The organism is Arthrobacter sp. MMS24-S77, assembly GCF_054888235.1.
The window spans coordinates 1-56,587 of the sequence record NZ_JBTZRN010000002.1 but is presented as its reverse complement, the minus strand read 5'-3'; the positions used below and the strand labels follow the sequence as shown (position 1 = coordinate 56,587).

Annotated in this window: 55 protein-coding genes and 4 pseudogenes (1 of these 59 cut by a window edge); 37 read left to right on the top strand and 22 right to left on the bottom strand. The window is 62.5% G+C overall.

Annotation, left to right across the window (positions count from 1 at the left end):
* The 3 genes from ACX5I4_RS22665 to ACX5I4_RS22655 all read right to left on the bottom strand — a co-directional run.
* On the bottom strand, positions 1-154 hold the beginning of the coding sequence (locus tag ACX5I4_RS22665) for a DNA-binding protein (protein ID WP_461838848.1). The gene continues 452 nt to the left of window position 1, outside the view; 154 of the gene's 606 nt are visible here — the first part of the coding sequence; it begins with the start codon at positions 152-154; its stop codon lies off the left edge, out of view.
* Between the two features lie 74 nt (positions 155-228).
* The gene (locus ACX5I4_RS22660) at positions 229-948 is read right to left on the bottom strand and encodes a single-stranded DNA-binding protein (protein ID WP_461838847.1); all 720 of its coding nucleotides are present in this window, start codon (positions 946-948) and stop codon (positions 229-231) included.
* Complete coding sequence (locus ACX5I4_RS22655) at positions 948-1,214, bottom strand: glutaredoxin family protein (protein WP_461838846.1); 267 nt, start codon at positions 1,212-1,214, stop codon at positions 948-950. Before ACX5I4_RS22655 ends, ACX5I4_RS22660 begins: the two co-directional genes overlap by 1 nt.
* Before the next feature lie 496 nt (positions 1,215-1,710).
* Between ACX5I4_RS22655 and ACX5I4_RS22650 the strand changes: the two genes are divergently transcribed.
* Positions 1,711-2,739: an ATP-dependent DNA ligase gene (locus ACX5I4_RS22650; protein ID WP_461838845.1), complete on the top strand. Its 1,029-nt coding sequence runs from the start codon at positions 1,711-1,713 to the stop codon at positions 2,737-2,739.
* Positions 2,740-2,983: 244 nt separating this feature from the next.
* The gene (locus ACX5I4_RS22645) at positions 2,984-3,109 is read left to right on the top strand and encodes a hypothetical protein (RefSeq protein WP_461838844.1); all 126 of its coding nucleotides are present in this window, start codon (positions 2,984-2,986) and stop codon (positions 3,107-3,109) included.
* Positions 3,110-3,524: 415 nt separating this feature from the next.
* Here ACX5I4_RS22645 and ACX5I4_RS22640 read toward each other — a convergent pair.
* Positions 3,525-4,298 (bottom strand): annotated as a pseudogene (locus tag ACX5I4_RS22640) (ParB/RepB/Spo0J family partition protein); the annotation flags it as partial.
* A gap of 318 nt (positions 4,299-4,616) precedes the next feature.
* Here ACX5I4_RS22640 and ACX5I4_RS22635 point away from each other — a divergent pair.
* From ACX5I4_RS22635 to wecB, 8 genes are all read left to right on the top strand, one after another.
* On the top strand, positions 4,617-5,285 hold the full coding sequence (locus ACX5I4_RS22635) for a choice-of-anchor G family protein (RefSeq protein ID WP_461838843.1): 669 nt from the start codon (positions 4,617-4,619) through the stop codon (positions 5,283-5,285).
* Between the two features lie 29 nt (positions 5,286-5,314).
* Complete coding sequence (locus ACX5I4_RS22630) at positions 5,315-5,932, top strand: PVV-CTERM domain-containing choice-of-anchor G protein (RefSeq protein ID WP_461838866.1); 618 nt, start codon at positions 5,315-5,317, stop codon at positions 5,930-5,932.
* A 42-nt stretch (positions 5,933-5,974) separates the two neighbouring features.
* Positions 5,975-6,157 (top strand): hypothetical protein, encoded by a 183-nt coding sequence (locus tag ACX5I4_RS22625; RefSeq protein WP_461838842.1) that lies wholly within the window; start codon positions 5,975-5,977, stop codon positions 6,155-6,157.
* Between the two features lie 92 nt (positions 6,158-6,249).
* Positions 6,250-7,611 (top strand): glycosyltransferase family 2 protein, encoded by a 1,362-nt coding sequence (locus ACX5I4_RS22620; protein ID WP_461838841.1) that lies wholly within the window; start codon positions 6,250-6,252, stop codon positions 7,609-7,611.
* A gap of 5 nt (positions 7,612-7,616) precedes the next feature.
* Positions 7,617-8,207, top strand: a complete 591-nt coding sequence (gene xrtS, locus ACX5I4_RS22615) for an exosortase S (protein WP_461838840.1) — start codon at positions 7,617-7,619, stop codon at positions 8,205-8,207.
* Entirely contained in the window at positions 8,197-9,093 is an 897-nt protein-coding gene (locus ACX5I4_RS22610; protein ID WP_461838839.1) for a septum formation family protein, read from the top strand. Before xrtS ends, ACX5I4_RS22610 begins: the two co-directional genes overlap by 11 nt.
* Positions 9,086-10,729, top strand: coding sequence for a glycan biosynthesis hexose transferase WsfD (wsfD, locus tag ACX5I4_RS22605; RefSeq protein WP_461838838.1), 1,644 nt, complete (start codon positions 9,086-9,088; stop codon positions 10,727-10,729). The genes ACX5I4_RS22610 and wsfD overlap by 8 nt, the downstream gene beginning before the upstream one ends.
* Before the next feature lie 452 nt (positions 10,730-11,181).
* Complete coding sequence (wecB, locus tag ACX5I4_RS22600) at positions 11,182-12,378, top strand: non-hydrolyzing UDP-N-acetylglucosamine 2-epimerase (protein ID WP_461838837.1); 1,197 nt, start codon at positions 11,182-11,184, stop codon at positions 12,376-12,378.
* A 636-nt stretch (positions 12,379-13,014) separates the two neighbouring features.
* Here wecB and ACX5I4_RS22595 read toward each other — a convergent pair.
* Entirely contained in the window at positions 13,015-13,965 is a 951-nt protein-coding gene (locus ACX5I4_RS22595) for an AraC-like ligand-binding domain-containing protein (protein ID WP_461838836.1), read from the bottom strand.
* A gap of 261 nt (positions 13,966-14,226) precedes the next feature.
* Here ACX5I4_RS22595 and ACX5I4_RS22590 point away from each other — a divergent pair, with 261 nt between their 5' ends.
* From ACX5I4_RS22590 to ACX5I4_RS22570, 5 genes are all read left to right on the top strand, one after another.
* Complete coding sequence (locus ACX5I4_RS22590) at positions 14,227-14,481, top strand: nitrilase-related carbon-nitrogen hydrolase (RefSeq protein WP_461838835.1); 255 nt, start codon at positions 14,227-14,229, stop codon at positions 14,479-14,481.
* Between the two features lie 76 nt (positions 14,482-14,557).
* Entirely contained in the window at positions 14,558-14,776 is a 219-nt protein-coding gene (locus tag ACX5I4_RS22585) for a hypothetical protein (RefSeq protein ID WP_461838834.1), read from the top strand.
* Positions 14,770-15,330: an aldo/keto reductase gene (locus ACX5I4_RS22580; RefSeq protein ID WP_461838833.1), complete on the top strand. Its 561-nt coding sequence runs from the start codon at positions 14,770-14,772 to the stop codon at positions 15,328-15,330. The genes ACX5I4_RS22585 and ACX5I4_RS22580 overlap by 7 nt, the downstream gene beginning before the upstream one ends.
* 237 nt (positions 15,331-15,567) lie before the next feature.
* A complete protein-coding gene (locus ACX5I4_RS22575) occupies positions 15,568-16,203 on the top strand; it encodes a response regulator (RefSeq protein ID WP_461838832.1) in 636 nt (211 codons plus the stop codon).
* Positions 16,204-16,355: 152 nt separating this feature from the next.
* A complete protein-coding gene (locus ACX5I4_RS22570; RefSeq protein WP_461838831.1) occupies positions 16,356-17,729 on the top strand; it encodes a putative Ig domain-containing protein in 1,374 nt (457 codons plus the stop codon).
* 266 nt (positions 17,730-17,995) lie between these two features.
* On the opposite strand, the gene ACX5I4_RS22565 is transcribed toward ACX5I4_RS22570, so the two are convergent.
* The 11 genes and pseudogenes from ACX5I4_RS22565 to ACX5I4_RS22515 all read right to left on the bottom strand — a co-directional run bounded on the left by ACX5I4_RS22565 (position 17,996) and on the right by ACX5I4_RS22515 (position 28,658).
* Positions 17,996-18,322, bottom strand: a complete 327-nt coding sequence (locus tag ACX5I4_RS22565; protein WP_461838830.1) for a hypothetical protein — start codon at positions 18,320-18,322, stop codon at positions 17,996-17,998.
* A 641-nt stretch (positions 18,323-18,963) separates the two neighbouring features.
* Positions 18,964-20,511, bottom strand: coding sequence for a multicopper oxidase family protein (locus ACX5I4_RS22560; protein WP_461838829.1), 1,548 nt, complete (start codon positions 20,509-20,511; stop codon positions 18,964-18,966).
* 39 nt (positions 20,512-20,550) lie between these two features.
* Positions 20,551-20,781, bottom strand: coding sequence for a hypothetical protein (locus ACX5I4_RS22555; RefSeq protein WP_461838828.1), 231 nt, complete (start codon positions 20,779-20,781; stop codon positions 20,551-20,553).
* Between the two features lie 118 nt (positions 20,782-20,899).
* Positions 20,900-21,352, bottom strand: coding sequence for a hypothetical protein (locus ACX5I4_RS22550; protein ID WP_461838827.1), 453 nt, complete (start codon positions 21,350-21,352; stop codon positions 20,900-20,902).
* 88 nt (positions 21,353-21,440) lie between these two features.
* Positions 21,441-21,769: pseudogene (locus ACX5I4_RS22545) on the bottom strand (HAD hydrolase family protein); the annotation flags it as partial.
* A 130-nt stretch (positions 21,770-21,899) separates the two neighbouring features.
* Positions 21,900-22,568 carry an ABC transporter ATP-binding protein gene (locus ACX5I4_RS22540; RefSeq protein WP_461838826.1) on the bottom strand — a complete coding sequence of 223 codons (669 nt, stop codon included), beginning with the start codon at positions 22,566-22,568 and terminating at the stop codon, positions 21,900-21,902.
* 13 nt (positions 22,569-22,581) lie between these two features.
* Positions 22,582-24,150 (bottom strand): ABC transporter permease, encoded by a 1,569-nt coding sequence (locus ACX5I4_RS22535; protein WP_461838825.1) that lies wholly within the window; start codon positions 24,148-24,150, stop codon positions 22,582-22,584.
* A 582-nt stretch (positions 24,151-24,732) separates the two neighbouring features.
* Positions 24,733-25,431: a response regulator gene (locus tag ACX5I4_RS22530; RefSeq protein WP_461838824.1), complete on the bottom strand. Its 699-nt coding sequence runs from the start codon at positions 25,429-25,431 to the stop codon at positions 24,733-24,735.
* Positions 25,428-26,780, bottom strand: coding sequence for a sensor histidine kinase (locus tag ACX5I4_RS22525; protein ID WP_461838823.1), 1,353 nt, complete (start codon positions 26,778-26,780; stop codon positions 25,428-25,430). Before ACX5I4_RS22525 ends, ACX5I4_RS22530 begins: the two co-directional genes overlap by 4 nt.
* A gap of 35 nt (positions 26,781-26,815) precedes the next feature.
* A complete protein-coding gene (locus tag ACX5I4_RS22520) occupies positions 26,816-27,568 on the bottom strand; it encodes an ABC transporter permease (protein WP_461838822.1) in 753 nt (250 codons plus the stop codon).
* A gap of 145 nt (positions 27,569-27,713) precedes the next feature.
* A complete protein-coding gene (locus ACX5I4_RS22515) occupies positions 27,714-28,658 on the bottom strand; it encodes an ABC transporter ATP-binding protein (protein WP_461838821.1) in 945 nt (314 codons plus the stop codon).
* Positions 28,659-29,150: 492 nt separating this feature from the next.
* On the opposite strand from ACX5I4_RS22515, the pseudogene ACX5I4_RS22510 reads away from it, so the two are divergent.
* Together ACX5I4_RS22510 and ACX5I4_RS22505 are read left to right on the top strand one after the other, a co-directional pair.
* Positions 29,151-29,228, top strand: a pseudogene (locus ACX5I4_RS22510) (DNA-binding response regulator); the annotation flags it as partial.
* A 199-nt stretch (positions 29,229-29,427) separates the two neighbouring features.
* Positions 29,428-29,688, top strand: a pseudogene (locus ACX5I4_RS22505) (ATP-binding protein); the annotation flags it as partial.
* A gap of 393 nt (positions 29,689-30,081) precedes the next feature.
* Here ACX5I4_RS22505 and ACX5I4_RS22500 read toward each other — a convergent pair.
* Both ACX5I4_RS22500 and ACX5I4_RS22495 read right to left on the bottom strand, forming a co-directional pair.
* Positions 30,082-31,137 carry a phenylacetaldoxime dehydratase family protein gene (locus ACX5I4_RS22500; RefSeq protein ID WP_461838820.1) on the bottom strand — a complete coding sequence of 352 codons (1,056 nt, stop codon included), beginning with the start codon at positions 31,135-31,137 and terminating at the stop codon, positions 30,082-30,084.
* A gap of 33 nt (positions 31,138-31,170) precedes the next feature.
* On the bottom strand, positions 31,171-32,205 hold the full coding sequence (locus ACX5I4_RS22495) for a carbon-nitrogen hydrolase family protein (protein ID WP_461838819.1): 1,035 nt from the start codon (positions 32,203-32,205) through the stop codon (positions 31,171-31,173).
* Positions 32,206-32,391: 186 nt separating this feature from the next.
* On the opposite strand from ACX5I4_RS22495, the gene ACX5I4_RS22490 reads away from it, so the two are divergent.
* The 4 genes from ACX5I4_RS22490 (at position 32,392) to ACX5I4_RS22475 (ending at position 36,256) form a co-directional block, all read left to right on the top strand.
* Positions 32,392-33,363 carry an AraC-like ligand-binding domain-containing protein gene (locus ACX5I4_RS22490; protein ID WP_461838818.1) on the top strand — a complete coding sequence of 324 codons (972 nt, stop codon included), beginning with the start codon at positions 32,392-32,394 and terminating at the stop codon, positions 33,361-33,363.
* Between the two features lie 27 nt (positions 33,364-33,390).
* On the top strand, positions 33,391-33,918 hold the full coding sequence (locus ACX5I4_RS22485) for a recombinase family protein (RefSeq protein ID WP_461838865.1): 528 nt from the start codon (positions 33,391-33,393) through the stop codon (positions 33,916-33,918).
* A gap of 674 nt (positions 33,919-34,592) precedes the next feature.
* Complete coding sequence (locus tag ACX5I4_RS22480) at positions 34,593-35,567, top strand: ParA family protein (RefSeq protein ID WP_461838817.1); 975 nt, start codon at positions 34,593-34,595, stop codon at positions 35,565-35,567.
* Positions 35,568-35,590: 23 nt separating this feature from the next.
* The gene (locus tag ACX5I4_RS22475; RefSeq protein ID WP_461838816.1) at positions 35,591-36,256 is read left to right on the top strand and encodes a hypothetical protein; all 666 of its coding nucleotides are present in this window, start codon (positions 35,591-35,593) and stop codon (positions 36,254-36,256) included.
* Between the two features lie 45 nt (positions 36,257-36,301).
* Here ACX5I4_RS22475 and ACX5I4_RS22470 read toward each other — a convergent pair whose 3' ends face one another.
* Positions 36,302-36,676: a hypothetical protein gene (locus tag ACX5I4_RS22470; protein ID WP_461838815.1), complete on the bottom strand. Its 375-nt coding sequence runs from the start codon at positions 36,674-36,676 to the stop codon at positions 36,302-36,304.
* Positions 36,648-37,394: a hypothetical protein gene (locus ACX5I4_RS22465; protein WP_461838814.1), complete on the bottom strand. Its 747-nt coding sequence runs from the start codon at positions 37,392-37,394 to the stop codon at positions 36,648-36,650. Before ACX5I4_RS22465 ends, ACX5I4_RS22470 begins: the two co-directional genes overlap by 29 nt.
* 120 nt (positions 37,395-37,514) lie before the next feature.
* Here ACX5I4_RS22465 and ACX5I4_RS22460 point away from each other — a divergent pair, with 120 nt between their 5' ends.
* Positions 37,515-37,823 carry a hypothetical protein gene (locus tag ACX5I4_RS22460; RefSeq protein WP_461838813.1) on the top strand — a complete coding sequence of 103 codons (309 nt, stop codon included), beginning with the start codon at positions 37,515-37,517 and terminating at the stop codon, positions 37,821-37,823.
* Positions 37,824-37,838: 15 nt separating this feature from the next.
* On the opposite strand, the gene ACX5I4_RS22455 is transcribed toward ACX5I4_RS22460, so the two are convergent.
* Both ACX5I4_RS22455 and ACX5I4_RS22450 read right to left on the bottom strand, forming a co-directional pair.
* Positions 37,839-39,692: a hypothetical protein gene (locus ACX5I4_RS22455; RefSeq protein ID WP_461838812.1), complete on the bottom strand. Its 1,854-nt coding sequence runs from the start codon at positions 39,690-39,692 to the stop codon at positions 37,839-37,841.
* Between the two features lie 452 nt (positions 39,693-40,144).
* Entirely contained in the window at positions 40,145-40,468 is a 324-nt protein-coding gene (locus ACX5I4_RS22450) for an ArsR/SmtB family transcription factor (RefSeq protein WP_461838811.1), read from the bottom strand.
* 256 nt (positions 40,469-40,724) lie between these two features.
* On the opposite strand from ACX5I4_RS22450, the gene ACX5I4_RS22445 reads away from it, so the two are divergent.
* From ACX5I4_RS22445 to ACX5I4_RS22375, 15 genes are all read left to right on the top strand, one after another.
* Positions 40,725-41,174: a hypothetical protein gene (locus tag ACX5I4_RS22445; RefSeq protein WP_461838810.1), complete on the top strand. Its 450-nt coding sequence runs from the start codon at positions 40,725-40,727 to the stop codon at positions 41,172-41,174.
* Entirely contained in the window at positions 41,171-42,247 is a 1,077-nt protein-coding gene (locus ACX5I4_RS22440) for a lytic transglycosylase domain-containing protein (protein ID WP_461838809.1), read from the top strand. The genes ACX5I4_RS22445 and ACX5I4_RS22440 overlap by 4 nt, the downstream gene beginning before the upstream one ends.
* Entirely contained in the window at positions 42,237-42,779 is a 543-nt protein-coding gene (locus tag ACX5I4_RS22435; RefSeq protein ID WP_461838808.1) for a hypothetical protein, read from the top strand. The genes ACX5I4_RS22440 and ACX5I4_RS22435 overlap by 11 nt, the downstream gene beginning before the upstream one ends.
* Complete coding sequence (locus tag ACX5I4_RS22430) at positions 42,779-44,359, top strand: hypothetical protein (RefSeq protein WP_461838807.1); 1,581 nt, start codon at positions 42,779-42,781, stop codon at positions 44,357-44,359. Before ACX5I4_RS22435 ends, ACX5I4_RS22430 begins: the two co-directional genes overlap by 1 nt.
* The gene (locus ACX5I4_RS22425; RefSeq protein ID WP_461838806.1) at positions 44,356-45,864 is read left to right on the top strand and encodes a MinD/ParA family ATP-binding protein; all 1,509 of its coding nucleotides are present in this window, start codon (positions 44,356-44,358) and stop codon (positions 45,862-45,864) included. Before ACX5I4_RS22430 ends, ACX5I4_RS22425 begins: the two co-directional genes overlap by 4 nt.
* Entirely contained in the window at positions 45,864-46,499 is a 636-nt protein-coding gene (locus ACX5I4_RS22420; protein ID WP_461838805.1) for a DUF6668 family protein, read from the top strand. Before ACX5I4_RS22425 ends, ACX5I4_RS22420 begins: the two co-directional genes overlap by 1 nt.
* Positions 46,496-46,792, top strand: coding sequence for a hypothetical protein (locus ACX5I4_RS22415; RefSeq protein ID WP_442546173.1), 297 nt, complete (start codon positions 46,496-46,498; stop codon positions 46,790-46,792). The genes ACX5I4_RS22420 and ACX5I4_RS22415 overlap by 4 nt, the downstream gene beginning before the upstream one ends.
* A gap of 140 nt (positions 46,793-46,932) precedes the next feature.
* Positions 46,933-47,742, top strand: a complete 810-nt coding sequence (locus tag ACX5I4_RS22410) for a hypothetical protein (protein ID WP_442546172.1) — start codon at positions 46,933-46,935, stop codon at positions 47,740-47,742.
* The gene (locus tag ACX5I4_RS22405; protein ID WP_461838804.1) at positions 47,729-49,096 is read left to right on the top strand and encodes a hypothetical protein; all 1,368 of its coding nucleotides are present in this window, start codon (positions 47,729-47,731) and stop codon (positions 49,094-49,096) included. Before ACX5I4_RS22410 ends, ACX5I4_RS22405 begins: the two co-directional genes overlap by 14 nt.
* Positions 49,093-50,640, top strand: coding sequence for an SCO6880 family protein (locus ACX5I4_RS22400; RefSeq protein WP_461838803.1), 1,548 nt, complete (start codon positions 49,093-49,095; stop codon positions 50,638-50,640). The genes ACX5I4_RS22405 and ACX5I4_RS22400 overlap by 4 nt, the downstream gene beginning before the upstream one ends.
* Positions 50,641-50,657: 17 nt before the next feature.
* A complete protein-coding gene (locus ACX5I4_RS22395) occupies positions 50,658-52,256 on the top strand; it encodes an ATP/GTP-binding protein (protein WP_461838802.1) in 1,599 nt (532 codons plus the stop codon).
* Positions 52,253-54,007, top strand: a complete 1,755-nt coding sequence (locus ACX5I4_RS22390) for a type IV secretory system conjugative DNA transfer family protein (protein WP_461838801.1) — start codon at positions 52,253-52,255, stop codon at positions 54,005-54,007. The genes ACX5I4_RS22395 and ACX5I4_RS22390 overlap by 4 nt, the downstream gene beginning before the upstream one ends.
* A complete protein-coding gene (locus ACX5I4_RS22385; protein ID WP_461838800.1) occupies positions 54,004-55,059 on the top strand; it encodes a DUF4913 domain-containing protein in 1,056 nt (351 codons plus the stop codon). The genes ACX5I4_RS22390 and ACX5I4_RS22385 overlap by 4 nt, the downstream gene beginning before the upstream one ends.
* A 344-nt stretch (positions 55,060-55,403) precedes the next feature.
* Entirely contained in the window at positions 55,404-55,637 is a 234-nt protein-coding gene (locus tag ACX5I4_RS22380; protein WP_461838799.1) for a hypothetical protein, read from the top strand.
* Entirely contained in the window at positions 55,630-56,259 is a 630-nt protein-coding gene (locus ACX5I4_RS22375) for a hypothetical protein (protein WP_461838798.1), read from the top strand. Before ACX5I4_RS22380 ends, ACX5I4_RS22375 begins: the two co-directional genes overlap by 8 nt.
* Positions 56,260-56,587 lie beyond the last annotated feature (328 nt).

The window sequence follows — 56,587 nt, the reverse complement described above, 5'->3', positions numbered from 1 at the left end:
CGGCCTGCTTTTCCTCGGTCCACTCCTTCAAGTACCGGGTAGCGTCGGCGTTGCTCACACCGGCGGCTGCGCGGACCGTCGACACGGTGGGACGGCGGTCCGCACTGATCTGCTCTGCCGCGGCATAGACGCGGTCCTTCACGCTCGACGTCATCAAAGCACCTCTTCGATTCTTGATAGTAGTAGGAGTAGTAACGATACTACTCCTACTACTACGGATTTTGAAGTTTAGAACGGCGGTTCGGCGTCGGGTGCACTGCCCCAGAACCCGTCGCCGCCGTCGCCCTGCGGGACGGTCTGGGTCGCGCCCTGGTTGCCGGATCCACCGGCCCCCTGCCCGGCCGGATTGCCGCTGCGCTGGGTGCGGGTGACTTTCGCCTTTGAGTACCTGAGCGATGCTCCGACCTCTTCTACCTCGAGCTCCACGACGGTGCGCTTCTCGCCTTCCTTGGTCTCGTACGAACGGCTCTTCAGCCGGCCTGAGACGATGACGCGCATGCCCTTGGTGAGAGATTCGGCGACGTTCTCGGCCGCTTCACGCCAGACCGAGGCTCGCAGGAACAGGGTCTCCCCGTCCTTCCATTCATTGGACTGCCGGTCGAAGGTGCGCGGCGTTGACGCGACGGTGAAGTTCGCGACGGCGGATCCACTGGGAGAGTATTTCAGTTCCGGGTCCGCTGTTAGATTTCCGATCACTGTGATGGTTGTTTCGCCGGCCATGATGTAGACCTTCCTTAGGGTGTGGGTGTGGGTGAGTGTGGTGGCGTCGGTTTCAGGGGCGTCTTGGACGGTGTCGTACCAGGGGGCAGCGGGGTCCGGCTCCACCAGGTAGGCGTCGATGTAGGGGACGTTGATGGTGCTGGAAGGGTTGGCTTCGAGTCCGAACCAGTCCTCGTCCGGGTCGTACCGGCGGGGCGTGAGGGCGAAACGGTCCTGCGGGGTGTTCATCAGGCCGCCTTGTGGTGCATGGCCGCCTGGACGAGCTTGTCGCGGCGCAGGCCGGCCCAATGGTCTTCGTCATCGGCGTTGTTCACGACGACGGGCGCCTGGGAGTACCCGAGCTCCTGGGTGATGTACTCCAGCGCCGCCGGCACTTCGGTGATGTCCACCGCCTGGTAGGAGATGCCCTTGGACTCAAAGTAGGCCTTGGTCTTGTCGCAGTTCGGGCAGGCCGGCTTGGTGTAGATGGTGTACTCGGCTGGGGTTGAAATCATTTTCAGTCCTGCGTTTCGTATCGGTTCTGGTTGCGTTCGTCTGGGTGACTTTCTACCTCAATTTTATCAATTTTCATATGAAAAACAAGGGGTTTTTCCCTTATTTTACGCGGATTTTGCTCAACATTTTGTGAGGCTTTTCGGGGTTGGTGGCCGCTGTTTCGGGACCCGTGAACAGGTGTCCTGGACTCTGGGGTGAACGCGCGAAGTAGCCCGCTGGGAATCCCCCTGCGCTTGAAGATCCGTGCCGTAATTCCGGACGAGCCTCCCGCGTGTGTCGGCCCCTGCCGTCTGGGCGTGTGTTGTCCCGGCTGAGGGCACTCATGCATCCGTTCGTGGTGCGTCCGGAGATCGAGTCTTGGTCCATGGGGTAGTCCCGGTTCTCCGCTGCCCTTGCGCTGGCGGGAGGGCTAGGCTGTGGCCGTGAGGCCGCGGAGATGTTTGCGGCCCGACGAGCGGCGGTGTTGCCGCCGGCGCGAGAGGCGCTCTGGTTTAGGTGTTTGAGGGTTTGCCGGCCGGGTTGGTTCCGCCGGTCTCCTTGGCTCTAGCGAAGGCCGTGGAGACAGTTCCGGCTGCCGGTGCTTTACCGGGCGGGTGTCTGTATGAAATGAAGTGGGACGGGTTCAGGGCAGTTTGCCTGGTGGGCACGGACGGGGTGTCCTTGATGTCCAGGCAAAACAAAGATTTGGGAAGGTACTTCCCGGATCTCGTGGCGGCGGCCGCTGAGCAGATCCCGCCGGGGTGTGTTGTCGACGGTGAGGCGGTCATCTGGTCCGGGGGCAGGCTGGATTTCGATGCGCTGCAGCGGCGCCTGGTCACGTCCAGGGCGGCACTGCCCGGGCTGGTGCGGGAGCTCCCGGCCTCGTTCGTGGCGTTCGATGTGCTTGCTGTTGCGGGGCATGACACTCGGATGGCTCCGTTGTCGGAGCGCCGTGCGCTGCTTGAGGAGCTGGCGCGGGACTGGGTCGCTCCGTTGAACCTCTCCCCGGTGACCAGGGACCGGGACGTGGCGGTGTCCTGGTTCGAGGACATGACGGCCGCCGGGTTGGAGGGCCTGGTCTGCAAGGGTGCTTCCCAGGTGTACGTGGGCGGCAAGAGGCAGTGGATTAAGGTGAAGAGCCGCCGGTCCGTGGACGTCGTGTGCGCTGCGGTCATCGGCCCGCGCACCCAACCGACCGCTGCGGTGGTTGGTCTTCCGGTTGGTGGGCGGTTGCGGATTGTCGGCCGCTCCACTCCCCTCGCGGCGCATGCCGGCAGATCCTTTGCGATGCATTTGCGGGCCCCTCGCGGGAATCATCCATGGCCGGAAGAGATCACCGAGACGATGTTGGACAGATTCAGCAAGGAACGGGGTACGGTGCGTCTGACACTGGTGGAACCGCTTGTCGTGGAAGTCTCGGCCGACGTGGCATGGTCCGGCAGCTCGTTCCGCCATCCAGTGCGCCTCCTGCGGGCGCGCCCGGAGCTAGACCCCACCGATGTCCGGTTTCCGGACCATCTAGCCCCCTACGGGGACCCTCCCTAGGCCTGCTCTGTACCTGAGTTCTCAAGATCTGGGTGGACCGCAACGCCTCGCCCGGGTTCCGGGGGCGCGCCGGGTCTTTTCTGTGGACGGCCGGGCGCAGGTTGTCCACAGTCCGTGGCTGGTTGGCCCGGGCGGTTGTGGGTATCGGGTGCACAACGCATCCGGGCCGCGCCGGCGGCCCGGATGCGTTGTCGTTCCTGGCTTCTAGGATGGATCCCCCCACTGGGTGAGGGGAAGGGGATGCATGGAGGATGGACGGCGGCCGCGGGCCAATGCCTGGCAGATTGCAGGCGTCTGGATCGCGGCTGCGGCGTTGCTGTTGACGGCGGCAAGGATGGGTCTGGATCTGTGGCAGATGGCAGGGCATTGACCAAGGGTGCTGGCTTGGTTAAGCAGCTAGGGGCCGGCATGTGCCGGCCCCTAGGGGTTTCCCTCTGCAAAAGGAATCTATGGGTTCAGCCTAGCTGAACTGGTTGTTCCGTCTCTGACGACAGTGCGGGTCCGGTTCGGTAGTGCCACCGGCCGGCTTCCTGAGGGCCCTTTCGCGTGGGTGCTGATCGGGTCTGGAGCCCAGTATGAATGCTGTCTCTGACATTGAGGTAGCGCGCGGCACCCGAGGGCCGCGCTTGTTGGTGGCGTTGAACGGCGGGTCGCCGCTGGTGACCAGCAGCGTTTGGTTCGCCCTGGTGCGGCGGCCCGCCCGACATTTCACGGTTCCCGGGCTGCGGGTGGTAAGTGGCCGGGGGCTGTGCCGGGCGGTGGGGGTTCCGCCCGGCACGCCGGTGCTATTCCGCTGTTTCCTTGCTGGTTTCGGCGGGAGTGTGCTTGTCGAGGATGATCTGTTCGACCTCGGCAGGGGTGTATCCCCATGCCACGAGCTGGCCGAGGTAGTCGGCATGCCGCTCGCTGGCCGAGCGCCACGAGTCCTTGACGATCGTCTTCTCGTACCCGGCGCAGACGAGCGCGATCAGGGATATCTCGGGCCGTGCCTTGCTCGCGGCGACGTGGTCCCGGAGCGGGTTCCACGCCCAGCGGTCGCTGTCCTCGAACTTGGCTCCGATCATTTCGGCAGCCATCTTCCCGTCGTAGCCGCTGGCGGTTTCGGGGTGGTGGGTGATCGCGTGGACTGTGAAGTACTGCCATCCCTTCGGCGCGATCTTGCGGGCCAGCAGGGTCTTGACCCAGTCGCGGCGCACGGTCGTTGCCGATTTCATGGCTTTGTTGTTGGCAATCAGGGTTTTCCGCTCGGCCTTCTGCTCATCGCTCATCGGGCCTTTCTGGGCCTGGGTGCCGCTGTCGTAGCGTTCGTACTTCGGGGTGAAGCCGAGTTCTTTCCACCCGGTGATGACGGGCTTAGCGTTGTGCTGGCCCCGGTAGTCGGTGCTGATGACGTAGGCGTTGGCGTCCTCCTCGGTGGCCGGTTCTCCATCTGCCCGGTTTGCCGCTGAGACGTACAGGCTCTCTTCGTCGGCGTAGTTCCCGGCGTCCTCCACGATGGTCTTCCCTTGGGTTTCCAGTTCCGCGATCAGCGCCGCGAGGGCGGCGGCCCGGGAGCGCTTCACCACGTTGTATTCAACGACTGCGGCAACAGGCGCTGCCATCACCTCGGCCCATTCCCTCACATCCGCCACGCAAACATCATCACCCGCCCGACAGGACCAACATGGACAGATCCTGAAGTCCGGTTAAAACGCCGACACACGGGAAACAAACGCGACTGAAGTACTAGCCGGTAACAAGCGCGTTACCCCCTTTGGGGTACCCTGCCGGGACGGCCAAATTCGCTTGTTAGGTTGCAGCCGGGGGGGCGATAGCACCCTCGTGGTCTCAGTTGCCGGAAACACTGCGTGTCCGCAACGTTCGCAAGGGGAAATAACTTGAATACGAAGAAGAAACTTTGGCCTACAGCGGTCGGCATTACCGCGGCCACTGTACTGGCAGTGGGCCTGGTGGCGCCGGCCGCCAACGCTGATCCGACTGACGTCATTTCGCTCGGCAGCGGCCAGATCATCGACGGTTCGGTTCTGGCACTTCCGAACTTCGCCAGCATCGCCTCCAACGGGGCGGCAACGGCCGAGCAAATCGGAACTCCGCCGGCCGGCCCGGCGGTCATCGAGAGCAACACCCCGCTCGACCTGAGTGCAGCCTTCGGTGTTGTCAACGTGGGCTCCGGCAACATCCCGCTGTTGGGCGACAACGGCATCATCCAGATCGGTGCGGTCAGCCAGTACGGCAAGGCCGTCAACGACGGCTCCTCGGCTGCCTTCTCCGGCACCGTCTCCGGCGCTCCGGGTCTGGTGACCCTGCCTGGCGGCCTGCCCTCATCCGGCAACCCGGCCCTTCCCGCGGCCCGGATCAACCTCGGCACCGCCGGCATCCTGGGTGGTGCCGACCTGGTGAACGTAGACCTCCAGATCACCACTCTGGCGGCAGCAGCCAAGAAGGACCAGGGCACAGCACCTCAGGGTGCCTTCGCAATCTCAGGTGTTTCGGCTGAAGTTGGCGGCACGATCGTCGAGGGCGTCAACACCGCTGTTTCCCCCTGATCAACACCGCCAACGTTGCCTTGAACGCAGTGGGCCTGCCCATCGCCAACCCTCTTGCCAGCGGCACGATCCAGATCACCGAGGCCGACCTTCTGGCCGCTGCCGGTGTCCCGGACTTCAACTCACTGGCTCCGGGCACGGACCTGATTTCGTTCCTGCCGGCAGCCGTCTCAACGAAGATCCAGACCATCCTGGCCGACACCCTGGCCACCACCACGGCCGCAGTCAACGCCCTCCCGGATACCCTCGGTCCTCCGCTGAACCTGCCGAACCTCGCCAAGATCACGGCCCAGACCGCGCTCGGCGTGCTGAGCACCGGAATCAACGGCGTCGTGGGTGGCCTGACGGCCAGCCTGGTGACTCCGCTCGGGAACGCTCTGACCGCCCTGGTTTCGGCGAAGGTCAACCTTCAGGAAACGGCTCCGTCGGGCGCGTTCACCCAGACCGCACTGCGGGTGGGCGTGGCCCGCGACACCATTGCCAGCGTCGATCTGGCCAACGCAACGGTAGGTCCGAACCTGGACGCCGCAGCAATCCCGCTGGCCAACACCGACACGCTAATGATCAGCGGCGGCCTTGGCCTCCTGGCACTGCTGAGCTGGGTCTTCGTCCGCTCACGCCGCCAGACCGCGGCAGCTGCCGTCTGATCGCGGTGAGCGAATCAGTCAGCGGCGGAAGGAGAACTCCCCATGTACGGCCATAACTGGACTGCAGGTGGTGCAGCAGCCGGAAGTACCACCCTCGCCGTCACCGGCGCGCCGGCCCTTGGTTGGGTCATCCTGGTGGGCATCGCCCTCTTGGTAACCGGCTTCGTGGTCCTGCGTAACAGCAGGTTCAAGGCTACGAAGCGGGGAGCAGACACGAACCCGTAGCACCATCAGCGGGAGGGCTCCGTGCGGAGCCCTCCCGCTGTGTTCATTTCTGTCTCCGGCCTTTCAGGGCCGTGCAAAAGCATCGGAAGTAAATGTCAGTACTCGAATCCGCGCAGGCCCTCGCCTTCGTGCTCCTGGTGGTCTTCCTCTCGTACATCCTCGTCATTTTGGTGCCATTCCTGCGGCGCAAACCTGATCCAGAGGGTGACCCCACGTCCTTCTCATGGCACGTGTTCATTCCCTGCCGCGACGAGGAAGTCGTTGTCGGGAAGACAATGGAGCTGCTTCGCGCGAAGTTTCCCGAAGCGCACGTATGGGTGGTTGACGACGACAGCGACGACGCGACGGCCGACATCGTCAAAGCCGCGTCTGTCGCGGACAGCATGATCCACTTGGTGCGCCGCAGGCGGCCAGCTGCCCGCACCGGCAAGGGCGACGCCCTCAACGCCGCCTACCGGACCCTGGACCGGTGGCTGCCGTCCGACGTCGACCGTTCCTCAGTGATCGTCCTGGTAGTCGACGCCGACGGTCACCTTGCCGAAAATGCCTTCCGTCAGGCTTCGGGCCACATGGCGTTCGGCGACGAGGAAGTCGGAGCCGCCCAAACCGCCGTCTGGATGTCCAACCTGGATGACCCTGCGCTCAAAGGCGGGCAAGGAATCCAGCGCATCCGGAAAGCCTTTGGCCGCTACCTCGTCCTGATGCAGGACATGGAATTCCGCACCACTATCGCCGCCATGCAGTCACTTCGCCGCCACACCCTGACGGTGGGCCTGGGCGGCAACGGCCAATTCACCAGGCTGTCGGCGCTGGATGCCATCGCCAGAACGTCCGGACAACCGTGGCATGGTGCACTCCTTGAGGACTACGAACTGGCCATCCACATCATGCTGGGCGGCTACAAGACCGTGTACATGCACGATACACACGTGGCGCAGGAAGCGCTCCCGGACCTGAGGCGGCTCCTGACGCAGCGGACGCGGTGGTGCCATGGCGGCATGCAGTGCAGCACGTATCTGAAGCGAATCTTCGAATCGCCGTACTTCAGCAACGTCGGCGCCATCGAGTCCAGCTACTTCCTGATCCAGCCGTTCATCCAGATCGTCGGCCTAGTCCTGTGGCCAACCCTGTTCGTGACCATGGTGGCCCAGGGTTCGCTCACCATGGGCAGCTTCCAGGCATGGATCACTGCGGCCTGGTTCATCATTCCGCTGATCTTCGCCACCGGCGTGGTGCCCTTTGCCCTGTGGGGACTCGTGTACCGGAAACAAGTCACGCCAGAAAAGAACGTCCTGAGGGGCGTCGTGTGGGGCATCGGCTATTGGATCTACATGTACCAGAACTACGTCACCGTGCTGCGGGCCACCTACCGCCTGATCACAGGCCGCCAGGGCTGGGCGAAAACCCGCCGCAACAACGAGCACGATGTGAACCTCCTAGCGAAGGAAGCCTAGTGGCAATGAGCGCCGAAATCTCCAACGTCAACGCCCCCCGCGGTCCGCGGGCACTGCCCGTGCGCACTACCCGCGGTGGTGGCCTCATTGGGATGCTCTTCCTTGCCATGGCCGCTGCCGCGATGCTGCAGCAAGAGCATGTTCGCGCAGCGGAAGCCTGGCTCATGGCGACGGTATTTGACGGGATCCTCGGTGGATCCGCCTACAACGTGGACGACATCATCTTCCATAACGTCGGAGGCGGGCATCCATACGCGCTCATGGTGACGGGCCTCTGCTCAAGCGCGGTCCTGCTGACACCCATTGCTGCTTTGGCCGGAGTCCTGTTCCTGATGCAGCGCATCCCGGTTTCGCGACTGGTACCGGCAGCCATCACCGCGCTCGTCATCGTGAGCCTTAGCAACGCCGTCCGCTACTTCATGATTGCGGCGGCGCAGCAGAGCTGGGGCCAGCAAGGCTTTGACGTGATGCACCACTTCCTTGGCTCCTTCGTGGTGATCCTCGGCTTCGTCGCCGCAATCGTCGTGCTGGTGCGCACAGCCGTATCCCGCAAGGACCGTCCAGAATCGTCCTGCAAGGGCCGGCGTGCCTCGTAGCCGCTCGTGGATCCCGCACCGGCTGGGCGCCCCGGTTTCGGCGCTTGCAGTGGCACTTATGCTGAGTGGCTGCGCCCCAATCGTTGCCGGCGAGGCCCCGGCCGGGCAGGCAGCGTCCATGGAGGTCATTCCAGCTGTGGGCCAGTGCCATGTGATCACCTCACCTGAGGAATACGGCGCCACCAGCGAAAGCAGTCCGCCGGTGGCGTGCACGGAACCGCACACCACCCAGACGTTCTTTGTGGCGAGCTTCCCGGAGCCGCTGGCGGCACAGGCCGTCCGCCCGCTGCAGGAGCAACTGCAGACCACCACCAACCACCTGTGCACCTCGGCTGAGCTGCGGAAATACCTGTCCGGCGCCAACCGTGACGCCACCACAGGCATGGCGATCACAGGCTATTACCCGAGCCGGGCCGAATGGGCCGCGGGAAAGCGCGCTGTGCGCTGCGATGTCCTGTTGACCTCACCTGGTGGGGCTCCCCAGCAAACCACTGTTGACCTCAAAGGTGCACTAGCCGGCCCAAACTCGGCGCTGATACGCCTCTGCTACGCCCAGGAAATCAAGGACGGCGTTCTGGCGTCCGAAGGTGCGGACACCCGCTGCTCAGAACCGCACACCACCGAAGACGTCAACGCATGGTTCGGGCAGGACGCTTCGCTGCTCAGCCTTGCTGCACAACAGGAGCGGTGCTTGCCGTTCGTACTCGACTTCCTCCAGGCCAAGGTCCTGCCGGAAAACGTGGAAGTGCGTCCCCTTGTGCGCATCGCCGGCGGCGCCCGGGCTGTTCGGTGCGGAGTCGCCCCACGGCAGGTCACCCCAGAGCCGTGGACCGGGACGCTGGCGCCACTTGCTGCCGGGATGAACGGAGGACTGGCACGTGGCTGACTTCCAGCTTGGGAAACCGGTGGCCTCGGAGGCTGCGGAGGGCCATTTTTCGGAGGACTTTGCCCCGACCCGTGTGCGGCCGGCCAAGGGTCCCAACCCGGGGCCGCTTCGGCGCGCAGCCCGGTTCCTGTCACGTACTTTTGGCCCCGGCGAACTGGCACTCGGGGGAGTCCGCACGCCCGCCATCCTGGCGGGCGTTGCCTCCGCCCTTGCCATGGTCCTGCGCCTCTTCATCCCCGGCCCCGTGGGGTTGGCAGATCAAGGCGATGGACATGGCCTGGTCTGCGCGCTTGGTGTCAGAAACGTCCGTCCTTGGGACTACGGCGAGTTCACACGCTTTGTCTACCCGAGCTGGGCACCGCATGAGTTCTTCGGTGAAGCGTGCGGGGCCAGCGGCTCCGGTGAGCCGGTCTACTCGTCCCAACTGGCGTTCTTGTGGTTGGGCAAGTTGCTCACGCCGCTGCTGGGCTGGGGGCCTGGCCTGGACACGCGCGCCGTGGGCGTCGTGTGCTGCATCGCCTTCGGTCTGCTCATCGCCAGCCTCGTAGCCGTGCTCCCCGGACGCACCAATTTCCGCCTCCTGGTCGCGGGCCTCGTGACGGCGGTCATGGCTGACGGGGTCTTCGCTGACTTCTTCATTTCTCCCTACACCGAACCTGCGGTATTCCTCGGAATCTTGGCACTGGCGGTGGCGCTGCTGCACTACTGGAACGCTCGCGGGAACCGCTGGCTGGCAGTCGTGTTCGTGGCGGCTGCGGCCGCCTTCACGATCTATGCGAAGCCGGAGATGGTCTCCTGGCTCCCGGTGCTGGCCTTGGCTCTGCTGTGGTTCCCGCGGGGCGGCGCCCGCGTCCCGCGTCGTGCCCGCGTCTCCGGAGGTAGCCGGTGGCGGGGGCGGATCCTGCCGTTGACCGCCGTTGTGGCCGTTGCGGCGTTCTCGGTGGCGTTCCTTGCAGCCCAGCCAAAGCGCACCGCAGAGCTGGCCCTCTACAACGCGGTTTTCGCCGAGATCCTGCCGCACAGTCCCGCACCCGAAGAGGACCTGAAATGGCTGGGCCTTGACCAGAGCTTCATCACCGCCACGGGTACCACGGCTGCCTCGTCCCGTTCAGCCACCTTCAACCCGACGTTCCCGGAGTTCGAGCAGCGGGTTAACCCGGCCAAACTCGCCGGGTTCTACGCCACGCACCCGGAACGCTTGATCGGCATGGGCGAACGCGGGATTTCTGCGATGTTGACACCGGAACTGGGCTACATCGGTTCATTCATGGAGGGGGAAGGGCACGAGCCTTTCGCCAAGGATCGCCGCTTCCCGGTGGTTCTTGGGCTCTTCTCCGCCATGAAGGCCGCACCCGTGATACTCGTTGCGATGCAGTTGTTGACCCTGTTGCTGGGACTCGCAGTCGCCTCCCGGAAGAAGTCCGCGGTCGGTCGCCTCGCCGTGGTGGTCGTGGTGGGAGGCTGGCTGCAGTTCTGGACGGCCATGATGATGTCCGGCCAGCCCGAGATCTACCGCCAGCTCATAGTTTCCGGGTTCCTGGCAGCCTTGTGTGTTCCGTTGCTGGTGGCCCTTGTCAGCATTTTGGCCTCGGAAACCTCGGAATCCCCGTTACGTGATCCACCCGTCAAGGCTTAGGTGTTTGCGGAGGCCGATCAGGATGCCCACTTTGATGCCCGGTGGCGGTGTAACGCTGCCTGATCCCCCAGTTCCGGGAAACACCTTGGAACGCACCGCACTCGTGCGGATTGCTCCCCCGCAGTGGTCAGCGCCCTGCTTTGTCCGCGGTGGTCACGCTCGTCATCAACCAGACCCGTCTCGGCGTGGTCGCATGGGACAACTCACACGTGGGGAACAGATTTCGGCTTCGAAATCAGTCACCGCTACCTCGGAGCACTGATATCCCTCTTTGCCTTCGCGGCCGGCTTCATGATCATTCTCCAGATCAGAATCAATCCGGACAGACTGTCGAAGCCCCGGCCCTCAACCGAACACGGCAGGCGGCCCCCGACTCGCTCTTACCCGGAAGCGAACCTGACCCACCACCAGAACCATTCCCACCCAAGCACCCACCACCCAAGGAGTACAGAGTGATAGATTCCGATGTCGCCGTTGTGATGGGCACGAGACCAGAAATGATCAAGCTCGCGCTCGTCGTGAGGCATCTTGGCGATCGCGCACGTTTGATCCACACCGGACAACACTTTGATGACGAGCTCTCCGGCCAAGTTCAGCGGCATCTTGGCCTGCCCGGTCCGGATATCGTGCTCGAAGGAGTCGGGGGAAAGAACCGGGCCACACAGATCTCCACCTGCATGAAAGCGATCGCAGGAGAGTTTGGGCGGAACAAACCTGCAGCTGTGATTGTCCAAGGAGACACCAACACAGTCTCGGCCGCTGCCCAGGCCGCCAACTATGCGGGAATTCCCGTCATCCATGTGGAAGCCGAACTAAGATCCTATGACCGGGCAATGCCCGAAGAAATCAACCGACTCGTGGCCGGGACGATGGCGGATGTCCACTGCGCCGCCACCGTAAACAACCGCAAGAACTTGTTGCTCGAAGGCATCGACCCCAACAGCATCGCAGTGACCGGCAATACCATCGTCGAAGCCACCGAAACGTCCTTGGCCTTGGCGGATAGTTTCGCAAGCCGAATCAACCTGCCGTGGAACGACGGCCGGAGCTACGTTCTGGCCACCATTCACCGGCCCGAAAACACCGACACCAAGCAAGCCCTCGAACGGATACTCTCCGGGCTGGCCGACATACCCGAACCGGTCTTGTTAGTCGCCCATCCCCGCACCCGCAACGCGATGCGGGAGTTCGGACTCGACCGGTACGCCGACCGCTTGTCGATTATTGATTCAGCACCGCATCACGAATTCCTGGGCCTGGCCCGCTCCGCTGCCCTCCTGGTTTCAGATTCTGGCGGCCTGCAGGAAGAATGTACGGTCCTGAAGAAGCCCCTGCTTGTCGTCAGGCGCAGCACCGAACGGCCCGAGTCCATCGATTCCGGATTCGCCCAGCTGCTGACACCGGGAGAAAACATCAGCCAGGCCGCCAACCGGCTCTTGACCGGCAAGCCCGAACGTCTCCTGGCGTCCGTCCCGTCCCCTTACGGTGACGGCATGGCCAGCAACCGCATCGCCGACATCGCCGTCCAGATTGCAGACGGAGCGACGTCCGAAGAGGCAGTTGCCGCGGCCACCTCGCTCCGGGCCACAATTGGAACGACGCACGGAGCGCCCTCTTCGGCAACGGCACGATCGTCAGCCATCAGGTAAATACCCTGACATCCAATGGATTGCAGGTCGCCAGCACGATGGCTCCTTCGATGCAGGCCCAGCAAAACTGTCACCGGACGGGGAACAGATGTAAAACGACCAAGAGACAAGCCCGCCTAGTATCCGAATCCCGTCGCCTCCACGGAAGGAAGAAATCTCATTACCACCCAACTCACCCACCCCGGAAAACCGTCCCAGTCGACCGGTCCCGAACCGTCTTCGAGCCCCACTTCGTCACTCCGTTCTCTCCCTCCGGGACAGGGCGATATGCAGGCTCCAATGGCGGGCGGTCAGCGCGTAGGTGATGAAGTCAGCGAGAAAATGCTGATGCGAGGCCCAGCGGTCCCGGAATTTACCTCGGGTCGGTGTCAGGTTCGGGGAGTCCGCAACAGTCTGAGCGAGAACCTTGGGACGCGACAGGTACGACATCGTGGGGCGGACTTCGTCAGTGTCATCAGAGGTGCCCAGAAAGAGTTCCTCGGTCAGCTTCAGAGCAGAAGTCAGGAAGGCCTTGGTGAGCGCATCGTAGGCCAGTTTCCGCCGGCCTTTGTGCGGACCGACTAGTTCATGGTGAGGTCCGTGTAGAGATTCTGGACCCGTGCGTTGATGTCGTCCCTGACCACGCGCATGCGCGGCTCAGGGCCGGAGCGTAGACGGCAAGTAGCCGTAGTGCCGTTTGAAGGCCCTGGTGAAGGTGTCCAAGTCTTTGAAGCCGCTTCGCATTGCGGCACTGGTCACCGGCAAACCCTCACGAAGCAGTGTGTGCGAATTGGTGATCCGCTTGCGCCGGATGTAGGCCGCTGGCGACTCGCCTTGATCGGCAAAAATTCTGTGCACGAGCCGCACGGAAACGTGATGCATACCGGCGAGGCTTTCCACGGACAACTCCGGATCAGCGAAATGCCCATCAATGTACGTTCGGATGGCAAATCCGAGCGCGTAGGAGCTGACGGGAGTCGGACCTGGACGACTTACTGGAATAAGCGCCGCACGCAACAACGTAGTGAGAGCTTCCGCTAGAAGCTCGCTCTCGGTCCGCTCGCGCTCGATGTAGTCCATGGAAGCAAGGGAACACATGAGGTTCGAGAGCGCTGTCATGCTAGCCGAAGGAGGAAGAACGCGCGCGGTGATGTCTGTCAGAGCATGGCCTGATCGGTTCACGGTGCGACGTGGCACTTGCAGCACGATCTCGCTCATACGCCCCGGGAAGCTCAACGTGTAGGGCACAGATGCATCGTAAAGTGCTGCATTCCCGGGTCTCAGACACGCTTCGCGGTCGTGCTGGAGAACGCTACCCCTACCGGAAAGATGGAATGAGAGGAGCAGGTCATCGCGGGGGTGCTCGGCAATCACGCGGTCGCTACGGTAAACCTCGGAACCCTCACTGGCAACACGACTAATAGACACGGACGCAGGCAGCTCAACATGCTCCAGTGTCGCGGCGAACCGGGGAACTCCAGCACGCACCTTGAGTGGGACGAACGCGCTGCTGCACGCCTCCGCCCACTCAGCGACTGAATTGACTAAAACCTGACGCACACCTGAAATTGTATCCCGCCTCACATTCTGAGCCCAGGTAACTGGCATTTCGCGATTGAATCAACAGCGTTACGACGTGCTTCCAAACCGGGATGGGATGCAGAAACCGCCGGATCCATCGAGCAAGTGTGCAGAGAACGTCGGATGCTGTGCACGAATGGTCGCGCAGGCGGGCGCGGGCATTTCTAGAGTCAGTTGCACAGCACACCGGGTTGCTGCCCGATTCAAAATCCCAAGGAGAGAAACGTGTCCGATTACACCAAGCAGTTCCGTGCGGCAGCCGTGCAGGCCGAGCCAGTCTGAAATGACGTGAGCGGAGCCATCGACAGGACCATAGCCCTTGCGAAAGAGGCGGCATCAAACGGCGCTGATCTCATCGCCTTCCCTGAGGTGTGGATCCCCGGCTATCCGTGGTTCCTCTGGCTGGACTCAGTCGCCTGGCAATCACAGTTCATCCTCCCATACGTAAAAAACTCAATCGAAGTCGGCGGCCCAGAGTTTCAGCACATTGAGAAAGCCGCCAAAGACCTCGGCATCGCGATCAGCCTAGCTTCAACGAATTGAGCGCGCTCAAACCGGTCCGGCGTTCCTCATTGTCTACCGGAAATCACTCAGTCACAGCAATAGGAAAGGAAGCGCGATGAGCGCAAACACCCATGATCATCCCTTCACGATCACTGCAACCAACAGGGAGGTGTTCGAGCGCGAACTCAACCATGCTGTGAAGCTGACGCAGGAAAAAGCCATGACAGAGGGTCTTCGCGGAATCCTTGTCACTCATGATGCACCTGGTCGTTTCACCGTTGCCCTCGACGACGATGTCCCCTTTGGCCTTACGAGAGAGAAATTTGCGTGGTAGCCATCGCGGACGTCTGCGACCGGCACTCTGTCCCGCTGCCCGCCGCAGCGATTCAATACCCGCTACGGCACCCGGCCGTGGCAACCGTCTGCGTCGGAGCACGCAACGCCGAACAAGTCACCCGGAACGCTGAACTCTTCGATGTGCAGATCCCCGCCGTCCTCTGGGAGGAACTCGTGACCGAGGCCTCCTCCGCTCTGCCGCTCCGCTCGGCTCAACCTGACAGAGCCGACTTGCAGCCAACGGCCGGTACGGATGGTGGGGGCCGTTTTCCAGGCAGTTCTGGCGATAGGAACCGTCGAGCACCTTCCCGCGCCGTTTCGGCACTCAACGCCGTGGCGACACGGTACGGCTACCCGCTGCAGATCGACGCTGCCGGTGTTCCGCCCCCCGGACCCTCGGACTCAGATCATGGAGCGGTGGCACACCTACGTAACGCCCGCCCGCGCCGCCGGCCTATACGAGCCCGACGGGCTTCAAGAAGTACTACGCGGCTGGGAACTTTCCCCGAGGAGAAGGAAGTGCCGGTCGGGCCCACCCAGGCAGCTGCATAGGGCCAGCGATACGCACGACTCACATCCTACGGGCAAGGGCGGCAACACTGATGCCCAATACACATTCCGGGTGCGCTTGGATTCAGTGCTCCGTGTCATCCGATTTTTGGTTGACCCGGTTCGATTGTTCTGGAACTTGGGTCCCTGACGGGGCCCGCGTTTGTCCCAGCCCGTAGCAAGGGAGCAATGCATTCCGTGTCTTATACGAGATACGTGGCCACGAAACCAAGAATCACCGTGGACATCATCGATAACCATGCCATAGTTCGCGAGTGTCTTGGCATCTGGCTCAAATCGAAGTCGGACAGTATTGAAGTCGCAGGTAGCTATGCAAGCTGGGCCGAGGTCTTATCAAATCTAAGCGATTTGTCCGATGTCGTGCTCATGGACGTGTTGCTCGGCGACAACCTGCCTCTTTCGGTCAAAATCAAAATGATTTCGTCGGCTGGATCCCAAGTCGTTGTGTTCAGCGGGATCACGGATTCCTCGGTAATCCGACAGTCTCACAACGCTGGCGCCCTTGGCTTCATATCCAAATCTGCCGGAACCGACGTGATGAGTGCAGCGATCAAGAGCGCCGCACAAGGCATTCCCTACTTCCCGGACGCCGCGGCAGCAATCCTGGCACCCGGTCGATCCCCGGTTCGGCTCACTAGCAGGGAACACGAAGTTGTTTCGCTGTACCTCGGCAGCTCAGGACCCACCGCCGCCGAAGTCGCAACGGCCCTGAACCGGTCGCCTGAGACCGTCAGAAAGCAACTTGCATCGGTGCGACGCAAGTTTCGATCCAGGTATGGCGGGTTGACCCGCATCGCCTTACGTGAACACCTGTTAGCCGAAGGCTGGCTAATTGAGGAACAACGCCCACAATAGACTGCGCCCGGTCCCCCACCCCTGGGCGAAGTCCGATGAAACCAAGAAATACCGGTTCCTGTGTTCCCAGAAAATCCAGGCACAACTGAAAGGTTCACCGTATGAAATATCCTTTCCCATCCCGTCCCAGCTCCAGACGCCTGAGGAAGGTGATGCTTGCAGGCGCAGGCATTGTTGCCGTGGCGGCCGGTGTCCTCACCGCACCCGCGGCAACGGCCGCGACTCCCGGCACAATTCCGGACGGTCCGCAGACCACGCTGGTCGTAACCAGCCAGTTCGCCAGCGACAACGGCGACCCGCACATCACCACGGACGAAGCCATGAAGCGGGTCTTCACCGGCACCGACTCAGCCAACTCCTGGCTGAAAGAAGTCTCGGGCAACCGCATTTCGCTCACCGGTGTGAAGAATCCTGCGGGCGACGTGATCGGCCCGGTGATGATGACTGACGCCGCGAAGGGCTGCAACATCGGCGAGCTGTTGAACCAGGGCAGGGCGGCAGCGACCGCGCAGGGCTATGACGTCTCGAAGTACCTGCGCACGATCGTCTACACCAGCCCAGGCGCCGGCTGCAACGGCGGCAAGGCGAACGTCGGCGGCATCAACGGCGGCGGCTGGGTGCAGGCTGACTGGTACTCAAGCACCCCGATGCTCACGCACGAGATCGGCCACAACCTTGGTCTTGCGCACTCCGGCGTGATGCGTTGCACCGATGCGAACGGCAACCCTGCCGTGCTGTACAAGAGCGGCTTCGACTCCATCGTCGGTCAGCCAGACAACTGCACATCCGACGGCGAAGGTGATGTGTATGACACGATGGGCTACGACGGCGGCTGGTACAACGCACCGCATCTCTCGCAGCTTGGCTGGATCACGCCCTCGCAGCAGAAGACCGTGACCACCAACGGTGTGTACACGATCAATGCGGTGGAAGACAACGCCGGTGCCCTGCGCACGCTGCGTCTGCCGATCAACGCCCCACTGCACGGTGCTGAGATTTGGATCGAGCACCGCGCCTCAGTGCCTGGCAACCAGTACGACCAGTTCAACGCCACCGACAAGGTGACTCAGGGCATCTCGCTGCGGATTTCTTCGTGGAAGGGTCAGACCCGTCTGCTGAACATGCACCCGGGCACGGGTAGCTTCTGGGACACCTACAACTCGCAGCTGAACGTAGGCGAGAGCTTCACCTACCCCGGACTCGCAACCATCAAGCTCCTCGGCATCGACGCAGCGACGAACACCGCCCAGGTGCAGATCACCAAGGTGCCAATGATCCTCACCGACAAGACGCTCCCGGGTGCCACGGCCGGTACGGCCTACTCGACCAAGCTCACCGAACGTGGCGGCACCCCTGCGTTCACGTGGACGATCGACTCCGGCACGCTCCCGCCGGGTGTGACGCTGGCTACTGACGGCACCCTGTCCGGCACACCAACCACTCCGGGAACGTACTCGTTCAAGGTTCGTCTGCGTGACGCTGCTGCACAGAAGGACTGGCGCACGTTTACCATCACGGTGACATAGCCGCAACTGAAACAAGAACGGGTCGGCCCATTTGGGCCGCTGGAGGCCAGGCTGAATTGCATGAGTGGCCCAGGCTTCCACAGATCAGACAACCTGGCCCCGCAAGCCAAGATGTCAATAGCCCGCGTTGACTCATAAAAAACCTCCGCGTAGCCGGATACGTTGCCTCATGGGAAAAGGTCCGGGAAGGGTGGCCGCGGAGATCCTTGAGGGATGGGATTGACGATGGGTGAACGCAAAGCCGTCACGAAGCACCTGGCCTAGTCCTACCGGACCGGTGACGGGCCAGGAAGGGGCGGATCCTGGATGAGCTTGTCGAGCTGACCGGCTGGCACCGGGACCACGCCCGGGCGGTGTAGCGGCATGCGTTCGATCCGCCGCGGCCACAGCCCGTCAGGCCGGGACGCGCCCCCGTGTACGGGGCCGACATGCAGGACGGGCTCGTGCTGTGCCGGGCGGTGCTGCGGGGCCCGGCGGGCAAGCTGCTGGCTCCGATGCTGCCGGGCCTGGTGCCGATGCTGCGGGCCAAGAAAGGTCCTGGACCTCACCGACGGGCAGGCAGCGATGCTGGACCGCATGAGTGCGGCGGCCATTGACCGGCGGCTGGCCCGCCTGGAACCTTGCGATCAACGTCATCCGCCTCGTGGTTGAACTGATCCGCTGGGTCTGGCACATAACCCCCTGAGCGGGGTTTGGCGGCGGGTACCGGTTTTCGGGCCGGTGCCCGCCGCCCTCCACCGGACAGACACGGGATGCCGACGGGCCTACTGCCGGCGCATCCGCAAGACGCCCTGCCTTGACCTGTCAGGCGGCCTTGGTACAGGGGCCGTGTCCCGCATGGTCCCCCATCAGGCGGGACCTTACTTGTCCCCAGGAACGTCGCCCAACGACCTACGCGACATAGGTTCCGGGATCCTGCCCATGGAAGGGAGCCACCCTGCCCGTCAGATTCCCAGGGGTCTTTCCCGTGGCCGAAGTACAGCTTGGTTGTCCGTGATGACGTGGTAGAGCCGCCTCCGACGATCCTGAAGGGCACCGCCTACATCACAGTGTTCCTGGGCCGTGGCGCCTTCCCGGGCCCGGAGACAGCGCGCAGTCAGCCAAGTGCCGAGGATGATCCCGGCCAGAAGACAGAGCGCGTAGAAGCGGACGGTCAGCGGCCCAGTTCAAAAAGCGCTGAAGGTGGGTGAGGGGATGAACAATTCCGACGCTGCCAGAGTCCGCATGGTGCCGCTCATTTAGCGTAGGAGAAGAGGGCCATCATGCCCCGCTCTGCGTGGTAGGAGTTGTGGCAATGGACAAGCCACTGGCCCGGGTTGTCCGCGTCGAAGATCACTGTGACGGTCTGTTTCGGGCGGACAATGACGGTGTCTTTGCGGGCCCCGTCCGCCCCGACCTGGAAGGTGTGCCCGTGCAGGTGCATCGGGTGCCACATGTCGGTGTCGTTCACGAATGCCACCTGGACGCGTTCACCGGCCTTCACATCGAAGGCATGCTCGAACGGTTTGGCCATGTCGAACCGGTTCCCGTTGATGCCCCAGTCGTATTTCTCCATCCCTCCGGTGAGCGTGAGTTCGTGGGTGCGGTCGGGGGCCTTGGCCGCCAGCGCGACGGAGGGGTCGGCCTTGAGTTGCCCGCCGTCCATGACGGTGCCCTCCAGCGTGTCCGGAAGGACCGCCGGCAGCGGCTTCTTGCCTGTTCCGGTGCCGATGAACCCCAGGGCTTTGCCGATCTTCCCTTCGGGCAGGGCCAGGACGGGCGTGAAGCCCTCCCGGACCGTGAGCAGGGCATCGATGCGTTCGCCCATGCCGAGCACGACGGCGTCCACGTCTTGGTGCCGGACCGGGAACCCGTCCGTGTGGGTGAGCGTCAGCTTCTGCCCCGGGATGCCAAGACGGTAGGCGGTGTCCCCGGCCGCGTTGATGACCCGCAACCGGACAACTTCCCCGGCCCTGGCCTGGAAGACTTCGGCGTCCTCGGGCGCCTTCGAATTGAACAGGTGGAAGGGGTAGCTGACGTCCCCGGCGTCCCCGCCCAGGAAGTCGCTGCGTGATCCCATGAGCATGTGCTTCATCCCCATACCCATGGACCCGGATGAATGTGCGGGTGAGGAACCCATGGAGCCGTGGTCCATGCCGCCCATGGACATGCCCTGCTCCAGTTCCTTCAGGACGTCGTCGGGGGTTCCGGTGATGCCGTCCATCCAGTCATCCAGGACGATCACCCAGTCCCTGTCGTAGCTGAGCGGTTCCTTCGGGTCCTCCACGATCAGGGCCCCGTAAAGGGCACGTTCGCGCTGGAGCTCCATGTGCGAGTGGTACCAGTAGGTGCCGGGGTGGGCGAGCCGGAAGTCGTAGCTGAATCCGGCACCGGCACCGACCGGGTCCTGAGTGATGTGTTGGACGCCGTCCTGGTCGTTCCGCAAGGCCAGCCCATGCCAATGGATGGAAGTCTCCTCCGGCAGGGCGTTGGCCAGGTCCACGGTGAGCCGGTCCCCGGCCTTGGCGCGGATGGTGGGGCCCCCCAAACCCGCGTTATAGCCCCAAGTGGTGACCGTTTTGCCGGCAACCGCTGCAGTGAGTGCAGCGGCGTTCAACGGCTGGTTCACGGTGGTCCCGGAGAAGGGGCGCCGGGATTCATAATCTGCGACTGCAGGGTCGGTGGGCACGACACGTTCCGGCGTGGCCGCTGCAGGGGTATTGGTGCAGGCGGCCAGCGCCGCGGCGGCGGCTGCGGCCACGGACAGGGCGAGGAAGTGGCGTCTGTTCAGATCGTTGTGCATGGGAAGTCCTTTGGTCTGCGGAGCAAGGGTCCGGCAGGGTCAGATGGGGGTGAGGAAGGTTCCGGCGAGGTTTTGCAGGTGGTTGATCCACTGCCCCCTGACGCCGGTGACCATGAGCACGCCAAGGCTGATGAGCATGGACGCCACGGCGATGTTGACGATTCGGATGTGGCGGCGTACCAGGGCCAGGTCGGAACTGACCAGGCCCAGCGCCGTCAAGGAGAACGGAATGTGGTCAGAAACTTCTTCATTGAATTCAGGGGCCTTCAAGACATCAGGGGGCGCATGGCGCCGTCAGTGTGGCACCGTCGCGCGAACCCGTTCGGGCTACGTCGGTGCGTCGAGGAAAAGGTCTGGCGCGGCAAGGATTCCGCGCGGCAGTCTTGTCCTATGTCCGGCTGATACCCAGATCCCCCGGTGACGGGCTTGAAGAAACATACGAACGCCCTGCACCGTGGTCGGTGCCTATTTGCACGCGATGCGTCCTGCACGTTGTGCCCGGCAGGGGGACGTCGAAGGAAGTGCTTCCAGGGGCCGGGATGCATTCCTGGTCCATGGTGGACATGCTTGGGAATGCGGCCGGGGCGGGGCAGAAGGAGGCCGATGGCGATAGCGCCGCGTCCGGATGGCTTACCAAGGCCTGTGGTTGTCCGCCGGCGTCGCCCATCACATGGCCGGTGTGCAGCATTCCGGCTGCAGACCCGCTGGCGGAAAGGGTCATGTCATGGGAACCCGAAAGGATGTGCATGCCGAGGATCCCGGCAATGATGGCCACCATGCCCGCGAACAGGCCCGCCCGGCGAAGGAACACCTCGATGCTAGCGCTGATGGCAGTAGTCATGGTGTTCCTCCTCCCGGAAGGCTTGCTCTTAACGGACCGGACCCCTTGGTTAGAATATCGGGCTGCGGGCAGCGCCCTGCCCGCAGCCCGACATCAGGATCGCGCCGGCACCGGAGAGAGGATGATCCCGGCGAACGACAAGGCTCCGGCGGTGAGAGAGACGGCGACGACATTGTACCTGGCGCCCCATACGAGGTCTGCCACATCTTGGTGTAGTTTGCCCTGGACAGGTCCACCATGGACAGCACGGCCCGTGGGTCATTGCCGGCCAGGATCACCCCGGCTGCTTCCATGACCACGTCAGTGCCAGCGCCGATGGCGACGACGACCTCGGCACGGGCCAGCCGGGGAATCGTTGACGCCGTCCCCGACCATCGCCACTTTCAGGCCTCGGACCTGCAGTTCGGCGCCCTTCTTGGGGGCTTGTGAAAAAGTGAAGTATCCAACTGTGAGTCTTGGTGTGGCTCGTCTGGGACTGGCTGGCAGGGTTGGTGTCGGTTTCGGGGCAGGCATTGGTGGGCGGGTGTCGCGATGGGGGCTTTGGGGCTCATGTTTTGACAGTGCTGAGGTGGCCTCGGTCCATCTTGTGGGTGTGGTCGGCGTATGAGGCCACGGAGGTGGAATGCGTGACGATGATGACACATTTGCCTTCGTCGTGTGCGAGTCGCGTGAAGATTCCCATGATTGATCGTTGGGTTTCCTTATCGAGGTTCCCGGTGGGTTCGTCGGCGATCACGATGGATGGATCGTGGGAGAGTGCACGCGCGATGCCGACGCGTTGTTGCTCTCCGCCGGAGAGCTTGAGGACGCGGCGATCTGCTGTTTCCCGGTCGATGCCCACTGAATCCAGCAGCGCATAGGCGCGGCTGGTGAGGTGGCGTCCCGTGGCTCCGGAGATCCGTGTGGCGAGTACCACGTTGTCCACGGCGGTCGCGGTCGTGAGCAGGTTATACGACTGGAACACGACCCCGATTTCCTGTGCGCGGTATGCGTCACGATCAGATTTGCTAAGGTCCTTGCCCTTGTACAGGATCCGGCCTGTGGTCACTTTGTCCAGTCCTGACAGCAGGGACAGCAGCGTCGTCTTTCCGGATCCGGATTTCCCGAGGATGACGTTGATCATCCCGGGATGGAATGTGGTTGAGATTCCATTGAGGGCATTCCTTTTCGCGCCGTGGTACCGGTATTCAATGTTTTCCAGCGTCAGCAAAGACATGTTCACGTTCTCCTTAGTTCCGGTCCGAAAGAATTTTGATCGGCTCAAACCGGCTGATATTCACGATGCCGATCACGCTCGCCAGAGCAGCCAGGACCGTTGAGAGGAGACCGAGTTGCAGGATCGAATCGGGGCCAAGCGGCACGTCCAACGATGTGAGACCGCCGGTGTTCTTCTTTGGGGCGGTGTCCACGATGCCGTCGGTCGCACCAATAATGAACCCGCCGCTGGGCTTCCCGGTGTTCGGTTGAGATGCAGCCTCGGCAGAGTTTGCGTACGCGTCATTTTGGCTGTGCAGTAGCCCATCAGCGATGGGTTTCGCGGCGACGAAGGTCAACGGCAAAGCAATGAGCAGTGCCGCGAAGGTCAGTGCCACTGATTCGGTGAGGAATCCGGTCAGGACTTTCCGTTTCGGCATGCCCATCGCGCGGAGGACGCCAATTTCGTACTTCCGTTCCCGGACGGCGATCATCGAGATGAGCACCAGGATCCCACCACCGAGAATGAGCACAACGATCAGGAACACGGTTGCCAAGTTGCGCATGTTGTCCACGGGTTTGACGATGTTGTTGTAACTCTCCAGGTCGGTCTTGAACGACCACTTATTGACGTCTACACCTGCTGCCTGGACATCCTTTCTGAACGTATCCAACGCCTCCGGTGACTTGAGGACGTAGGTCATGTGCAATTCAGGGATGATGGCTCCGGGAGCTGAGTATTGCTGATGCACCGTGTTGTATGTGGTGTAGATCTCATTGCGGTTGTTCAGTATTGGTTCTTTGATGTTCATGGGAAAACCTGAAGGATAGGCCGAAGCTGTGTCTGCGTAGATTCCGACCACTTTCAACTCGTAAGTGATCGTCTTGGCGCCCTCGGTAGCATCAAAACTCGAATCGCTCTTGAAGGAGTCTCCCACCTTCAGTTTGTTTAGTTCGGCGAATTCTTTGGAGATCAGGGCTTCACCGTCCACTTTCGGAGCTGTCCCTTCAAGGAGCGAACGTTCGCCCTTGCGGAACTTCTCCTCCTTGGGCAAATCGGTGGCGGCGACCAGTTTGGCGCTGGGCCGTGTCCGAGCACTGCTCCCGTCCCCACCGGACGTTGTTGAGAAAGATTTTCCGTCTTTCTCTTGGGCTTCCTTAGCGTCGGCGTCGACCGCTTTGACCCCGCTGAGGGGGGCGAGCTGGTCCGTAGCCGTTGCGGCCCATTCCTTCAAAGACGATGACTTGGCGATCTGCTTCTGTTGCTCCTGCGAGATCGTCGGATATGCCGCGCCAGTACTTGCCAGCTTTTGGAAGTCCGGGGTGAGGTACACCTGCGTACCAAAGCGTGACTTGTAGTCGTTGATGATGCTGGTGCTGGCATTCTGAATCATCAAAGCGATACCGCAGGTCACAATGATGACGAGTATGGAAACGAAGAGCAGAATGTTTCTACCCTTGTTTCGCAGCACGTTTTTCAACGCGTTTGAGATGACGTACAAAAGTCCTCCTCGACTCCGGTTCTCCGGCGGATGTACCGGAGTGAACCTTTCAAACTTTGCTCGGGCTAGCCGTGCCGGATTACCAGCAGCGGGGTCTTCCATGACGCTGCAAAGGACCGGCACTGACGTATAGATAAACGCTCGAAAATGCCGGGTAACCATCGGAAAGACGAGTCCTATGCCTGTCCCACTACTGCGTGTTGGGCTTCCTTCATTTTAGACTCAGAGAATAATGGCACCCCACGCTGTACAAAAACTGGATGTAATCTGTGATATTCCCCAAAACCAATCAACAAGGGTGCTGGAAGAGGCGCAGACATTCTCATTTCACGCCGGGATATAAGTACCGAGAGCTCTGACTTGCCGTCAGGAAAGACGGCTATGAAAGCACGTCCTCGTGGTAATCGCCGGGGAAGAAATGACGAGCGCTATTGCGACCATCATCGGACCAATCACTGCACTCGACTGACTCAGTCGGTAACTGACGCCGTGTCGTGCAAGGAACCACGACGGCAATAGACGAGCTGGAACATAGAACGTTGCAACCTGAAGTGCTACTGGATAGGCGACCGCCTTGACCGCGACGACAGCGAGGAGTATCACAAGCGCCGCTAAGGCCGAGTTAGCCCGTGGCCATGGAACCATTGCCCAGAGCCCTGTCGGTCTATCTTGTGGGCGTGCGGGCTAGTAGTCGGGGTTGCTTGGGGTGACCAGACCGGTTTCGTAGGCGTAGACGACGGCTTGGATGCGGTCGCGGAGGTGGAGTTTTGTCAGGACGCGGTGGATGTGGGTTTTGACTGTGGACTCTGCCAGGACGTAGCGGTGGGCGATTTCGGGGTTGCTGAGTCCTTCCGCCAGTGATTTGAGGATTTCGGTTTCGCGGGGCGTGAGTTCTTTGAGGAGCGGATCGGGGAGGCTCGGGGTTGTTTTTGCGTGACCGGTGGCATTTCCGCGGATGTATGTTTCCACGAGGCGTTTGGTTATTCGTGGGGCCACGACGGAATCACCGGAAGAGACGATGTGGATGGCGTTGATGAGCTCGGTCGGGGATGCGTCCTTGAGGAGGAAGGCGGATGCGCCGGCGTGGAGTCCTTCGAAGGCGTATTCGTCGAGATCGAAGGTGGTGAGGATGACCACGTGTGAGGTGGTGTTGGCGGCTGTGATGATACGTGTTGCTTCGATTCCATCCATATTCGGCATGCGTATGTCCATGAGAATGACGTCAGGCTTCAGTTTCGTTGCGAGTTCGATGGCCTCGGCGCCGTCGCTGGCCTCTGCGACGACTTGGAGAGATTCCTCATTTTCGATAATGAACCTGAATCCAGCTCTTAGCAGTGGCTGGTCATCGACGAGCATGACCGTGATCACCCCGTCGTGGTTCATGCTGTCTCCGTCCGGTCGTAGCTGTTGGTAGCTGGTTTCCAGGTGAGTTGGGCGTGGACTCGCCAGCCGCCCCCGTCCATGGGGCCGGCGCTCATTGTGCCGTTGTATATTCGGGCGCGTTCCTTCATGCCGGCAATGCCTCGCCCGGTGCCTGTGATGGATCTATCCGCGGGACGTGGGTGGGATGGAACCGAAATGTCCGCGTCAGTGCCTTTCCCGTCGTCGGTAACGTCGATTATCACGGTGGTCCCGTCCCGATTGATTCTGACGTTTACGTGGCCTGGTAGCCGGGCATAGCGCAGTACGTTGGTGAGGGATTCTTGGATGATCCGGTAGACCGTGAGTCGGAACGCAGGGTCGTTGGGCAAAGCTGCGCCGGTATGTTTGTATTCCAGGGGGAGTCCTGTCGCGCGGAAGCCGGTGAGTAGTTTCTCGATGCTGTCCGGGGTGATGAGTGGTTCGCGGATGGCGAGGCCGGATGGCTCGTTGTCGCGCAGAACGGTCAGCACGCTGCGCATGTCAGAGAGGGCCGAGCGTCCGGTCCGTGAGAGTTCAGCGATCAGTTCTTCAGCCCGGCCCGGGTTTTTCCTTACCCCGATACCTGCGGCATCGGCAAGTGTGACCATCACCGTCAGGGAATGCGCGACAACGTCGTGCGTTTCGCGGGCGATGCGGTTGCGTTCAGTGGCGGCCCCGAGCTCGGCCGTTCTTTCTGCCCATACGGTGACTTGTTCCTCGTAGAGCCGCCGCTGCCGGACAATGCCCCCCAACCCGGCGGCGAGGAGATTGGTCATCGTAATCCCAGCTACGTTACTCAGGGCGGTACCGATTCCGTAGTCCCCAGTCACCGGTTGCAGTTGGAAGTCAGCGGGGTTCTCTTGTCTGATAGTGACGGTAGCCGGCCCGTGCCCTGTCAGGATGTAAATAAGGATCATTGCGGCCGTGACAAGGCCTGTGACGGCCAACGTGAGCCGCCGATTCCGCGAGGTGGCGACCGCATAGAGGCCAAACCACACAACCGTCGAAATGCTATTGACCCCGTGGTAAAAGACGGAGGAAACGACCGTCGAAGCGAGGCCGAATGCGACTAGGCCTATTGGGTGGGCCCGGCGTAGAAGTAAGGCTCCCGCATCGAGGAGGAGAATGAGGGCTGCAGGCCATGCCCTGGTGCTTCCAGCGTCGATAATGGTCGGTGTTACAAGCACAAGATAGCTCAGGATCACCACAGCGTCCAAGGCATGAGGGTGAGCGTTCAAGTAGCTCCGGATCCGGCCGTGAGGCTTGACCGGCATTTGGAAGGGGGACGCATCGAAACTGCTCGCCGATGCGTCCAGGGGTTCCAAAGTCACGATGTTTGTGCCGTTTCTTCGAGAGGTCTAGCCGCTTAGACGTCGCGCTTCTTGAGTATGGTCACTGCGGGAACGAGGAAGATCAGGATGTAGCCGAGGAAGATAATTCCGCCGTGCCAAGGGTCAATAATACCGTCGGTATGGCCGATGACCAGGAAGCGTCCACCCGCTTCGGTGGGCAGATACTGCGGAACATACTTCCAGAAATCCCCCGGGATTTGACCAAGGAAGGTTCCCGCAAGGGGCAGGACGAAGAACAGACCCAGCAGGACGGTAATCCCGGCGGCGGAGTTCCGCAGGAGGGTGCCCAAGGACAGGGCGATCAAGGAGGCTCCGGCTACGTATAGGCCCGCGGTGAGGACACCGTAAAGGAGACCTTCGGTGGACCAGCTTAATTCAAAGTCGGTACCCTTGAAGATCGCCATCCCTATGAGGGAAGTCGCCACCGCGGCGAGCAGGGTGATTACGTAGGACGCGACGACGAGAACGACAGCTTTCGCGGTGAACACAGGCACTCGCCTCGGTACCGCGGCTACGGTTGAGCGGATCATCCCCGTCGTGTATTCGGATGCAATGAACATCACTGCCAATGCTCCAAGGATCGCGATGCCGAGTCCTAGCCCTGCACTGGGCAGGTTGGAGAGACTGATGACAGCCGCAGGGTCCCCCTGACCATTCACCGTGAGGGTGGCGCCCTGGGCCTTTGCCTTACGGAACTCTTCCAGGATGGCGTGTTGGGCTAGGGCGCTGACGGTTCCGAGACCGGTGATGGCCACGAAGGTCAGCACCAATAGGATCTTTGTAGAAAGTAGGGATGTGAATTTGATCCACTCGGATTTCAGGACTCCGGAGAAGACAACTCCAGAGGAGCCTGTTGAAGGTGCCGAAGACCGACGGGCATTGGTGGTGTCGGAGAACGTACTCATAACTTTTCTACCGTCCGTTCCGTGGAGTGGGCTGGGCGTTGGTGATATCGGGGACACTGGAACGGTATTCGACTTCGTCCTTGGTGAGCTCGAAATAGGCTTCTTCCAGGGATTGTTTCTGGGTGGAAATTTCGTTGATCAACAGACCGTTCTGATGGGCGATCCTGGCGATTTGTCCCGAGTCAAGACCAGTGATTTCCATGGTTTCGGCGTCTTTGACCTCGACGGTGACCCCATCGCCGGTCAGCATTACGAACAGCCTGGATACTTCCGGTGTCCGTACGAGAGTTTTCGCCTGTCCACGGGCGATGATCTCCGCCATGGGGGCGTCGGCGAGGATCCGCCCCCTACCGATAACCACCAGATGTTCGGCGGTTTGTGCCATTTCGGACATCAGATGGGAGGACAGGAACACGGTCTTACCTTGCGACGCGAGACCTCGAACTAGGTTCCTGACCCACAACACGCCTTCGGGGTCCAGCCCGTTGATGGGTTCGTCCAAAATCAACGTCTCTGGGTCTCCCAACAGAGCCGCCGCGATACCAAGGCGTTGCCCCATACCCAAGGAGAACCCACCTGCCTTCTTCTTCGCCACCGCGGTGAGGCCGGTCATTTCGATGACCTCGTGCACGCGGGAAGTCGGGATGCGGTGTGTCGCAGCCATGGCTAGAAGATGCTTGTACGCGCTTCGGCTAGTGTGCACGGCTTTGGCATCAAGCAAAGCACCAACCTGATGCAGAGGGTCACGATGCAGGGCATACGCCTTCCCATTGACCGTAGCCATACCCGAGGTAGGCCGGTCCAAGCCCATGATTATCCGCATCGTCGTGGACTTCCCAGCACCATTCGGACCCAGAAACCCGGTCACCGAGCCAGGACGAACCGAGAAACTGATTCCGCTTACGGCGACTTTGTCACCGTAGGTCTTCCTCAAATCCCTGACCTCAATCACGATAATCCCTCACCTATCTGTATTGACGACGATTAGCACCACCAACGTTACAAATCACCGTTCGCCATCAGGGTGTCCACATGGTTGATTCTCCAGGCGTTAGTTTTCCCCTAGATCTACACCGTAAGTACCACCACCCGCAGACCAGCGAAATCCTCGTTGTGGCCAATGCATAAGTGGCCACATGCGGAAAGTGATTGCCAGATCGCGGCTCCAGCCAGCATGGTTGCCGGATCGTGCGTATTTCCTCACCAGGCCAGGACCTTCGCCCAGTCAGCAATGAACTCGGCCCTGCGACTCGCTATGGCAGGGTTTTGCATTCGCCTTGATAATCGAAGGCCAGCCGCCGAGATGCTGCTGGGCCTCGGAAAGCTCCAGAACGAGCCACACTCTCGACGAAAGGCGCACAGAAGGTACAAGTTCACTCAGGATGTTGTGTGCACCGCATCTGCTCTCAGCGTGCACTTTCATTCCCTGACGGTGATGGTCACTCACCTCCGCGACCGCATCCAAGCCGTCGTCTACGCCTACGAAACCGGTCTGGTCACCCCAAGCAACCCCGACTACTAGCCCGCACGCCACAAGATAGACCGACAGGGCTCTGGGCAATGGTTCCATGGCCACGGGCTACCCATCATCGCAGCGTCCAATTTGAATTGCGGCAGACCATCAATGAAATGGCTGTGTGATCATGCAAAGATATGTAGCACTCCCGTCAAACCGGCCTTGACCGCGCCCGGAGCAGCCCACCGTCATATCGTCTGAACACCTGCTTGGCATCGACGAACTTGGCTACATGGAGGTGGACAAACGCGGCGCCGACCTCCTCTTCCAGGTCCTCACCGAGAGAGAAGAGAAAGCATCGGTCGCGATCGCCTCCAACGAATCCTTCTCCGGCTGGACAAAAACCTTCACCGACCCACGGCTCTGCGCCGCCATCGTTGATCGGCTCACCTTCAACGGCACCATCATCGAAACCGGAACCGACTCCTACCGCCTCGCCCAGACCATGGCTCAACAACCTTCATAACCCTGCTGAGATCTGGTACCAAGCAAGCGGTTCACTCCGGCCGGGCGCGGTGAAAGGCTGACTTCCCTAACCTCCAAAGCATCTGTATATGCGTGGGATGAGGTTCCTTTCGATCCGTGCGACATTAGCGGACGACCCGGCCCCGTGGTTCAAAACGACCTTTATCTTTAGTCCTCCTACTTCACCGCCGGAACCCGGTAGGAAGGAATGATGTTGTGACTGATCGGCATGAAGCTCTGGTGCGCTGGCCGGTTCGACTAACGATATGGGTGCCTCGTGCCCATGCCGGATCAACGGGATTGCGGAAAGCTAAACCAGTCAATGGACCGCCGGGTGCCGTGACGGCGGGTGGACAGTTTGAAGGCGGCCCACCTTGCTGATCATGTCGGTGTGTTAGGCGTGGCTGAATGCCAGCGGCCTGCTGGCGCCGAGCATGCCTGTTGTAGCGTGGCAATTGTTGTACTCGTAGTACTGCTGGTCGCGTGAGACTACTGCGACTTCATGGCTGAGGCGAAGCCTGGCGCCCGCGTTTGCCTGCAGGAATTTCATGGCGGCCATGAAGATGGCGACGTGGGTCGGATGCGATTCCGCCCACCTCTCCATGTCCTCCAGGCTATGCCAGAAGCTCAGTCCGAAGCTCTGTTCAAGGACAGTGCCGTTCCCGTCGCTGCTCGTCATGTACCTGTTCGCGTAGCAGCCGATCGATGCGCCGTCCGTCGTCAGGAAGTCCATGCCTGCTTTCAGTTGGGGTTCCACGTCGCCGAAATAGGACGCACGTTCTGCGTCCTCGCAAAGGCTCCAGTCTTGGCCGGAGCGGATGACGGCGAGGTTGTCGTGGGGTTCTACCCGGACGATCCCCGAGTTCTCGGGGACGATGGGGTCGCCGACCGGCTCGAGGGCTTCGGTTTGCGCAATCGGGAGGCGGTCGCGCATGCTTCCCCAGTAACCGTGTTCCTGGATTTCCCCGCTGTATCCTCCGGTGGCCACCCGGGCGGCCCCTTCTGGGAAAGTATTGGAAGAGTACAGGGTCTCAAACCCACGTGCTTCCGGAGTGATCGCTTCGATCCAGCGGCCGTGCCCTGCAGACTCTAGGCCGGCGCCGATCAGTGCGTCTCGGTGCTTCCTGAACCAGCGCCCATAGGCCTCCGCGTCGTCCCAATAGGCAATGATGATCTGGTTATCGAAGCCTTGTTCGTCCGTGTGGACGGCGTGCTCACGGGACATCGGTCCATCCTCTTGTGCGCACAGCTCCCACATTCCAGCGGAGGCTACTTTCGCCTCGCTGGAGAGCGGCTGCTTGCTTTGGACGCCGAAGAAGGCGCAGACAAGACTGCTGACGCCTTCGGCGAAGCGCACGGAGTAGGACGGGTAAGGCGGCGTGTAGCCATCGCCCACCCGCTTGGTCCGCGTCCGTTCGACGCTGAGGTGTACCGGGATCGAAGACTCCATAGCCGGTTCCTGCCGGCTGGGGCCGGGGGCCATCTAGAGTTCCGCCATGACTGGAAGCGCTGGCTCTTCTACGTCTCGGAACTGTTCAGCACCGGCGGCGGAATCCGCTGGCGGGGCGGTGTCGATGACGGCCCGCCGAGGAGCCTTGTTGAGGACCAGCTGTGTGACATCGGGGCGGGAGTAGTGGCCCGCGGGGTCGGCAACAGCCTTCGACACTGAGATAAGGCCCAGATCGATCTCAGCGTAGATGAGGCCTTCCTTATTTTCCGGGAGGGACTCGTGGAGTTGCTGGCCGTCGGGTCCGAAGATGCGGGCATGTCCGCCGCCGGTTCTCAGGAGTGCCTTCTGCAGGTCGGTGGTGCACATTTCGTCGACCATGTCCTGGGATACGGTGGCGCACGGAGCCAGGACGAAGCACTGGCCTTCCACGGCATAGATCCGCGAGGCGGAGGTGTTGACCTCGGGGCCGAGGGCGTAGGCGCCGCGTTCATATAGGGAAAAGCTCGGCCATGCGCCGACGTGGACCTGCTCGTTCTGGGCGTACATGGCGTACTTGGACAGCGGCTGCAGGTGCTCCCAGCAGCAGAGTCCGCCGACGCGGCCCAGCCTGGTGTCCCAGACGGCGAGGTCGCTTCCGTCGCCTTCGCCGAAGATGGTGCGCTCCACATGGGTGGGCTTGAGCTTGCGGCGCTGGGCGATGGTGGTGCCGTCGCTGTCGATGAACCATTGGGCGATGTACAGGCTGCCGCCGCTTCGTTCGCTCAAGCCCATGCTGACCATGATGTTGTTGTCCTTGGCTGCCTTCGAGATCCGCTCAGCCTGGGGTGTGCCGTACTCGAGAGAATTGTCGAAGTAGCGCTGGGTGTACTTCGGCAGCCACAGGGCCGGGGCGTCGAGCCAGGCGTACCACGGGTAGCCCGGGAGCCAGGTCTCGGGGAAGGCGATCAGCTCCGCGCCATTACGGGCGGCTTCCTCGATCAGGGCGATCGATTTGTCGATGGTCTTGTCCAAGTCGAGGAATACCGGTGCTGCCTGAACAACGGCTGCTTTGAACTGGGGGTGATTCATTGCGATCTCCTATAGCATGTGACGCTAGTCACAAAAAATGGATGTGGTTCCACGCTACGCCTCAATTCCGAGGCATTCTTGATCGAGAATCGCAGGACCATTGACTGCGAGTGTCACGTTGCATGCGCCGTATCTGCGTTGCGAAACCGGCCGATGAGTGGGCGCAGCGTGACGGTAAGATTAGGCATGGCCAAGGTTGTGAGCACAGCGGCGGTGTCTCCCCGGAACAGTGTTTCGTTCTGGACGGAGACCGTTTCTGATACTTTTGTTGACCTCGACTGCAGGGCCGGTGACGGCTGCGAGTCCATAGACGGTGAAATAGCTGTCCAGTCTTTGGCGTCGCTTGATTTGGCCCGCGTGCGTGCCTCCGCGCAATCCGTCCACCGCACACCAGCTGCCATCGACGCTTCCTCCGACGACTACTATCTCGTGGGCGTACAAACTGAAGGCTCATGCTTGGTGACCCAGGATGGGCGCTCGGCCGCCATCAACAACGGCGGGTTCGCGCTCTATGACACCACCCGACCGTATTCACTCCTGCTGACCGACCACTTTGAGCAACTCGTGATCCGCCTTCCGAGAACCGCTTTGGAGCGACACCTGCCCGAAGCTGCCAGACTCACCGCACGGGCAGTGGACGCGGATCCGGGGGCTGCGCGTCTGCTGGTCAATACAGTGCAGTTCCTAGCGAACGACATTGACGTTCTGTCCCCGGATGTTGCCTTATCGGTCTCCCAAGGCGTGGAGCATCTGATTGTTGCTGGCCTGGGCGGTCTCGCCCGGGGTGTCCCGGACGCGAACCGTTTCTCCCGGCGCAAGCTCGTGCAAACCCATATCCTCGAAAACCTGGGCGACGAGTCCCTAAGTATCAAATCCATCGCAAGAGAGCTTCACTTGTCTCCGAGCAGCATCCACCGCGCCTTCGCAGCCGACGGTGAGACAGTGATGGGCTGGGTCTGGCAGCAACGTCTGAACCGGATCAGGGAGACCTTGTTGACCCGAAAATATGACGGCACACTGACGGACTTGTTCGTTACGTGGGGATTCTCAGACCCTGCGCACTTCAGCCGGGCCTTCCGCCAGCGGTACGGACATGCGCCCTCGGAATTGCTGCGGCCGATAGCCGACGCGCCTTTCACGCGGCCTTCAACTCAGTAACGACCGCTCGCTCGCTCGGAGCGCGGCATCGGCGCGGACTCACTCTATGAAGACAAGGCTTCGGGGAAGAAAGACGACCGGCCCGAGCTGGCCTCCTGCCTCAAGGCCCTGCGCCACGGGGACACCCTGGTCGTCTGGAAACTCGACCGGCTCGGCCGGGATCTGCGCCACCTGGTCAACATCGTCCACGACCTGACCGAACGCGGCATCGGACTCAAGGTCCTCACCGGGCAAGGCGCAGCCATCGACACCACCACGGCCTCCGGGAAGCTCGTTTTCGGGATCTTCGCTGCCCTGGCCGAGTTCGAACGCGAACTCATCTCCGAACGCACCAAAGCGGGACTCGCCTCTGCTCGCGCCCGCGGCCGCAACGGCGGCCGCCCCTACAAAATGACCCCGGCCAAACTCCGCCTCGCCATGGCGTCCATGGGCAAACCCGGAACCAAAGTCAGCGACCTCTGCACCGAACTCGGGATCACCCGCCAAACCCTCTATAGGCACGTCTCACCTACTGGGGAACTGCGACCCGACGGTGACAAGCTCCTTTCACGGTAGCGGCCCGGTGAAATCGAAGTGGGGTCGCAACGGATTCCGGCGGATAACCTTCTGGTGTCCACCGGCCGCCGTGCTTGCGGACTGCGGCTTCATCCGACGACCCGGCCGGTTGACCTCACTCACCGACCTAGAGGGCTGTATGTGGTTTCGGGATGCTCCCCGAACCGAATCCGCCCCGTCGAGCCTGTGAGGCTGGTCATGGGCGACCACTCCCCTGCTCTCCGCGCATGAGACTGCGAAGACTAACCCCCAGTTGTAGGGCTTCTGTCGCCGAGTACCAAGTTCTCCACCCCCCGTTTCAGGCCCCGACCGTTCACGGCACGCGGCACCTTGAGTCCTGACTTGCTACTCCTGCCTTACTACTCCCCTACTGCAGTATCTACTGCATAGTTACCTGTATTTCTACGGCAAAGCAGGTGCGCAGTTACTTCATATCTGTTGCTTGGTAGCTTCGGAGTCCAAATGCTGCTGCAAAGTGCAGATTTAGTTTCGCTTTGTCTATTTCTATGAAACACCGAATAACTGATAAGCCGCTACGAATTTAATTCAAAGCTACTTGCGTTCTACTGCATGCCTAATGCGCTACTAGTGCATAGTAGGTATGCAGATGCTGTAGTGCGACACCACAGTGAATGTACGGCTGTTCTGCACTGGCTGCATTTAGGATGTGCACTATGGATACGGCAACCACCTCCCGCACGTTGTCGCCCGCCGTTCAACTGGCGTCGCGACGCACCATCTGCATCTCCAATGGCAAGGGCGGCGTCGGCAAGACGACCGTGACGACCAATCTGGCTGCTCTTCTCGCTGAAGCCGGCTACAAGGTGCTCGTCGTCGATTTGGACTCCCAGGGCGACACGTCTACCAATCTGGGCATAATCAACGATGACCGATACGACCGCGGTGAAGCACTGGACATTGCGGTCCGGTACGACAAGGTCCCAGTGCCCATCAAGGATGTGAGGCCGGGTCTGGATGTCCTTGCCGGCGGCAACCACACAGCACAGCTCATGGACACTTTCCAGGGAGACGCATCCCGTCAGGGCAAGATGCGCGGGGGAGTGGCCCGAACCTTGGCCAAGATTGCCCCGAATTACGACATCGTCCTAATAGACACCCCTCCTTCTGAAGCTGGTTGGACTGCCATCGAGGAAGCGATGTTGGCTTCTCGTTGGATTTTGGCTCCGGTGAAGCCTGAGCCGAAGTCAATCCGTGGTCTTCAGTCTCTTGCACGTCGCATCCTTAGTGTTCAGGATGACAATCCAGCCGTTTCGCTGCTCGGTGTCATCCTCTTTGGCATTCCCACTAACGCCACCAACGTGGACAAACAGGCCCGGACGTTGTTGCAGGAGTCCCTGGACGGCATCGCACCGGTTTTCGAGGGCAGCATCCGCGACGTTGTTGCAGCTGACGCAGATGCCAGCTTCCGCGGTCTCGCGGCGCATGAGCTGGCCGCCAGGGCAGCGACTCAGTCACCGTTCTGGGAGCGGTTGCGCAACAAGGGCAAGAGCACCTCTGATGAACCTCGCATTGCACAATCGGCGGGCAATCTGGCCGAGGATTACATGCGGCTGACAGAGCAAATCGTTCATGAGCTCCAGTCTCAGGAGGAAGCACTTGACGAGAATCTCGGGGTGGCCATCAAGTGAGTATGCCCTCAAGTCCTGGAAAGATGGATCTCAGCGCACTCAGCGGTCTGAAGAAGCGTGTTCTTCAACCGGTGCCTTCAGTTGTTGTTCCGGCCGAGCAGATTTCTGACAAAGCGCCTGAGCCTGCAACTGAAAAACCTGCGATTTCGCCTGCGCTCGAGACGTCCCCGGAGGTTCCGGACACGCCTGCCGGGGAACCAGGCACGGTTGGGAAACACGAAGCGGATACAACGGCAGATGCTTCACGTCTACAGTCCGAGGACCAGGCGTCGGCTAATGCGATCAGCCCAGCGAAGATTGAACCCGCTGCCGAGGAACACTCAGGGCACGTCACTCTCTACCTTCCCAAGGACCTGAATCGGTGGCTGGGGGAGCACCATGACATCACAGAGATCTCGTATCCGGGAATTGTCTTGAACGCGATCAGCTGGGCTGCCGCTGAGAATCGGTTCGGGCAGATATTCACCCCGGATGACAGTCCGATTCCCGCCAATGACATCTTCGGGCGGGCACCGGCCATGCCCAAGCTTGCACGTGGTTCAGTAGAGCCGGAGACCAGACCCCTGCGCTTCCGTAAAGATCACATGCGGGTGATCATCAGTCTCGCCCGCACTTGGACGGCAGACAACAGGAATTCTTTCTTCGTCGGAGTCCTCACTGCTTATCGAGCCCATCAAGAGGGGGGGTGATGGTTGTCAGGCAGCACCACACCGGCCCCCTGCGTTGCGCAGGGGCTATCGTGTGCGGCTCCGGGTGGCCTGGTCTGGCTTGATGTCCGGCCTGTTGTCGGCCGAGTCGGCACGCAGGTTCTTTGGGGCGGGTGTGAGGGCGCTGAGGATCTTGTCGAGGTCCTTGATGGCTTTCTGCTGGCCGTCGCTGGTGGGGGAGGCTTTGATCTGGCGTTGTAGCTGCTCGACGTGCGCCTGACCGCCTGCGCCGACGGCGCGGGCGAGGGCGTTGGAGAAGCTGGGCCGTTGTTGTGCCGCGGCGCGTCGGACGGCGGCCAGCTCCTCGCTTTGCTGGCCTTGGTGGGTTAGGCTAGACCCTGAAACAACGAGGCGTTGGCTTTCTGAGCTCGCGCTAAGGGCCCCCGGATTCTGCTGCGGCATATGGGGGCTGTTTCTTTAACGACACATCCGCCCCGTGTACGTGCAGCTGCACGGCGACATCGCGGATCTGGCTGAACCATTTGCTGTCTCCGACGGCAAGTTCTCGCCGGTAGCTCCATCCGGCGACGTCGGGAGCCCAGAGGAGCGGTTCCCGACCTGGTCCTGAGTGTTGGATCTGGACGTTCTCATTGATGATTCCGGCGCTGCGGAGCCGGTGGATAGTGTCCTTGTCGGTCTTGTTGGCACCGGGGATGACCCGGTCCCTGGAATCCATGACCATGAGCCTGACTGCATTCTCGCCGTGACCGCGGGTGAGTTCCGTAGCCAGGGTAGTGAGGCATTCGGCCCTGGCGTAGCTCATCAGGTTGTCGTCGCCAATTTTGATCTCGGTCTGGACGGTGATGACGGTGAACATGTCGGATGCGGCGAGGTAATCGAGCATTTCCCGGATGTATTGTTGGCCAACGGGGTCGCGGTTGAATTCGGTGGTGTGCCAGAACAGGGACCCGGGAATGTCAGTGAAGGCGGATCTGATCGTGGCGGCCTGCTCACGGTCGACGACGACGGCCGCGATGGTGTAGAACGGCCGTTCGTTGATGTCGCGGCCACGGTTGCCCGGTGCGCGGTAAGACTCGTCCAGGAAGGCCACCGGGCCGCTCGACCCGGCGTAGATTTCCCGGAGTCGATTGTCTCGAAGGCCAAATCCGTCCATAGTCATGGACGAAACTCTAGTTTGCGCCGCTGACAGCACTCGATTCTCCAGGATGTGGTGAATGCGGCCGGGAAGACCGATCCGGTGTAAGTTGTTCCATTTGTAACTATTTGTTCCAATAGGTGGATGAAACCTACCTCCATTTCGCCCCTGGATGAGCTTGTCGCCGTCCTAGTAGCCACTGATCCACTCAAACGGGATATCGTGCGCGCCTTGGAGAACATCAGCCGTGTCGAGACAGGGTCGGCCGGCTCGACAAACCAGTCGATTGAGGATCTGCTCTGGCACTTCGCAATGATCCGTTCAGCCAGCGATGATGTCGTAAGGATGCTCGCCGTTCACCTGGCCAAAGAGCGCGGCATGCCGTCGCGGAGAGTCGCAAAAGCCGCCCGGGTTACCCACACGACTGTAGATCGTTGGGCAAAGTCCCGCTGAACCGCCCGTCGCCTCTTAAGCCACGTCCATCAGGTGCCGGTAGTACCGTTCCGGGGCCTCGTCCGGGGGCGGCATCCAGTATTCGTCTCTCTCGGCGTCGTACAGATCGGCTTCGTTGATCTGTTCCTGGCCGTTGTGGCGGTCGAGATAGGCGTGCCATTCGCCGCGTTGTTTCCTGTGGAGGGCAATTTGCGCTGCGACATCGTCGGTGGCTCCCAACCGGATTGCGAGCTCGGTCAGGTTTACCACTGAGGTGATCTTCCATGGCCGGCCATCACGGTGGATCATGCCCAAGGACGCCATATCGCCCAGAGCCTTGCTGACTGCGGTTTCTTTGATGCCCGTGGCCCGGATAATCTCAGCAGTCGTGGGGGACGTCCTGGCGCGCTCAATGTGTTCGTAGACGAGAGCTGCGGGATCTCCCAGGACACGGAAGACCGGGCGCAGGCCATAGATCTTCCCTTTTCGCCAAGTCAGCTCCCGGGCGAGCTGCTGGTAGTTCTCGGGCAGCTGTACCAGGTAGGTATCGGCGGCGCGTCCGCGGGCCTCGAAGACTTTGCTGAGGATCCCGTCGGAGAGTGCTGCTAGACGGGGGAGGAGTCGGGCTACCGTGGCGTGGTGTTTGCCCAGGGCCGTAGCTAGAGTCCTGCAGCCAACGTCGAGCAGATCGGTTTCCATGGTGCGCAGGTATCCGAGGAGCGCACGGAAGAGTATCCGAAGGCTGTGGCTTTCACGACCGAGGCTTTTAAGTCTGTGGTCAAGGACAGCGTAGAGAACATTTTCGAGATCGTTCACGAGAGAGTGGACGGCGGCTCTGCTCAGAGGTTGGAGTGCCCCCCCTGTGGTTAGAGTCAGGCTTGTGTCGTTAATAAGCGGATCTTTCAAACGTCGCTTCGTGGTGCCTGGCTTTTTGAGGTTTTCCGCGTAGGTGACGGCCTTGGCCCATTCGGTTTCGAGGAGCCGATCCCGCTTTGCGTGGGTGCCGTAGAGGGCGGCAAGGCCGGCGAGCTGGCCAGGAAGCTCCATCCGGATCTGTTGGAGAGTCCAGGAACAGGCTGCAAGGTGGTTTAGGACCGCCAGCCGCGCCTCTGAAGGGCTTTTGTAGCGTGCCGTGTCGTAGAGACCCGTGCGTGCAGTTCTCCGGAGCGGCAATTCGCTGCCGGGAAGACTGGTTGGGAACACAGCCGGCATGGTGCCCACTGTGGCCCTGCGGGCCTTCAGCTCTCGGTTACGGCGCACTTCAGGGGCCAACCGAATGCGTATGCGATCGACGGCGTCCGCACCGTTGCGTCGGCGCATGATGTCGTATGCCTCGGACAGGGGGGTGACCAGAGTTTGGTGGCCGCCCCGCTTGTGCTTGCTTCCGGGAACACGGATACAGCCATCGGTGACGTTCTGGTGAGGACCGGGGTCAAGGCTCGGCGCCAGGAAGCCGAGAGCTTCCACGAGCTCTCGCGCGGCCGCGCCGTCCATCCGCTCGGCCAAGGGGATGTAAAGGTGCCGGCCGCCGCTGGGGGAGAAGTCTTCCACCCATCGCAACCCGCATTCAGTGAGAAGCCGGCCAAGGCTGTCCGCGTCTTGGTCCACAACGTGTTTGAGGGCCTTGGAGGTGTCCAGGTCTAGGCAGAGGGTGGAAACGAAACCGTCGACGCCGTGAACCAAGACTGCCGCCGGCCGAGAGGGCAACGCCGCCGTGATCTTCGGTGTAGTTGCTGGTCGAGGGTACTGAAACCGTTCGCCGATCCAGCGGCCAAGACGGTACGTCGACTGTCCGGCGATCAAAGGGGCAAGGATCCAAGCCTCTTCAGGCGTGACTTGTGAACCGACACGGACAACAGATGTTGACGCCGGCACCGCTACAGGTACCATTGAGGACAGGTCCTCCTTCCAGAGGGTACGAAAAACTCCACCCACGTAGTGGGTGCTAATAAAAAGTTCAGATCTTCGTCCGCCAAGATTTCGGATCTGAACGTCAAACTTGCTGAAGGCCCGCCTAGTGCGGGCCCTTCTTTAACTGGCTCGGTCGATAAGGGCCCCCTGGCCGTGATCATCGAGTTTGCTAGGAAGACCGTTGTCACGGTCGATAAGCGCACCAAGGTAGTCGCTTACGGACAAACCATGGCGACTTGCTGCCTCATGTGCCCGAGCGTGCTGAGCCGGGAAAACACGCCCACGCAGAGCAACACGATTGCCATCCAGCTTCGGGGTTGCATAAGGGACCTGGGAACTCATACTCCACATACTTGCTTAATGTCAGAGGCGGAACCGGTACCGGTTGACGGCGTGTCGCTTATCTCTTCCCCGGCGCCTTACAGATGCTGCTACTTGCCGTCGAGATACCTGTCGTAATCGGCAAGCGCCCGGTCTTTCGCTTCGCGGTCCAGGCGGTACATAACACGCTGCCCCTGGCGTTGCTCGCCGGCGTCGGAGGCGACTATGCCCTGAACTTCCAGGTCCTGGAGGTGCCGGAAAACCGTTTGGTAGTTGGCTCCGAGATCGCGCGCGACCTGACCTGACGTGGAACCTGCTGCATTCTGGGACAAATACCTGATGATTGCGGACCTCACTTCGTTTGCTCCGAACACCTTCATCGCTGCCTCCGCCCGCTGGTTGGTGGGGGTGGGAGGTTTCGCGTATCGGGGCACCTGCTCATTTTGCCGCATCTGCTCACAAACGCCATATTACACTACCATTTAATGGTAGGGTGGTGAATAGGCTCAACGCCCAAGGTCAAGGAAAGTCGTAGATCTTCGTCTCAAAGACGTCATTTGACAAGACCGTACCGATTGACCTGTTTTAGGCTTTGCCGGGCGTCAATACGGAGAGTTTTGTCGGTTGCTGGTGATAGGGGTTGGAACCGGCCAGAGCAGGGGGGTGATGGCGAGCATGGTGCCGTTTGGAGTGAAGTGGCCAGCAACGGCTGCGTTGAAGGATCGTTCTGCCCGTGAGCGTGCAGCGTTCGCCAAGTGGATCGATGGCCTTGACGTCCCAGAGGACCAGCGGAAGGTGCTGGCTGTCCTGTTGGAGATGGTCCATGACGTTGAGCTTGTGGACGCACGCTGTGCCGGCGTGACCTCCGCGGCGGAAGTCTCCCGGCGGGCCGGAACCCTGAGCGATGTTGAAGCGGTTCTCGGCGGGTTGGTAGCGGCAGGGCATCTGACGCTTCATCCGGCGGCCGCGGTGTTCTCGGATCCCCGGCCCGGGCTGGTGTTCCGGATCCGTCACCCCGATGTGGTGCTGACGCGTGAATCGGCGGGCACGCTCTGGGGCATGGATGCCTGGACCGCGAAGACGGCCATGGCTGTGGGCCTCTCCGAATACGCCCTGCCTTTGGGGAGGTGGCGCAGATGAAAGTTGTTGGCGGCGTGATCGGCGGTCTGCTGGCTCTGATGCTGTTCGTCGTAATGATGATGAGCGGCGGTCCTGGCCAGCCGGCCGCTATTGCCGCGTGCCTGCCTGGTGGCAGTACCCAGGGTGTGCCGAATGGCTGGGGTTCGGCAGTGGATGCGGCAGCGAAGACTGCCGGGCTGCCGGCATCGGTTCTCGCGGCTCAACTGGAGGCGGAGTCCGGGTGGAACCCGAAGGCCACCTCGCCCGTAGGCGCTGCGGGCCTGGCGCAGTTCATGCCGGGGACCTGGGCAACCTGGGGCAACGGGGCAGACGCCTTGGACCCGGTGGCCGCGATTGCCGCGCAGGGGCGTTTCATGGGCGATCTCTACCGCCGGGCACAGACGATGGCGACAGGAACGAACCTTGACCCCACAGGCCTGGCTTTGGCCGGTTACAACGCCGGCTGGGGCGCGGTGGAGACCTGGCACGGCATCCCCCCGTACGCGGAGACCCAGAACTACGTCACCAAGATCCTCGACAGCGCGAAGAAGTACGCCGGTGCCGCGACGGTCCCGGCGTCCACGTGCTCCCAGGCCGGTGCGGCAGGGGACGGCGATGACCTTCCCTGGAAGTCCGCCGCCATCATGACGCCTAGCCCGTTGGGCATGTACAACCGCGAATGCGTTGATTTCTCGCTCTTCCGCGTCAACCAGGAGCTGGGCTGGACCGCCGGGCAGCCGTGGAAGGTCACGAACAGTTCGTTCCGCGGTGACGGGGTGCTTTTGGGTAGTGCCAACACTCCGGGCGGTCAGAACTGGCTGACTGGGTGGCAGGTCAAGGGCTGGCCCACCGGGCATGAGCCCAAGGCCGGCGCGGTCGTGTACTACGCCCCGGGCGTCGGAGGCTCCGATGCCTCTTACGGCCACGTGGCCATGGTGAAGTCCGTGAACCCGGACGGCACCTATGTCGAAGAGGGCTACAACGGAAACCCTGCCCCGAACGACCACACCTATTACACCCGGCCTGTCAAGAACACCACTCCGAGCGCGTTCCTGTACGTGCCTACACAGAAGGATTTCGGACTTGCTTCCTAGCCCAGCCAAAGCCGGCGCGGCCATCAGTGCCGCCACGCTTGTCGTTGTCCTCGCCGCCGGCTGCGCGGGATCTCCAGCCTCACAGACCTCCCCGGTGCCCACGATCACCGGCCCGTCCGATTCCCTGCCCCCGACGTGGGGGAGTGGACCACAGGCTCCGGAAGATCCGAACGCACCCAAGCCGGCCGCGGTGGCATGGTCGCCGGACTCCCGGGCGGCCGCAGCGGGCGTTGCAGTGAAGTTCATGGCCGCGTACGCCCGCCCGGGGACTGCCCAGCCGGGCTGGGCAGAAGCATTGGCCCCGTTCGCGTCCCTGGATCTCTTGGCCAAGTTCCGCCAGGTCGATACGAAGTACCTGGCGACGGCACAGCCGGCTGCCACGGGAACGCTGCAGGCGGATGACTCCGATCCGTACAACGCCACCGTGACGGTGGGGACCTCCGAGGGGGCGTGGCAGCTGGGCGTGCACCGGCAGCCGGACGGGTCCTGGCGCGTGGCCTCCATCCAGCCGCCGGTAAGGCAGGGCCATTGATGAGCAGCGTTGCTGTTCCGGCTTGGCCGATCATCACCCTCCGGTGGGAGGGCGAAGTCCTCATAGTCAGCGACTCCGACGCTTCCCTGGACATGCGCCGGGTCCTGCCCATTCCGGGTGAGGACCCGTTCGAGACCGCGCGCCGCGCCGCGGTGAAGGCCTGCAAGTCGCTGCACATGGACAGAGCACGTGTGGAAGGCGTCGACGGGGACCAAGTGCAGTCCCTGATCGTTGATGCTCGTCAGGAGACCTTGACGTCAGCCCAAGCCCCGTCAGGTCCTGGAACGGCCTCAAGCCGCGCACACACCGCCCTGGACGGTGCGCGGGCCCGAGCCGAGCGCAGCCGGTTCGCACCGCTCCTAGTGCCCGTCCTCGGTGCACTCGTACAGCTGCGCGCCCGGGCATCGAAAAGGATGGCGTGGGCAAGAACCCGCGAGGGCAAGCGCGCCCTGACGGCCGTACTCGTCGTGGCCTGCGTGGTCGCGACGGCCGGCGTCGTCGTCGCGCAGCGTGCGGGATGGTTCGCCACGAACACGCAAAGCGTGCAGGCGCCAGCCCCGGCCCCCGCCGGCCAGCTGCCCGTCTACGCACCGGCCGGGTGGCAGACCTTCGCCTCCTGGACAGTCCCGGCTTCCCGGACGAACGTGGCCCCGGTCCTGTCCCCGGACGGGAACCAGGTCATCACCATCAACAGCGGCCACCTCGACGCCCTCGATGCCCGGACCGGCGCCCGTGTCTGGTCCACCGCCCTGGAAGGGTCGGTATCGGCGCTGCGCGTCATTGCCGTGGACGGGGAACAGAAGATCGCGATTTCCGACGGCAGCAAGGTGCGGGTGTTCGGCCTGGACGGCACCCCCGGTGCCGTATTCGAGGCCGGGGACGCCACCGCCCGGCCCGTCACGGACACCGGCCGTGAGGTGTTCTTCACCCTTCCCGATCAGCGGGCCATGGTCCTGACCCGCGGGAGCATGTCCCTGCGCCGCATTCCCGCCGGTGCCGTCCCAGTCGGTGTGGACCGCGGCACTCTGCTTGCGGTGGAGATCTCCACCGCAAGGCTGTGGCGCATCACCGATGACGGGGTGGCTTTCCCGGCCCCGACGACGATCCCCGCACCGAAGGACACGACGAAGCTCACCGCCGTCTACGCGGCAGGGAACGGCTCGCTCGTGACCGTGTGGGCGGGTCCTGTGAAGTCAGACAAGGCCGTGGTCGCGGTTCTGCCGGTCTTTCCCCAGCTGGCGGCCCCCACGGTTCTCAGGACGGTTCCGGCTTCCTCCACGGCCACGTCCACACCCGTGGTGGACCGGTACTCGGGCACCATCCTTGTGGGCAATGTCTTCATTGACACCGTCAAGAACACCGCATCCGAGGTTCCGGGGACCTCGGGCAAACTCGGTGCCGGCTACTGGTGGGGATCCAAGGATCAGCAGTCCGTGAGGGTAAGCACAACCGGTGACCTGGTCCCGTCCCCGTCCGATGCCCCTGTGCCTTTGTTTGCACTCCCTGACCACCGTGTCCTGGTCGAAGCCGGGACAGACCAAAGCATCTACGCACTTGCACCTGAAGGAGAGAAAAAATGACACAGCCAAAGATCACTGCGTTCCTGGACTCCACCGGCCAGACGAACGTCACCGACCCCGACGGCAAGTCCCACGAGAGGGCTTTCGCGGATCTTCCCTCCGCCCGGCGTGCCGTGCGGGAAGCCGCGGCGAAGCACGCGGCCGAGCACGGGGTCCCGGTCGAGTTGGAGATCACCGATCCCTCGGGCCTGCATGCCCTCCTCGTCCACGCGGACGGAGACACCGAGCTGATCGGCGGAGACCTGCCAGTCCCGGCCCGTGACGCGGCTGCCGGCTCCCGGTTCCAGCCGGTCCCTGCGAAAGCTCCTGCTGCCGTTCCTGCCCATGTTGCGGAGCCGGTTCAACCCGCGCAGGAGCCCACGGCGGAGGAATTCCCGGTCGTGGAGGAATCTGCTGCAGTGGCTGTGGAAAAGCCTTTGACACGCGCCCCGGCCGCAAAGATGCCTTCCGACGAGCGTGCCCGCCCCGGGCGCGGCAGCGATCTCCCATCCCTGGATCTGCCTTACCTGGAGGAGCCCGCCCGGGTGGTGGCCCCTGGCGGTGCTGAGTCACCGGCACCGGCGTTGCCGTCCCGGAAATCGTTGCGGGACGCGGATGCGCAGTCCTTTGTGCGGGCCGACGTCGTAGTGGAGCCCGCCGTGCAGGGATGGCGGGGGATCCTGAACAACCTGGTGCCGAGCCTTTCCCTGGCTCCGGGGGAGGCTGAGCTGCTGGAGCGCGAGTGGGTGCGCCTGGTCGCCCGGCACTATGCGCTGACCCGCACGGTTGCCGTCATTAACCAGAAGGGCGGCCCGGGCAAGACCATGACGACTACCTGCCTCGCGGCCGTCTTCGGCCGTTCCGGCGGGTCCGTCCTGGCCTGGGACAACAACGAAACCTCCGGCTCGCTGGGTGACCGCACTGAAAGGGGCGATCACGGCGCCAGCGCCCTGGACGTCCTGACCCGCGCAGCGCACCTGCTCTCGGATGCGTCGCGCGCGGCCGACATCAACGCCTTCGTCCACCGGCAGATCACTGACCGGTACGACGTGCTGCGGTCGGACTCGGACCTGCTGGGCACCCACGAAGTCACCGCCGACGAGGTCGACACGCTGCACGCGGTCGCCTCGAAGTTCTTCAACGTTCTGCTGATGGATTCAGGTAACAACCACCGCGCGGGCAACTGGAACCGGATGATCGATCACGCGGACCAGCTCGTGGTCCCGGTGACGATCAACGATGACGACGTCCACAAGGGACTGCTGACCCTGAAAGGTCTGGCGCTGCGCGGGGACCGGACTGCAGAGCTGGCCAGCCAGGCCGTCGTGATCGTCTCCCAGAAGGCCCCCGGGCAGCACAAAGATGCGGAGAACACAGCGGCCCAGTTCGCGGAGTACGTGCGGGAAACGGTCATCATCCCCTATGACCCGGCCCTGGTCTCCGGTGTCATCCGCTTCGGCGCCCTTCAACCCGCAACACGGTTGGCATGGCTGAAAGCCGCCGCCGCAGTCGCGAAGGGCCTGTGATGTCCCAGGATCTCGAACAGACCACCTCCTGGGGGTCCCGTTTTCTTCCTCCACCGGAGCCAGTGGAGGAAGAGACGGACGTGCGGGAGCATGACCCCATCGTGGGAGACCGTGAATTCCTGCCCGGCGTGCAGGACTCCTCCGCGGCCCTGGCTGATCAGCTGCGCATCCCGGAAACGACACCGGAACCGGCCCCGGTGAAGATCAGCCAGAGCACGCTGTGGCTGATCCCGGCCTGCGGTGGTGCCGGTGTAAGCACCCTGGCGGCCCTGCTCGGGGAGGACGCCCTGGACGCCACCGCGCACCCTCCGGTGTGGTCTGGGCAGGCCGTCGTCGTCGCCCCGACCCACCCGGCCGGGCTCGTCGGGGCCGAGCGCCTAGGCCTGGCCAAGGCCCGGGGCGAGCTGATTTACGACGTCGTCGGCATCGTCTGGGTCCAGGACCGTCCCAAGATCTCCGACGCCACCAGCCGAGAGTGCCGGCGCATCGGCTCGATGTTCCCCAAGCTCTGGTCCATGCCGTACGAAGCGGCGTGGCGGGAACCGGGCGCCGAGCCGGTCCCGCACCGGCACAACACCAAAAACCTCATCCGAACGCTCAGCAAGTTCACGTTCCGCAAGGAGAACAAGTCATGATCACCACCCTCACCCTCACCGCCACGAAGTTCTACGTGGGCATGGACGGGAACCCCATCGATTCCAAGCCGGCCATGCCGCCGGGCATGGGGTCCCTGGCCACGCTCATGAGCTGGGTGCTCTGGATCGCCGGGACCGCCCTGTTCGCGTTGTTCGTCGTGGGCATCGTCAAGGCCGCCCGGGCGCGCAGCCAGCAAGGCCAGGTGGACGCCGAGGCGCCCATGTGGCCACTGATCTGGGCTGTCGTGCTCGGTGCCGCTGGCACGATCTGGCGCGTCATCGTCCCGGCCTAGGAGGAACAGTGAAGCCTCGTCAGGCAGTCGGGTGCATCTGGCTGATCGTCGTGATTTCCATGGCGCTGTTCGTCGGCCAGTTCACCTTCCTGAAGCACTGAAGCACTGCACTACTCCACGGATAGAGAGGAAGTGAACACATGGGTTTGAAGAGCTTCACCCGAAGCCAGTACGACGCCGTTGCTCATCCCGAGAAAATGAACCCCGGCCAGCTGTCGCGGACCCGCTGGGCCCTGGCTATATTCATCATCGTTCTGCTGTCCGGCGCGGTCATCCTCGGCGTGCTCAACAACCAGAACCAGGGACAACAGGCTCCTAACCCTGCCGCTGTTCCCACCATCGTCTACACCCCAGGGGCCGCAGACCCCGGGAACTGCCTGGACAACACTCCTAAAGACATCACCACCACCGCGCCAGGCGTGGACAGGTGGGAGGCCAAGGCATCCGGGCAGATTCCCGTGATCAAGGGTGCCGGCCCCTGCGGAAAACCCGTCGGAGGCGTGGACACGGGCTTCGCCAAGACCCAGACCGGAGCCCTGGCCGCAGCGGTGCATTGGATGTGGGAGCTTTTTACTGCACCGGTCAACACCTCCACGCCTGACGTGATCCGCGCGGTCGTTGTTACAGGACCAGACCGTGACGGTCTGGAGGCGCAGGCCAAGCGTGTCCTCTCCGGGGCGCAGGCCCCCGATCCTGATTACAGGAGCATCACTCACCTTGCCGGATACCGGATCCAGCTCCAAGCTGACACCGCTCTGGTGGATATGGGATTCGTTTCGCAAGTTGGTACAGAGAAGATCAACGGCACAACGCGGATCACTCTCCACTGGGAAGGAAACGACTGGAAAGTCGTGCCTGCCGGATCGGATTCTTTCGCACGTGGCACAAAGGTAACGAGCTTCGACGGCTACGTTCCTTTCTCTGCAGAGGTGTCCAATGCAGCGCACTGATTTGATAGGCGACTTGGTCGGCGGTGCCGTCAATAACGCCGTTCAGGATGCTTGGGTGGGTTTGGCCGGAAAGATGTACGACGGTGTGGTCACAGCGTTGCAGTGGCTTTCGTCGTGGTGGCTGAATATCCCGGCCCCGAACCTGATGAATGACGGTGGGGATTCCCCGGCGCAGAAGGTGATGCTCTACACGCGGGTTTTGATCGGTGTGGTCGGCATGCTGTCCACGGCCTTCGTTGTGGTGCAGTACGCGATGCGCAAGAACAACAACAACGGGGAGCAGCTGGCCTGGGCCATTGGCCGCACGGTGGTGTTCTCCGGGCTGACGCTGTCCGTGGTCGGGCTCCTGCTGGCCTTCGGTGACTTGTCGGCCCCGTGGTTCGTGACAATGATCGGCGGGGAGACGGACTTCAACAAGTCGATGTTCACGCTCTCCGGGGACCAGAAAGCGGTCATGGGCATGTTGACCAGCAACAACGGCGCCGGCCAGAGCGTGGTGATCATCCTGATCATCGTGTTCCTGATCGCCCTGGTGGGGTCCTTGATGAACTTCTTCTTCATGATCTTCTCCTACGGGATGCTCCCGATCGTGGCCGGCATGATCCCGGTTCTCGCGGCCGGATCGGTCACGGAGCGCGGCGCGGCCGCGTTCTACAAGGTGATCGGCTGGACCTTGGCAACATGCCTTTTCAAACCCATCGCCGGCATCATCTATGGCGGCGGTATCGCCATGGTGAAGCTACTGACCTCAACAGATGGCGCGAAGCTCGGCGCTGACCAGCTGGCACTGCAGACCATGGCCGGGTTCATGGTGATCGGCGCGGCCGGCCTGGTCCTGCCTGCCCTGATCCGCTTGGTCGTTCCGACGATGGCTGCAGCGTCCCGCGGCGTCGGTGCCGGTGCCCTGGTCATGGCGGGCATGACGGCCGCGACCGGGGCAATCATGGGCGGCGCTTCGTTAATGGGCAAGATCGGCGGCTCCCAGGCCCAGAACCTGGCCCGGGGCGGCCGGACGGGCGCACCCGCGATGGCGACCGCCGGCACGGGTGGCGGGAGCCTTGGAGGCCCGGCACCAACACCGGTGAACCGCGGCCTAGTCAACCCTGCAAGGCATGGTTATCCCGCCCCGCCGCAGCCGAAACCGCTGTCACCTCCGCAGGCTCCGCCGATCCCGAAGCAGGAGCTGGGCGGAGTCAATGGCGGGGGACAGGCACGGCCCGCCGCTCCTGTTCCACGGCCGGCATCCGCGCAGCCGGGGCAGGGTTCCGGGCGGCGGCGGATGGACGCGGCTAAGAATCATTTGTCGCAGCACGTGTACAGGGTTGAAGAAGCGATCGAAGGAGGGGAGGCATGAGCCGCCCAATGTACGGAGATATCACCACACCGCGTGCGGCGGGGTTCCTCGGGCTGTCCATGGGAGGGGCCGGCATAGCGCTGGTGGCCGTGGTGGCCGCAGCGATACTCCTGATGCTCGGCTGGCTGATCCCTGCCGGGCTCGTGCTCGCGGCAGGGATCTGGGCCGTGATCTGGGTTGCAACGGGCAAGCGGCAAGGCCGGTCCTCGTTTGAGCAGAGCAGGAACCGGGCCGCGTTCCGCAAAGCCCAGCGCAAAGGCACCACAAAGTACGTGTCGGGGCCGACGTCAAGGATCCCTGACGGCACCTTCCGGGCTCCGGGCCTGCTGGCCGGCACGGAACCTTATGAAGGGACCGACGCGTTCGGGCACCGGTTCGGGATGCTGTGGAACCCGCGCGAGAGCACGGCCACGATCTTCTTCTCCTGCGCCGGCGAAGGCCGCGGGTACAACGACCAGTCCACCATCGACCAGCTCGTGGACGGCTGGGCCGGGTTCCAGGCACAGGCAGGCCTCGTCGTGGACCTGGTACAGATCGCGGTGACCACCCAGGCGACGCGGGACCCGGGCGCACGTCTCCCGTCCGCGATCAACGAGGCCCGCGAGAACCACGGCACGATGGACCCCGCCACGGTCGGGACGTTCGTGCGCGAGACGGTCGATGGCATCGTGGCCAGCGTTAATTCGAACATGCCGCGGCTCACGCAGCATGTGGCGATGACGTTCACGGCCGCTGAGATCGCCGCGGAGGGAACGGAAGCCCGGACAGCCGAGGACATGCTCGAAGACCTGGCCATCCAGATCCCGGCACTGAAGGAACAGATCCAGCACGCGGGCTCCCACACCGTCTCTGTCATGAAGATGATCGACGTCGTCGATTACGCCTACGTCGCCTACAACCCTGACCGTGCCTTGGGGGTCGAGCGGGCCCGGGAGCGGGCCCGGGTGAAGAAAGGCACCGGCACGAACCTCTCATGGTTCGAGGTCGGACCGCCGACGGCCGATTCCGCCCTGGAGCACTGGGAGCACTCGGGATACGTTTCCCAGACTCATTCGGTCTGGAAGCCTCCGGCCGGGTTCTTCGCGGATGACTCAATGGACGCACTGTTGATGCCTGACGGTGTCTCGGACCAGAAGCGCATCACCATGCTCTACCGGGTACTGGGACCCGAGGAATCCAGCAGCACCCTGGCATCGGACCAGACCGACCGTGCTTTCGAGCTGAACCAGGGCGGCAAGGCTGCCACAGCCGTCGGTGCCAGGGACCTCACGAGCGCCGCCGCCGGCGCGGAAGAGCAGGCCCGGGGCGCTGCCGTGGTCCGGTTCGCGTTCGTGATGACGAACACCGTAGCCGCGGGTCCGGATCAGAAAAACCGGCTGGCCAAGGCCACGGCGGCTCTTCGCAGGGCGTGCAGCACGAGCGTCACGATGAGCATCCGCCCCTCGGACGGAGGCCACGACGCCGGCCACGCCATCGGCCTGGGCTTGGGCGTTGTCCCGGCCAAGCACGCCACTGTCAGCTCGGCCATGCGCCGGTCACTCTAAGCGGATAGGAGCACTTGATGGGCAAGATTGACGAGTTCGCGGACTGGACCATGCACCAGTGGTACCGGATGCTGCGTAAGGAAGCCCCGGCCGCCGCCGCGGCCTACGATGCTCTTCCCGGCCTGACCCCCAGGGGCTTTGAAGCCCCGCGTGGTGGCGCACACCTGCACGTGGACGCTCCCCTGGAGTTCCAGGGCATGTCCACGCAGGTGGGGGGCATGTGGCCGTTCGGCGTCGGCACAGCCTCCCCGATGATCGGGGCGCTGCTCGGACGGAACCTGCGCACGGGCCAACCCCTGATGGGTGACCCGCTGTCCCTGTTCCTGGCAGGAATCTACTCCGCACCGTCGGGTTTCGTGCTGGCCCTGAACGGCCGCGGCAAGTCTTCCCTGGTGGTGAGGATCTGCCTGATGCTGAAGGACCTGGGATTCATCCCGCTGTGCCTGGGGGACCTGAAGCCGGACTACGTCGGCATGGCCCAGGAGATGGGCGGCCAGCACATCCGCCTGGGCCTGGGCGGGGTCGGTTGTATCAACGCACTGGACGCAGGCCCGATCTGGCACTACCTGAACAAGCTGTCCGACAAGACCCGGGCTGAGGTCGATGGGCAGATCCACGGCCGGAGGGTGAACACCGTAGCCGGCCTGATCGAAATGATCCTTCAGCGCCGCCTGACCGAGGAACAGTCCGAACACACGATCCTCTCGGCCGCCATCCGGGTTGCCACAGAGGAAGCAGCGGCCGAGGGACGCCAGCCGGTTCTGGCCGACCTGCGGCGGGTGATCCAGGACCGCCACCCCCGGATCCGCGCCGCCATCCTGGACATGGATGAGAAGGAATACGACGCCGAGGTCCGGGACCTGGTCAAAGGAATCATCGGTCTGGGCCCGGACGGGATCTTCCAGGGCATGTTCTGGGGCGAAACCACCGTGGAGATGGACATCTACCAGCCCGTCGTCTTCGACGTCTCCAGCATTGACGAAAGCGAAGCGCTGCTGCGCGCGGCCGCGCAGCTGGTGATCTGGTCTTACGGACAGGGCGGTGCCCTCTCTGCGAAGATCCTGGCCGATGAGCCGGACCCCGAAGACCCCGAGGGCAAGAAGAAACTGGGCCCCGAGGTTCACCACTTCACGATCATGGACGAACTGTGGCAGATCCTCCAGGCCTGGGAAGGGTCGGTGTACCGGATCAACGAGATCACGAAGGTCAACCGCACCAAGGGCCTGGGGCAGTTGATGATCACGCACTCCATGAAGGACCTACGGCTCTCCACGGAGGAGCGGACCAAGATGGCCATGGGCTTCGTGGAGCGCAGCTCGATGGTGTTCCTGGGCGGCCTGGCCGAGAACGAGCAAGAGGATCTGCGCCAGATCCGCCGGTTCTCGAACAAGGAGATCCAGCAGCTCGTGGACTGGTCGGCCGAGGGCACGATCAACCCGGCAACAGGAGAAATGAACCCGCCTCCCGGCCGGGGCCACTTCCTGTTGAAGACTTCCAACGCACCGGGTATCCCGTTCCGGGTCGACCTGACCGAACCGGAGAAGCGGATCCACGACACCAATGAGGCCTGGGCCGACGCAATCGCCAGGGCCCGCGGGAAGCAGGTAGCGGCATGAGCGAGAACCGGCCCCGCACCTGGTCCAGCACCTGGATGTCCGTCCTGTTCGTCTTGGGCCTATGGGCCGGCATTGTCGCCTCTGCCTGGGTGGGGGAGTGGCTGACGCCTACCGGCACGAACTGGGGACTGAACCCCCTGTCGATTCTGTTGCTGTGGGCGACGGGCGTCCGGATCCCTCCGGCGTCCATCGCCCTGCTCCTGGTTCTGGTCGTGGTCCTCGTGTGGCTTCTCGTGGCCAAGCTGCGAGGACCCGGCGGACGGTCCCGGAACAAACGCATGGCCGACCGCGCGAAACTGATGGCTACCAAGGAAGACATCGCCGCGGTAAGCGTGCAGACACGCGCAGTCGAGGCGGCACGCCTGCACCCGAACTGCCCCGGCATCACCCCGGGCCTGCACGTGGGCCGGTGGGTGCTCGGCGGGGACTGGCTGTATCAGGGACAGCGGCAGTGCGGCCTGTTCGTCATGGGCCCGGGCCGCGGGAAGTCCACTGCCCTGCTGGTCCGTGGCGCCCGGTGGGCTCCGGGCTCGTACACGATGGCCGGGAATAAGGTGGACGGCGTGAAGGAGGTCCTGGCGGCCCGGGCGATCTGGCACCCTGGGAGCCAGGTCTGGATGCTGGACATGCAGCAGGTTTTCCGGAAGTCCGGAAAACCTGCTTTCTGGTTCGACGCCCTGCTGGGCATCACCAACTCCGAGCAGGCCACAAATCTGGCCACGACATTGGAGGAAGCTACGAAGGAAAATGGTGATCGGGGCGGTGACCCACAGTTCGATGAGCAGGGCCGGTCGTTCCTGGCCGCCTGCATCCTCGCCCAGGCCCTCATCGGAGGGGAACTGGAGAAAGCGCACGCCTGGGTGACAGCTGCCGATTTCCTCAGCCCCCGGGAGGTATTGATCAAGGCGTCGTCGAAGAACCGGTCCCGTGACGGAAAACAGGAGGAGGAACGGGACTTCTCCCGCCTGGCCGATCAGCTCTTCGGCATGTCGCGCCAGCCCGAGGAAACCATGGGCAGTGTCGCTGCCTCCGCGCAGCGCATGGCGTCCTCCCTGACGCACGATCACCTGTTGGGTTGGATCCGCCCCAACCCGGGGCTGCCACGGTTCGACCCGGTGAAGTTCCTGTCCTCCCATGACACCCTCGTTGCCCTGTCCAAGGGCTCCAGCCGGGTTGTCACGGGTCTGATGACGGCGTTTCTGGAGGCGATCTTCGAGACCGGCGAACGCCTGGCCGAGGCGAACGGCGGCCGTTTGCCGGTCCCGGCGGTCTTTGACCTGGACGAGTTCGGTAACACGGTCGCGTTGCCGAAGATGGGCGACTGGTTCACGTACTTCGGCTCGATGGGCATGATGGTGCGGGTCTTCATCCAGTCCGAGGCGTTCGGTGAACAGGTCATGGGCGAAGCCGCCTGGCGGGTGTTGAAGAACGCCGCCGGTGTTTTCGTCTTCGGCGGCGGCATCCGTGAGAAGGCCTATTTGGCGGATCTGTCCGCCTTGTACGGGAAGACGGACGAGTACACGGCCTCTTACACCTCCAATGAGCGGGGGCCGGCCAGCAGGAGCATTTCCTCCCGGCAGGAGGACATTCTCACGATCAAGGACCTGCACACCTTGCCTATGTGGCACGCAGTGATGGAGGAATCCAGCGGTGTCGTGACGATCGTGCGCCTGGTGCCCTGGTTCGAGGACCCTGAGATGGCCGGCCCGATCCAGGCCGTTCTTGATGCTGGAAAGAGGGTCGCGGCGTGAGCGAGGATCTGGAAGCGGAGACCACGGAGGACGGGTACACCGTGGACGAGAACGGCGAGATCCTTGCCGATCCAGCCGACGTCCCGGTGCCCGCCGCCGAGCAGGACGAGTTGGGGCAGGAGGCCGCGGACGGCGTGGAGGAGTTCGACGACTCCCCCGACCTAGCCACCGGCCGGAGCGGGGAGGTCCTGGACTTCCTGCTGGGAGCCCAGGAAGCCGCTGCCCTGGTCTCTGACATCCTCCGCCGGAAGATCACCGTGCCCGCTTTCCGGCAGCTCGTCATGGACGGGCACGCCCCCGCCCCGGAACCCGCCGAGGAGGACAAGAAGAAGGCCGGCCCGAGCAAGTGGTCCATGGTGGGCCTGCGGAGATGGGCAGCCGGCATCCTGGCGGAAGAGGACCGCACCTCGGCCGAGGCAGAGCAGGAAAAGATCTCCGATAACCAGGAGGCCGGGACCGCCGATTTCCTTCTGGCCGCTCGGGACGCGGCCGGGTTCCTCTCCGAGGCTTTGGGCCGTCGGCTCTCCACGGCGTCCTTCCGGCAGCTCGTCATCGACGGCGACGCGCCGGCTGCTGCCGAGACCACGGACGGGACAGCGAAATGGTCCATGGTGGCACTGCGCGCCTGGGCCCAGGCCGTGCTGGGCGCCGAAGCGGAGGCCTCGGCGGAGATCGACCCCGCGGAGGAGGCAGCGAAGGAACGCAACGCCTTCGTCCACTGGGTCCGCGAACGCCTATACCGCTTCGAGTCCCAGGATGACCGCACGGGCGAATGGTGCCCCCAATGGTGGGACCACCCCGAAGCCGTAGACCGCTTCCACGCCCTGTGGCTCGCGTACATGGCGGCCGAGGCCGAGGGCGAGCTGTCGGGCTGGTGGGTGAACCACTGGGACCGGCATTTCTCGTTCCTGTTCAGCAAGTCCGGCGTGTTCTCCCAGTGCGCCGGAGGCCAGCACAAGGAATTCTCTGACCGACGCCGGCTGACCAACGACGAGCCACCCGCCGGCTGGCTTCCCTACCCCGAACGAAGGAAGTCGTTTTCTACCGTCTAGATCATGGATCTGATCCTAGACCGCTGGCCTGCTTGGACACGGCAGGGCAGTCGCGCATCTCGCACCGTAAGTTGGTGCAAAACATACCGACGATGCGGCGACGGTGACTATCCATGTCCCGAGACGGGGTGAACCAAGCCCAACCGGCCCGACATCTGAATGGTCTCGCCAAAGCCGTCGATCCGTGCTGTGATGACTAGCACCTAGGCCATGGGTAGTCCGCTCGACACTACTGGCTAACATGGCTGCGCATCAGTAGAAAGAGCGTGGTAGGCGTGGATTGGACGTTCCTGGAGCAATTGTTCGCTGGAGCCTTAGGTGGCTTCTTTTTGGCTGCAGGAAGGATGCTTCTGACGTACGCCACCATTAAGAGCCCCGAGCCCAAGATCAAGCAGTTCCTCAAAGCTCAGAGCCTTCCCCTCACAGTCCTACCCATCCTGGGAGTAATCCTGACTTGGGTGCTTCAAGGAATATCGGGAGCATTCTTCACTGGGCTGGGTGCTCTGGGATTCGTCCTGATGGTGGCCGGTCCGCATCGTCCGGTGCATTCCGATCCGGAAAGAACCCCGCATGCCTGAGCCGGCGATTAGGCGCGATGATTTCTGGGCGGACGCGGTCAACAGTCTGCTCCTGCGCCCCGTGTACAGAAAACCATTTCCCGTTGAGACGGACAGTGAATCAACCGCCGCGACTGCCACGTCCCGGCCCGCTTTCGTGGCATCGGACGACGATTGGGAGGCCAATGTTGCCGCTTTTCTGTCACGGGATCCAATAATGACCCAGGAATTTCTTGAAAAGTTTCCCGAAGTACGAGCGGCTTTCACACAAGCGGAGGAGCCAGGCTGGTCCGTCACCGTCAGAGACGACAACAGCCAGGGTCCAGAAGTTCCGCTCGACTACAGCCAGGGTCCAGAGATACCCTTCGACAAGCTGAAGAAGATGTTACCGAGTAAGCCATACTCCGCCTTGGTTTGGTTACCAGTTGGCACACTGGATGATGTTGTTGGGCCCAAGGGCAAGATCGGTCAGATAGCGGCAAACAACAATGTTGAGATAGTCATTATCGACGGCATGGCCTTTATTTTCGGCACCGACGCTAGGTCCATCGATGCAGCGAGGTCAGCCATCAAGGACATCGTTAGCTCTCAGAGCCCGCAAGTGGGCTCAGGGCGTAGCACGGTACGACCCCAGATGGACTGACCGGCGCAACGACCGGCCCCCAATGCCCCGAGGGACACTACACCCGCGCGGCATTCTGCGTCATGCCTCTTGCACTTACACACGGCCACTGGCCGGAGGGTGTGGCTGGCACGCAACCCACCTCGGGCAACTATTTAGGCCGAGGTCTAGTCAATCTAAGGATCAGGGTCTAATGTGAGGCTCATCATATAGAGGGGGTATTTGAGGGGGTCTTATGGGTAGTATTAGTGTCCTGCTAAGCCCCTCAAACTCCAGGATCGGTTAGGAAGGAGAACCATCATGCCGGTTGACACAATAACGGCCTCATACTATGAGACAGCTCAAATGG

Coding starts and splice junctions, on each gene's coding strand:
- ACX5I4_RS22660 (WP_461838847.1), bottom strand. CDS start 948: ATGAACACCCCGCAGGACCGTTTCGCCCTCACGCCCCGCCGGTACGAC.
- ACX5I4_RS22655 (WP_461838846.1), bottom strand. CDS start 1,214: ATGATTTCAACCCCAGCCGAGTACACCATCTACACCAAGCCGGCCTGC.
- ACX5I4_RS22645 (WP_461838844.1), top strand. CDS start 2,984: ATGGAGGATGGACGGCGGCCGCGGGCCAATGCCTGGCAGATTGCAGGC.
- ACX5I4_RS22625 (WP_461838842.1), top strand. CDS start 5,975: ATGTACGGCCATAACTGGACTGCAGGTGGTGCAGCAGCCGGAAGTACC.
- ACX5I4_RS22620 (WP_461838841.1), top strand. CDS start 6,250: ATGTCAGTACTCGAATCCGCGCAGGCCCTCGCCTTCGTGCTCCTGGTG.
- xrtS (WP_461838840.1), top strand. CDS start 7,617: ATGAGCGCCGAAATCTCCAACGTCAACGCCCCCCGCGGTCCGCGGGCA.
- ACX5I4_RS22595 (WP_461838836.1), bottom strand. CDS start 13,965: ATGCCAGTTACCTGGGCTCAGAATGTGAGGCGGGATACAATTTCAGGT.
- ACX5I4_RS22585 (WP_461838834.1), top strand. CDS start 14,558: ATGAGCGCAAACACCCATGATCATCCCTTCACGATCACTGCAACCAAC.
- ACX5I4_RS22570 (WP_461838831.1), top strand. CDS start 16,356: ATGCTTGCAGGCGCAGGCATTGTTGCCGTGGCGGCCGGTGTCCTCACC.
- ACX5I4_RS22565 (WP_461838830.1), bottom strand. CDS start 18,322: ATGGCCGCCGCACTCATGCGGTCCAGCATCGCTGCCTGCCCGTCGGTG.
- ACX5I4_RS22560 (WP_461838829.1), bottom strand. CDS start 20,511: ATGCACAACGATCTGAACAGACGCCACTTCCTCGCCCTGTCCGTGGCC.
- ACX5I4_RS22550 (WP_461838827.1), bottom strand. CDS start 21,352: ATGACTACTGCCATCAGCGCTAGCATCGAGGTGTTCCTTCGCCGGGCG.
- ACX5I4_RS22540 (WP_461838826.1), bottom strand. CDS start 22,568: ATGTCTTTGCTGACGCTGGAAAACATTGAATACCGGTACCACGGCGCG.
- ACX5I4_RS22535 (WP_461838825.1), bottom strand. CDS start 24,150: ATGGAAGACCCCGCTGCTGGTAATCCGGCACGGCTAGCCCGAGCAAAG.
- ACX5I4_RS22530 (WP_461838824.1), bottom strand. CDS start 25,431: ATGAACCACGACGGGGTGATCACGGTCATGCTCGTCGATGACCAGCCA.
- ACX5I4_RS22500 (WP_461838820.1), bottom strand. CDS start 31,137: ATGGAGTCTTCGATCCCGGTACACCTCAGCGTCGAACGGACGCGGACC.
- ACX5I4_RS22495 (WP_461838819.1), bottom strand. CDS start 32,205: ATGAATCACCCCCAGTTCAAAGCAGCCGTTGTTCAGGCAGCACCGGTA.
- ACX5I4_RS22490 (WP_461838818.1), top strand. CDS start 32,392: ATGGCCAAGGTTGTGAGCACAGCGGCGGTGTCTCCCCGGAACAGTGTT.
- ACX5I4_RS22480 (WP_461838817.1), top strand. CDS start 34,593: ATGGATACGGCAACCACCTCCCGCACGTTGTCGCCCGCCGTTCAACTG.
- ACX5I4_RS22475 (WP_461838816.1), top strand. CDS start 35,591: ATGGATCTCAGCGCACTCAGCGGTCTGAAGAAGCGTGTTCTTCAACCG.
- ACX5I4_RS22470 (WP_461838815.1), bottom strand. CDS start 36,676: ATGCCGCAGCAGAATCCGGGGGCCCTTAGCGCGAGCTCAGAAAGCCAA.
- ACX5I4_RS22465 (WP_461838814.1), bottom strand. CDS start 37,394: ATGACTATGGACGGATTTGGCCTTCGAGACAATCGACTCCGGGAAATC.
- ACX5I4_RS22460 (WP_461838813.1), top strand. CDS start 37,515: ATGAAACCTACCTCCATTTCGCCCCTGGATGAGCTTGTCGCCGTCCTA.
- ACX5I4_RS22455 (WP_461838812.1), bottom strand. CDS start 39,692: ATGGTACCTGTAGCGGTGCCGGCGTCAACATCTGTTGTCCGTGTCGGT.
- ACX5I4_RS22440 (WP_461838809.1), top strand. CDS start 41,171: ATGAAAGTTGTTGGCGGCGTGATCGGCGGTCTGCTGGCTCTGATGCTG.
- ACX5I4_RS22430 (WP_461838807.1), top strand. CDS start 42,779: ATGAGCAGCGTTGCTGTTCCGGCTTGGCCGATCATCACCCTCCGGTGG.
- ACX5I4_RS22425 (WP_461838806.1), top strand. CDS start 44,356: ATGACACAGCCAAAGATCACTGCGTTCCTGGACTCCACCGGCCAGACG.
- ACX5I4_RS22420 (WP_461838805.1), top strand. CDS start 45,864: ATGTCCCAGGATCTCGAACAGACCACCTCCTGGGGGTCCCGTTTTCTT.
- ACX5I4_RS22415 (WP_442546173.1), top strand. CDS start 46,496: ATGATCACCACCCTCACCCTCACCGCCACGAAGTTCTACGTGGGCATG.
- ACX5I4_RS22410 (WP_442546172.1), top strand. CDS start 46,933: ATGGGTTTGAAGAGCTTCACCCGAAGCCAGTACGACGCCGTTGCTCAT.
- ACX5I4_RS22405 (WP_461838804.1), top strand. CDS start 47,729: ATGCAGCGCACTGATTTGATAGGCGACTTGGTCGGCGGTGCCGTCAAT.
- ACX5I4_RS22400 (WP_461838803.1), top strand. CDS start 49,093: ATGAGCCGCCCAATGTACGGAGATATCACCACACCGCGTGCGGCGGGG.
- ACX5I4_RS22395 (WP_461838802.1), top strand. CDS start 50,658: ATGGGCAAGATTGACGAGTTCGCGGACTGGACCATGCACCAGTGGTAC.
- ACX5I4_RS22390 (WP_461838801.1), top strand. CDS start 52,253: ATGAGCGAGAACCGGCCCCGCACCTGGTCCAGCACCTGGATGTCCGTC.
- ACX5I4_RS22380 (WP_461838799.1), top strand. CDS start 55,404: ATGCTTCTGACGTACGCCACCATTAAGAGCCCCGAGCCCAAGATCAAG.
- ACX5I4_RS22375 (WP_461838798.1), top strand. CDS start 55,630: ATGCCTGAGCCGGCGATTAGGCGCGATGATTTCTGGGCGGACGCGGTC.